This window comes from Bradyrhizobium sp. P3_C3 (genome assembly GCF_056402655.1).
This window is the reverse complement of sequence record NZ_JBFUGY010000050.1, coordinates 1-52,856: the sequence shown is the minus strand read 5'-3', so window position 1 is coordinate 52,856 and position 52,856 is coordinate 1. Positions and strand designations below refer to the sequence as shown.

51 protein-coding genes, 1 tRNA gene and 3 pseudogenes are annotated in these 52,856 nt (G+C 62.5%); 20 read left to right on the top strand and 35 right to left on the bottom strand.

Annotated elements, in window-relative coordinates:
- On the top strand, positions 1-571 hold a 571-nt coding region (locus tag AC1DW2_RS37390; protein ID WP_477008475.1), incomplete at its 5' end, for a hypothetical protein.
- Positions 572-590: 19 nt separating this feature from the next.
- Here the strand turns inward: AC1DW2_RS37390 and AC1DW2_RS37385 are convergent.
- A complete protein-coding gene (locus tag AC1DW2_RS37385; RefSeq protein WP_477008474.1) occupies positions 591-2,105 on the bottom strand; it encodes a GH1 family beta-glucosidase in 1,515 nt (504 codons plus the stop codon).
- Positions 2,106-2,107: 2 nt separating this feature from the next.
- On the bottom strand, positions 2,108-3,109 hold the full coding sequence (locus tag AC1DW2_RS37380) for a glycoside hydrolase family 16 protein (RefSeq protein WP_354114309.1): 1,002 nt from the start codon (positions 3,107-3,109) through the stop codon (positions 2,108-2,110).
- A 321-nt stretch (positions 3,110-3,430) separates the two neighbouring features.
- On the opposite strand from AC1DW2_RS37380, the gene AC1DW2_RS37375 reads away from it, so the two are divergent.
- Positions 3,431-4,723 carry a glycosyltransferase family 87 protein gene (locus AC1DW2_RS37375; protein ID WP_477008473.1) on the top strand — a complete coding sequence of 431 codons (1,293 nt, stop codon included), beginning with the start codon at positions 3,431-3,433 and terminating at the stop codon, positions 4,721-4,723.
- Here the strand turns inward: AC1DW2_RS37375 and AC1DW2_RS37370 are convergent.
- The gene (locus AC1DW2_RS37370; RefSeq protein WP_354114311.1) at positions 4,683-5,564 is read right to left on the bottom strand and encodes a DMT family transporter; all 882 of its coding nucleotides are present in this window, start codon (positions 5,562-5,564) and stop codon (positions 4,683-4,685) included. The genes AC1DW2_RS37375 and AC1DW2_RS37370 overlap by 41 nt on opposite strands.
- Before the next feature lie 146 nt (positions 5,565-5,710).
- Here AC1DW2_RS37370 and AC1DW2_RS37365 point away from each other — a divergent pair, with 146 nt between their 5' ends.
- From AC1DW2_RS37365 to AC1DW2_RS37350, 4 genes are all read left to right on the top strand, one after another.
- Positions 5,711-5,932, top strand: coding sequence for a dodecin (locus AC1DW2_RS37365; RefSeq protein ID WP_085401916.1), 222 nt, complete (start codon positions 5,711-5,713; stop codon positions 5,930-5,932).
- A 179-nt stretch (positions 5,933-6,111) separates the two neighbouring features.
- Complete coding sequence (locus AC1DW2_RS37360; RefSeq protein ID WP_477008472.1) at positions 6,112-8,016, top strand: sensor domain-containing diguanylate cyclase; 1,905 nt, start codon at positions 6,112-6,114, stop codon at positions 8,014-8,016.
- Between the two features lie 229 nt (positions 8,017-8,245).
- A complete protein-coding gene (locus AC1DW2_RS37355) occupies positions 8,246-9,271 on the top strand; it encodes a helix-turn-helix domain-containing protein (RefSeq protein ID WP_247313366.1) in 1,026 nt (341 codons plus the stop codon).
- A gap of 129 nt (positions 9,272-9,400) precedes the next feature.
- Positions 9,401-10,024, top strand: coding sequence for an HAD family hydrolase (locus AC1DW2_RS37350; protein WP_477008471.1), 624 nt, complete (start codon positions 9,401-9,403; stop codon positions 10,022-10,024).
- A gap of 24 nt (positions 10,025-10,048) precedes the next feature.
- Here the strand turns inward: AC1DW2_RS37350 and AC1DW2_RS37345 are convergent, their stop codons facing one another.
- The 6 genes from AC1DW2_RS37345 to AC1DW2_RS37320 form a co-directional block, all read right to left on the bottom strand.
- Positions 10,049-11,017: an ABC transporter ATP-binding protein gene (locus tag AC1DW2_RS37345; protein ID WP_071909320.1), complete on the bottom strand. Its 969-nt coding sequence runs from the start codon at positions 11,015-11,017 to the stop codon at positions 10,049-10,051.
- A complete protein-coding gene (locus AC1DW2_RS37340) occupies positions 11,014-12,009 on the bottom strand; it encodes an ABC transporter ATP-binding protein (RefSeq protein WP_014491616.1) in 996 nt (331 codons plus the stop codon). The genes AC1DW2_RS37345 and AC1DW2_RS37340 overlap by 4 nt, the downstream gene beginning before the upstream one ends.
- Positions 12,009-12,926 carry an ABC transporter permease gene (locus AC1DW2_RS37335; protein ID WP_014491615.1) on the bottom strand — a complete coding sequence of 306 codons (918 nt, stop codon included), beginning with the start codon at positions 12,924-12,926 and terminating at the stop codon, positions 12,009-12,011. Before AC1DW2_RS37335 ends, AC1DW2_RS37340 begins: the two co-directional genes overlap by 1 nt.
- Entirely contained in the window at positions 12,892-13,851 is a 960-nt protein-coding gene (locus tag AC1DW2_RS37330; RefSeq protein WP_477008470.1) for an ABC transporter permease, read from the bottom strand. Before AC1DW2_RS37330 ends, AC1DW2_RS37335 begins: the two co-directional genes overlap by 35 nt.
- 29 nt (positions 13,852-13,880) lie before the next feature.
- Positions 13,881-15,671 (bottom strand): peptide ABC transporter substrate-binding protein, encoded by a 1,791-nt coding sequence (locus AC1DW2_RS37325; RefSeq protein WP_071909319.1) that lies wholly within the window; start codon positions 15,669-15,671, stop codon positions 13,881-13,883.
- 261 nt (positions 15,672-15,932) lie between these two features.
- Positions 15,933-17,351: a M20 family metallopeptidase gene (locus tag AC1DW2_RS37320; RefSeq protein WP_477008469.1), complete on the bottom strand. Its 1,419-nt coding sequence runs from the start codon at positions 17,349-17,351 to the stop codon at positions 15,933-15,935.
- Between the two features lie 284 nt (positions 17,352-17,635).
- On the opposite strand from AC1DW2_RS37320, the gene AC1DW2_RS37315 reads away from it, so the two are divergent.
- The 3 genes from AC1DW2_RS37315 (at position 17,636) to AC1DW2_RS37305 (ending at position 19,996) form a co-directional block, all read left to right on the top strand.
- Positions 17,636-18,607, top strand: a complete 972-nt coding sequence (locus tag AC1DW2_RS37315; RefSeq protein WP_477008468.1) for a S1C family serine protease — start codon at positions 17,636-17,638, stop codon at positions 18,605-18,607.
- 29 nt (positions 18,608-18,636) lie between these two features.
- Positions 18,637-19,707 carry a carboxylesterase family protein gene (locus tag AC1DW2_RS37310; protein WP_477008467.1) on the top strand — a complete coding sequence of 357 codons (1,071 nt, stop codon included), beginning with the start codon at positions 18,637-18,639 and terminating at the stop codon, positions 19,705-19,707.
- A gap of 82 nt (positions 19,708-19,789) precedes the next feature.
- A complete protein-coding gene (locus tag AC1DW2_RS37305) occupies positions 19,790-19,996 on the top strand; it encodes a hypothetical protein (protein ID WP_085401909.1) in 207 nt (68 codons plus the stop codon).
- Between the two features lie 79 nt (positions 19,997-20,075).
- Here the strand turns inward: AC1DW2_RS37305 and AC1DW2_RS37300 are convergent, their stop codons facing one another.
- The 3 genes from AC1DW2_RS37300 to AC1DW2_RS37290 form a co-directional block, all read right to left on the bottom strand.
- Positions 20,076-20,735 (bottom strand): DsbA family protein, encoded by a 660-nt coding sequence (locus AC1DW2_RS37300; protein WP_028147336.1) that lies wholly within the window; start codon positions 20,733-20,735, stop codon positions 20,076-20,078.
- 98 nt (positions 20,736-20,833) lie between these two features.
- Positions 20,834-21,310, bottom strand: a complete 477-nt coding sequence (locus tag AC1DW2_RS37295; protein WP_477008466.1) for a PaaI family thioesterase — start codon at positions 21,308-21,310, stop codon at positions 20,834-20,836.
- 3 nt (positions 21,311-21,313) lie between these two features.
- Positions 21,314-21,739: an acyl-CoA thioesterase gene (locus AC1DW2_RS37290; RefSeq protein ID WP_477008465.1), complete on the bottom strand. Its 426-nt coding sequence runs from the start codon at positions 21,737-21,739 to the stop codon at positions 21,314-21,316.
- A 111-nt stretch (positions 21,740-21,850) separates the two neighbouring features.
- Between AC1DW2_RS37290 and AC1DW2_RS37285 the strand changes: the two genes are divergently transcribed.
- The gene (locus AC1DW2_RS37285; RefSeq protein ID WP_028159202.1) at positions 21,851-22,399 is read left to right on the top strand and encodes a TetR/AcrR family transcriptional regulator; all 549 of its coding nucleotides are present in this window, start codon (positions 21,851-21,853) and stop codon (positions 22,397-22,399) included.
- Between the two features lie 45 nt (positions 22,400-22,444).
- On the opposite strand, the gene AC1DW2_RS37280 is transcribed toward AC1DW2_RS37285, so the two are convergent.
- Positions 22,445-22,936 (bottom strand): hypothetical protein, encoded by a 492-nt coding sequence (locus tag AC1DW2_RS37280; protein WP_063985822.1) that lies wholly within the window; start codon positions 22,934-22,936, stop codon positions 22,445-22,447.
- 198 nt (positions 22,937-23,134) lie between these two features.
- Here AC1DW2_RS37280 and AC1DW2_RS37275 point away from each other — a divergent pair, with 198 nt between their 5' ends.
- Together AC1DW2_RS37275 and AC1DW2_RS37270 are read left to right on the top strand one after the other, a co-directional pair.
- Positions 23,135-23,440, top strand: coding sequence for a PsiF family protein (locus tag AC1DW2_RS37275; protein WP_477008464.1), 306 nt, complete (start codon positions 23,135-23,137; stop codon positions 23,438-23,440).
- A gap of 101 nt (positions 23,441-23,541) precedes the next feature.
- Positions 23,542-24,627: an AbrB family transcriptional regulator gene (locus AC1DW2_RS37270; RefSeq protein WP_063985824.1), complete on the top strand. Its 1,086-nt coding sequence runs from the start codon at positions 23,542-23,544 to the stop codon at positions 24,625-24,627.
- Positions 24,628-24,795: 168 nt separating this feature from the next.
- Here AC1DW2_RS37270 and AC1DW2_RS37265 read toward each other — a convergent pair whose 3' ends face one another.
- Positions 24,796-25,335: a disulfide bond formation protein B gene (locus AC1DW2_RS37265; RefSeq protein ID WP_063985825.1), complete on the bottom strand. Its 540-nt coding sequence runs from the start codon at positions 25,333-25,335 to the stop codon at positions 24,796-24,798.
- A 156-nt stretch (positions 25,336-25,491) separates the two neighbouring features.
- Here AC1DW2_RS37265 and AC1DW2_RS37260 point away from each other — a divergent pair.
- Both AC1DW2_RS37260 and AC1DW2_RS37255 read left to right on the top strand, forming a co-directional pair.
- Positions 25,492-25,576 (top strand) — tRNA-Leu (locus AC1DW2_RS37260).
- 383 nt (positions 25,577-25,959) lie between these two features.
- Positions 25,960-26,313 carry a helix-turn-helix domain-containing protein gene (locus tag AC1DW2_RS37255; protein WP_477008463.1) on the top strand — a complete coding sequence of 118 codons (354 nt, stop codon included), beginning with the start codon at positions 25,960-25,962 and terminating at the stop codon, positions 26,311-26,313.
- 393 nt (positions 26,314-26,706) lie between these two features.
- Here AC1DW2_RS37255 and AC1DW2_RS37250 read toward each other — a convergent pair whose 3' ends face one another.
- From AC1DW2_RS37250 to AC1DW2_RS37230, 5 genes and pseudogenes are all read right to left on the bottom strand, one after another.
- The gene (locus AC1DW2_RS37250) at positions 26,707-27,630 is read right to left on the bottom strand and encodes an intradiol ring-cleavage dioxygenase (protein ID WP_477008462.1); all 924 of its coding nucleotides are present in this window, start codon (positions 27,628-27,630) and stop codon (positions 26,707-26,709) included.
- A gap of 51 nt (positions 27,631-27,681) precedes the next feature.
- Positions 27,682-27,814: pseudogene (locus AC1DW2_RS37245) on the bottom strand (maleylacetate reductase); the annotation flags it as partial.
- A 190-nt stretch (positions 27,815-28,004) separates the two neighbouring features.
- On the bottom strand, positions 28,005-29,585 hold the full coding sequence (locus AC1DW2_RS37240; RefSeq protein WP_477008461.1) for a 4-hydroxyphenylacetate 3-hydroxylase family protein: 1,581 nt from the start codon (positions 29,583-29,585) through the stop codon (positions 28,005-28,007).
- A gap of 12 nt (positions 29,586-29,597) precedes the next feature.
- The gene (locus AC1DW2_RS37235) at positions 29,598-30,002 is read right to left on the bottom strand and encodes a nuclear transport factor 2 family protein (protein ID WP_342738500.1); all 405 of its coding nucleotides are present in this window, start codon (positions 30,000-30,002) and stop codon (positions 29,598-29,600) included.
- Positions 29,999-30,577: a flavin reductase family protein gene (locus AC1DW2_RS37230; RefSeq protein WP_194391248.1), complete on the bottom strand. Its 579-nt coding sequence runs from the start codon at positions 30,575-30,577 to the stop codon at positions 29,999-30,001. The genes AC1DW2_RS37235 and AC1DW2_RS37230 overlap by 4 nt, the downstream gene beginning before the upstream one ends.
- 358 nt (positions 30,578-30,935) lie before the next feature.
- Between AC1DW2_RS37230 and AC1DW2_RS37225 the strand changes: the two genes are divergently transcribed.
- Positions 30,936-31,850: a LysR family transcriptional regulator gene (locus AC1DW2_RS37225; RefSeq protein WP_342738497.1), complete on the top strand. Its 915-nt coding sequence runs from the start codon at positions 30,936-30,938 to the stop codon at positions 31,848-31,850.
- 68 nt (positions 31,851-31,918) lie between these two features.
- A pseudogene (locus tag AC1DW2_RS37220) lies at positions 31,919-32,069 on the top strand (Rrf2 family transcriptional regulator); the annotation flags it as partial.
- On the opposite strand, the gene AC1DW2_RS37215 reads toward AC1DW2_RS37220, so the two are convergent.
- The 14 genes and pseudogenes from AC1DW2_RS37215 to AC1DW2_RS37150 form a co-directional block, all read right to left on the bottom strand.
- Positions 32,052-33,077 (bottom strand): mechanosensitive ion channel family protein, encoded by a 1,026-nt coding sequence (locus AC1DW2_RS37215; protein WP_342738495.1) that lies wholly within the window; start codon positions 33,075-33,077, stop codon positions 32,052-32,054. The pseudogene AC1DW2_RS37220 and the gene AC1DW2_RS37215 overlap by 18 nt on opposite strands.
- On the bottom strand, positions 33,071-33,463 hold the full coding sequence (locus AC1DW2_RS37210; RefSeq protein ID WP_477008460.1) for a response regulator: 393 nt from the start codon (positions 33,461-33,463) through the stop codon (positions 33,071-33,073). The genes AC1DW2_RS37215 and AC1DW2_RS37210 overlap by 7 nt, the downstream gene beginning before the upstream one ends.
- A 2-nt stretch (positions 33,464-33,465) precedes the next feature.
- Positions 33,466-34,881: pseudogene (locus tag AC1DW2_RS37205) on the bottom strand (ATP-binding protein); the annotation flags it as partial.
- 110 nt (positions 34,882-34,991) lie between these two features.
- Entirely contained in the window at positions 34,992-35,741 is a 750-nt protein-coding gene (locus AC1DW2_RS37200) for an SDR family NAD(P)-dependent oxidoreductase (protein ID WP_194391245.1), read from the bottom strand.
- 21 nt (positions 35,742-35,762) lie between these two features.
- Positions 35,763-36,545: a 3-hydroxybutyrate dehydrogenase gene (locus AC1DW2_RS37195; RefSeq protein ID WP_342738489.1), complete on the bottom strand. Its 783-nt coding sequence runs from the start codon at positions 36,543-36,545 to the stop codon at positions 35,763-35,765.
- A 42-nt stretch (positions 36,546-36,587) separates the two neighbouring features.
- Positions 36,588-37,763, bottom strand: a complete 1,176-nt coding sequence (locus tag AC1DW2_RS37190) for a patatin-like phospholipase family protein (RefSeq protein ID WP_342738487.1) — start codon at positions 37,761-37,763, stop codon at positions 36,588-36,590.
- Positions 37,764-37,796: 33 nt separating this feature from the next.
- Positions 37,797-38,597: an acetoacetate decarboxylase gene (locus AC1DW2_RS37185; protein ID WP_477008459.1), complete on the bottom strand. Its 801-nt coding sequence runs from the start codon at positions 38,595-38,597 to the stop codon at positions 37,797-37,799.
- Between the two features lie 84 nt (positions 38,598-38,681).
- On the bottom strand, positions 38,682-39,638 hold the full coding sequence (locus tag AC1DW2_RS37180; RefSeq protein WP_194391241.1) for an MBL fold metallo-hydrolase: 957 nt from the start codon (positions 39,636-39,638) through the stop codon (positions 38,682-38,684).
- A 76-nt stretch (positions 39,639-39,714) separates the two neighbouring features.
- Positions 39,715-40,920, bottom strand: a complete 1,206-nt coding sequence (locus AC1DW2_RS37175; RefSeq protein WP_477008458.1) for an NAD(P)/FAD-dependent oxidoreductase — start codon at positions 40,918-40,920, stop codon at positions 39,715-39,717.
- Between the two features lie 44 nt (positions 40,921-40,964).
- Positions 40,965-41,822: an alpha/beta fold hydrolase gene (locus tag AC1DW2_RS37170; protein WP_342740868.1), complete on the bottom strand. Its 858-nt coding sequence runs from the start codon at positions 41,820-41,822 to the stop codon at positions 40,965-40,967.
- Between the two features lie 226 nt (positions 41,823-42,048).
- The gene (locus AC1DW2_RS37165; RefSeq protein WP_477008457.1) at positions 42,049-42,999 is read right to left on the bottom strand and encodes a helix-turn-helix transcriptional regulator; all 951 of its coding nucleotides are present in this window, start codon (positions 42,997-42,999) and stop codon (positions 42,049-42,051) included.
- A gap of 214 nt (positions 43,000-43,213) precedes the next feature.
- Positions 43,214-45,316 carry a PAS domain-containing sensor histidine kinase gene (locus AC1DW2_RS37160; RefSeq protein WP_342738479.1) on the bottom strand — a complete coding sequence of 701 codons (2,103 nt, stop codon included), beginning with the start codon at positions 45,314-45,316 and terminating at the stop codon, positions 43,214-43,216.
- Positions 45,309-45,746, bottom strand: a complete 438-nt coding sequence (locus tag AC1DW2_RS37155) for a response regulator transcription factor (protein WP_477008456.1) — start codon at positions 45,744-45,746, stop codon at positions 45,309-45,311. The genes AC1DW2_RS37160 and AC1DW2_RS37155 overlap by 8 nt, the downstream gene beginning before the upstream one ends.
- 65 nt (positions 45,747-45,811) lie before the next feature.
- Complete coding sequence (locus AC1DW2_RS37150; RefSeq protein ID WP_342738475.1) at positions 45,812-46,453, bottom strand: response regulator transcription factor; 642 nt, start codon at positions 46,451-46,453, stop codon at positions 45,812-45,814.
- A gap of 514 nt (positions 46,454-46,967) precedes the next feature.
- Here AC1DW2_RS37150 and AC1DW2_RS37145 point away from each other — a divergent pair.
- Positions 46,968-47,897, top strand: a complete 930-nt coding sequence (locus tag AC1DW2_RS37145) for a helix-turn-helix domain-containing protein (RefSeq protein WP_477008455.1) — start codon at positions 46,968-46,970, stop codon at positions 47,895-47,897.
- 276 nt (positions 47,898-48,173) lie between these two features.
- Here AC1DW2_RS37145 and AC1DW2_RS37140 read toward each other — a convergent pair whose 3' ends face one another.
- Positions 48,174-49,163, bottom strand: a complete 990-nt coding sequence (locus AC1DW2_RS37140; RefSeq protein ID WP_477008454.1) for a glutathione S-transferase family protein — start codon at positions 49,161-49,163, stop codon at positions 48,174-48,176.
- Positions 49,164-49,361: 198 nt separating this feature from the next.
- Positions 49,362-50,228, bottom strand: coding sequence for a glutathione S-transferase family protein (locus AC1DW2_RS37135; RefSeq protein WP_477008476.1), 867 nt, complete (start codon positions 50,226-50,228; stop codon positions 49,362-49,364).
- 459 nt (positions 50,229-50,687) lie between these two features.
- On the opposite strand from AC1DW2_RS37135, the gene AC1DW2_RS37130 reads away from it, so the two are divergent.
- The 3 genes from AC1DW2_RS37130 to AC1DW2_RS37120 all read left to right on the top strand — a co-directional run bounded on the left by AC1DW2_RS37130 (position 50,688) and on the right by AC1DW2_RS37120 (position 52,685).
- Positions 50,688-51,341, top strand: coding sequence for an FMN-dependent NADH-azoreductase (locus AC1DW2_RS37130; RefSeq protein ID WP_342738467.1), 654 nt, complete (start codon positions 50,688-50,690; stop codon positions 51,339-51,341).
- Between the two features lie 118 nt (positions 51,342-51,459).
- Positions 51,460-52,323 (top strand): tryptophan 2,3-dioxygenase, encoded by an 864-nt coding sequence (locus AC1DW2_RS37125; RefSeq protein ID WP_477008453.1) that lies wholly within the window; start codon positions 51,460-51,462, stop codon positions 52,321-52,323.
- 194 nt (positions 52,324-52,517) lie between these two features.
- Positions 52,518-52,685, top strand: coding sequence for a hypothetical protein (locus AC1DW2_RS37120; RefSeq protein WP_477008452.1), 168 nt, complete (start codon positions 52,518-52,520; stop codon positions 52,683-52,685).
- Positions 52,686-52,856: the final 171 nt, after the last annotated feature.

Genomic DNA, 52,856 nt, shown 5'->3' with positions numbered 1-52,856 from the left:
CTTTGACATTGGCGATCGCAGTCACCTTTCGGCGCAGCGTATGCTCGATCAGCGGCCGCGAGCCACACAGCAGCGACGTCCCGCAGTCGCGCCTTGGCAGCGCGCCGACATCTGGCCGCTCGTACTGGACGTCCTTGAAGACATTCACGGGAACTGCACCGGCGGCGGCAAGATCCTGCGCGAAACCCGGGAAAAGGGAGTCGAGGGCCTGCAGCCCACCGGCCAGAAGAAGATGCGGATGCCGATCCTGGGGAACGCCGGCGCGGGACATGATCGAAGCCGGCAGGACATCGCGTTCGAGAATGAGGACTTCCTGGAAGGCGGAAGCAAGCGCACCGGCGGCAGACAATCCTCCAATCCCCGCTCCGATGACAACCGCGCGTTGCCCAAAATGACGGCTCATACTTATTCCTTTGGTTCGATTCACCACCTTTCTGTGCGTGGACCGCACTACGGGAATGTTTCCAATCGCGGGATCTTTGTTTCGATTGCAACGGAGCGGCCGCGATGCGCACTTCAAGGAGAAACGAACGGCGCCGTGGCGCGGGTCTATTGTGGGTCAGGAGAGTAGCGGGGGCTAGGCGTCCAGCTCACACCCCGATCGCATTCCGCATCACCACGTCGCGATAGAACGCCGCGCTCAGCTTCGGCACGCGCGCTTGGGTCTCGAAGTCGACCCGGTAGAGGCCGAAGCGCTTGCCGTAGCCGTAGATCCACTCGAAATTGTCCATCAGGCTCCACAGGAAATAGCCGCGAATCGGCACGCCCTCGGCGATCGCACGCTGCATCTGGGTCAGGTAATTGCGCAGGAACATGATGCGGTCGAGATCGTAGACCTGGCCGTCGGCGGAAATCTTGTCCTCGGACGAGGTGCCGTTCTCGCTAATATAGATGGTCTCGATGTTCCAGATTTTTGCGGCGAGACGCGGGGCCCAGTAGATCACCTCAGGGCCGACCCGCAGCCATTCCGAGTTCATGTGCGGGAACGAGGTTGGGAACGGCAGCACGCGGAAGCCCGACGCGCGATCGGAGGCCGTGACGTAGTATTGCGGCGCGTAGATGTTGAGCCCGACGAAATCGTTCGGCGTGCCGATGATCTTCAACTCGTCAGGGGTGAATTTCGGCGCATCCGCGCCGGCATAGGCGAGGAAGCCGTCGGTGTACTTGCCCTCCAGCACCACGCCGAGAAAGCCGGCATTGAGCTCCCGCGTTGCTATCTCGGCGGCGCGGATATTTTCCGGCGTCGCGATCGCGGGCACGCAGGCCGCGATGTTTTCGGCGGCACCGACGCGGGTGCCGGCGCGGCCCGACGCGCGGATCGCCTGCACGGCGAGGCCATGCGCCAGCGCGACGTGGTGCCGGGCCTGGTTGAGCTGCTGCAGCGGCAGCTTGAGGCCGGGCGCATCGATGCCCCAGCCATAACCGAAATTCACGAAGCGCCCGACCTCGTTCACGGTGAAGATGGTTTTGACGCGATCGGTCAGGCGCGCGGCGACATAGGCGGAGTAATCTGCAAAAGCCTGCGACGTGTCGCTCGACTGCCAGCCGCCGACGCGATCCTGGAGCGCCTGCGGCAGGTCCCAATGATAGAGCGTCGCATAGGGCTCGATGCCGTTCGCGAGCAACTCGTCGACGAGCCGGTTGTAGAAATCGAGCCCCTTCGGATTGGGCTGGCCCGATCCATCCGGAAACACCCGCGGCCACGCAATCGAGAAGCGGTAGGCCTTGACCCCGAGCGCCCTAATCAGCGCGACGTCGTCCTTGTAGCGGTGATAGTGCTCGTTGGCGCGGTCGCCGGTCGAGCCGTCCTCGATCTTGCCGGGCGTGTGGCTGAAAATGTCCCAGATCGATTTGCCGCGGCCGTCCTCGTCGATGGCGCCCTCGATCTGGTAGGACGAGGTCGCCGTGCCCCACAAAAAGTCCTTGGGAAAGAGCGCGGGCGCGTGGCGATCGGCCGACGCGGGCGTCTCATTATCTGCAGCCTTGTTATCTGCAGCCTTGTTATCTGCAGCCTTGTTATCTGCAGCCTTGGCACCCGCCGCTGCACCAAGCGCGACGAGCCCCGCGAGCTTCGCAAGATCGCGCCGCGAGACATCAGCTGACATCGCTATCTCCGAGCCTGCTCCATATCGATCTGATAGGCGGAAATCCGGTCGATCTCGAATGCGACGGTGGGTGGCGATTCCGCATCGACCGGACCGACGCCGAGAAAGAATTTCGATCCGATCGCGAGATTGACGATCATGTACATGGGATCGTCGAAGCCGATCGGCACCTTGATGTCGGAGACCGGCTTGCGGTCGATGAAATAGACCAGGCGATCCTCCTCCCACAGCACACCGTAATTATGGAACGTGCTCGAAGCATCGCCGACCGCATAGTCGAAGCCGCAGGACTGGATCTTCTGGGTCGACGGAATCCGCCAATGCGTCGTCATCACGAGATCGCCGGGCCGCTCGCCGCGGCCTTCCAGCACGTCGACCTCCGGCGGCCAGCCGCCGTCGTCCGCCAGCATCCAGAACGCCGGCCAGACCGCATGGCCGACCGGCACCTTGGCGCGGATTTCGAAATAGCCGTGCTTCTGCGCGAATGTGCCCTGCGTGGTCAGGATTCCCGAGATGTACTCGTTGTTGAATAGAACGGACTTCAGTTCCGGCGGCGTGCGGCTGGCGACGATCGAGAGCACGCCGTCCCTCACCTTGAACGGATCAAGCCCAAGCGGCGTCCCCGCACGCCCCGAATAGCGCGGATCGACGTAGATCTGCTGCTCGCCATTGGCGCTGGTCTTGCGCTTGAAGTCGGAGCCGTCACCGCCCCAATAGCGCGCTTCCGGCCACGCCGCACCGCCGGCGTAATGCGGCACCCAGCGACCTGTCGCAAGCGGATGCTCGTCAAAGTCATCGTTGAAAGTCCGGCGCAGCGGCAGGAACGCGAGCAAGGCGGGATTGACCGTCTCAAGCTTGCGGCACTCGATCATGGAGGGATCGGTGGTCACTTGCAGCGTCATCGTGCCGGGCGCAGCATCGAGATCGTCCTGCGCGACGCCCGGCGCGGGCACGGCAGACAGGCCGATCGCGACCAGAGCGCCCTTCGTCCAACTGTCGATCATCACCGCACATCGAACTTGGCAGGATGTACGGAGGTTAGCTCGCCTGTCTTCGAGCGGGCAAGCACGGCCATCTGTGCGGGCGGGCGATTTCGAAAAGGTCATCTCGACGTCGCATCCAGGTTCGCCCGGAAATCGCTTCACCCCGGCGCAAGATCGGCGGTTAACCGGGCCAGTTCCGCGCGCTCCAGCTCCGCTAGGGAGGCGCGGGCGCCAAATCCTTCCGCATTCGTTACCGTCCCTTAAGCCTCCGATGGCAGTTTGGCCGGGATCCGCGGCCCTGCCCGTCCAACCGCCGATCCATCAGGTCCAAGGTCGTCGCTCATGTTCGCCGAGACGCTGGAAGCGGTTCAGTCCTCGCCGTCGAAGCGGACTGCCTATGTCCGCTTCGTGCTGGCGGCGCTGGCGTCGATCGCCGTGTTCAAGGCCTTCTGGTTCGCACGCTTCKGCGGCTGGACGGATCGCGAGCTCGCCGACTTCGATGCCTTCCATATCGTCGCGCAGCACGTCTGGCGCGGCGATCTCGACCAAGTCTATCATTTCGATGCCCTGCTGAAGATGCAGATGGAGGCCGCCGGCGGCGCCACCGGCWTCATGCCCTGGACCTATCCGCCGCAATACGACCTCCTGCTCGCGCCGTTCGCATTCCTGCCGGTCGGCGTCGGCTATTTCCTGTTCACCGCCGCGACGCTTGCACTCTATCTCGTGACGCTCCGGGCGATCGCCGGCCGGAATTTCGCGCAGGTGCTGGTGATCCTGTTTCCGGCGATGGCGATCACCATCGGCTGCGGGCAGAACGGCTTTCTGACGGGGGCGCTGATCGGGCTGGTCTGCCTCAACGTGGAGCGGCGGCAGCTGTTGGCCGGCCTCGCGCTCGGCGCCATGGTGATCAAGCCGCACCTGGCGATTGCCGCCGGCGTCTATCTGCTGGTGACGCGGCGCTGGATTGCGCTCGGAACGGCCGCGGCCGTCGTATTGGCGAGCTCACTGCTCTGCACGCTCCTCTTCGGGGGGCAGATCTGGTTCGCGTGGCTCGGAGCGATCAGGGAATCGGCGGGCTATCTCGAGCAGGGCTTCTACCCGCTCTTCCGCATGATCTCGACCTATGCGGCGCTGTACAAGGCCGGCCTTCCCGCAAGCGCCGCCTTCTGGGGACAGACGGCCGTCGCCGGGCTGGCCTTGTTGGCCGTCCTTCTCGGTGCGGCGCGAGGCGCTTCACCGGCCTTCACGCTCGGTGCCGCCGTGATGGTATCCGTGATGATCAGCCCCTATGCGTATGATTACGATCTGCCGATGGTCGGGATCGGTCTGGCCCTGATGCTGCCCGATCTCGCCAGGATGGCGAGCCCGCGCGAGCGGAGCGTCATATACGGGCTGATCCTGTTCGCCGGAGCCTATGGGCTGTTGCAGTCGGGGCGGCTCGCGGTGCAATTCGGGCAGAAGGCCGATCCCGACCAACATTTCGCGCCCGCCCTGGGCGGCTTCGCCCTGATGGCGCTCCTGGTCCTGCTGCTGCGGCTGCTGTGGCGCGGGACGCAGCCGGCGCCCATCCGTCGCAGGCCGCGGAATAACGCCTCTAGGCCCGCTGCAATGCCAGCGTCACGCCGCCGAGCGTGAGCGCCATCGCCGCCCATTCGCGCAGGCCCAGCGGCTCGCCCAGGATGACCGCGGCGGAGACGACGCCGATCACGGGGACGATCAGCATGCCGGTCGAGGCCGAGGTCGGCGGCAGGCGGCGCAACGTCTCGAACCAGGTGACGTAACAGACGCCCATCGGCACCAGCGTCATATAGACGAAGCAGCCGAGTCCCAGCGGGGTGATCGCGGTGATGTCGGGATGCTCGAACAGGATGCCGAGGATCAGCATCGTGGCGCAGCCTAGCCCAACCTGCCAGGCGACGACCACCAGCGGCGGCATCGGCAGCGGCTTGCGGTTGAGCACATTGCCGAGCGCGAACAGGATGGCGCAGAGCAGCGCGAGCGCAATTCCGAGCAGCTTGTCGGCGCCGAACGCAAAGCCGTTGCCGCCGAGGAGCAGCGCGACGCCGGCGACACCGAGGACGAGACCCAAAATATCCCGCATGGTCGGCCGCGTACCCAGCACCGGCCAGGCGAACAGCATGGCCCAGATCGGCATCGTATAGGCGAGCAGAGCCCCTTCGCTCACGGTCACATATTTCATCGCGACCGTGCCGAGCCCCATCCAGGCAAGGACGTTGGTGAGGGTCGCAAACAACAGCCGCGGAATCGCCTCGCGCGGAACGGCGAAGGATTCCTTCCGACTCAGTGCCAGCGCGCCGAGAATGAGCGAGGCGCAGACGCCGGCCAGCCCGCGCGCGAACAGCGGCGGCCATTGCTGGAGCAGCAGCTTCATCAATGGCCAGTTCAGCGCCCAGCCAAGCGCCGTCACGCCAAGGCAGAGAGAGCCGATCGTCCTGTCGCGCCGCGCCGAATCCATGGACAGCGCTTAGCAGGCGGGTGCGGCGCACTCCACCTCGGCTGGCGCATGCGGGCCATGGCGGACGATGGAACCGGGAACGCCGGTACCCGTTCAAATGGGAGCGGGTGGCGGTGGTGCCGCAACGCAAACGAGGGAGACGTACCATGCCCACAGCCGAGTCGGATCACGTCTACAAGATCCTGGAGCTGGTCGGATCATCCGAGACCTCCATCGAGGATGCGATCAAGAATGCGATCAGCCGCGCCGCCAAGACCGTTCGCGAAATGAAATGGTTCGAGGTGGTGCAGACACGCGGTCACATCGAGAATGGCGCCGTCCGCCACTACCAGGTGACGCTGCGCGTCGGCTTCACGCTGATGGACTGACGCGGCAGAGGCCGCGCGAAACATCATGCCGCGGCAGCGTGGTTAACATCCGGCGATGAGAGTCGATCAAAATATCGACGATCTCCTCCGGCTGACTACGGACGCGCAAAATCATCGCGGAAGGTGCAACAGGCCGTTAAGACCAAAGTGAGAGCTTTGCTCCGATTTGGAGCAAGCCGATGGTCACGGACCGCGAACTCGGCAAGACGCGCCTTCCGCTCTGGGCGGGCGGATTCGTCGTGCTGATCTGCGTGGCGATCCTCGGCTTGAGTGTCTGGCGCGAATGGGAAACGCACAACGCCGATCTCCGGAATGCCGAGACCGACGTCGCCAACCTCGCGCATTCCCTGGTCCAGCACGCGGACGACACGTTCGAGCTTGCCGATACGATCCTGGTCGGACTGGTCCATCGCCTCGAACTCGACGGAACCGGCCCGGACACGATCGCGAAGCTCCAGACTTACCTGCCGACCCGCAAATCATCGGACCGCATCCGCGGCATCTTCGTCTATGACGAAACCGGCCGATGGCTTGCCACGACCGAGCATGTCGACTTCTCCAAGCTCAACAACAGCGATCGCGAATATTTCCGGCAGCACCGAGATTCCCCGGCGAAGGACACGCTGATCGGGCGGCCCATCAAGAGCCGCGCCGGCGGCCAGTGGATCATCACCGCGTCACGCCGGATCAACCACCCCGACGGCAGCTTTGCCGGCGTCGCGCTGCTCACGATCGACGTCGCCTATTTCGCGAAATTCTACGAGCGCTTCGACGTCGGGTCGAACGGCTCGGCATCGCTGCTCAACGGCTCCGGTATCATGCTGGCGCGCAGCCACGACGAGAGCGGCGCCTTCATCGGACGCGACCTCTCCAACGCGCCGCTGTTCAGGGAATGGAAAAGCCGTCCGGCGGCAGCGGTCTACTATTTCAAGTCGCCGCTCGATGGTGTGCAGCGGCTGAGCTACTACCAGCGCAGCAGCCGCTATCCGCTGATGGTGCTGGCGAGCAAGTCGCAGGACGACGTGCTGGCGCCCTGGCGACGCGCGGCAGCCGCACGCACGGCCTTTGTGCTCGGCCTCGTCGCGCTGATCGCGGTGATCGGCTTCTACCTGGTCCGCCAGCTCTGGCAGCGGCAGCGAATGGCGCAGGCCCTGGTCGCGAATGAAGCCCATTTCCGCCTGCTCGCCGAGCAATCCAGCGACATGGTATCCCGGATCGGGCTGGATAACCGGCTGCTCTACGTCTCGCCCTCGTGCGCGCGCATCACCGGCTGGTCTCCCGAGGAACTGCTCGGCACGTCGGCGGTGGCCGGTATCCACGCGGACGACATGGAGCGGGTCGAGCAGGCCATCGCATCGCTGAAGAACGGCGAGGCCGAGGAAGCGCGGTTCGTCTATCGCCAGCGCCATCGCGACAAGGGCGATATCTGGGCCGAGGCGGCCTTGCACGTGACCCGAGCCTCCGACAGCGGCGAGGTCGACGGTGTCGTCGCGGTCGTGCGCGACATGACCGAGCAGAAGGACTTGCAGGACAAACTGGCATCGCTCGCGACCACCGATGGCCTGACCGGCCTTGCCAACCGCCGCGCGTTCGACGAACGCCTCGCGGAGGAATGGACGCGCGCCCGGCGCGACGGCACGCAGATCTCGCTCCTGTTGATCGACGTCGATCAGTTCAAGAAATTCAACGATCATTACGGACATCAGGCGGGCGACGGACGCCTGCGCGCACTCGGCCGGATCCTGTCCGCTCAGGCTAGGCGCCCGGCTGACCTCGCGGCGCGCTACGGCGGCGAGGAATTCGCCGTTCTGTTGCCGAACACCGGCCCGGATGGTTGCGCCGAAGTCGGCGAAGGGATTCGCGAGGCACTGCACGACCTCGCCATGCTGCATACGCAAAATCCGCCCTCCCGGCTGGTTACGGCAAGCATCGGCGCTGCGACAAGCCTTCCATCTCAGACCGCGCYGGACTGCAACACGCTGGTCGCCGGCGCCGACCGCGCGCTCTACTCCGCCAAGGACAGCGGCCGCGACCGTATGGTGATGTCGGGACAGGTCGTGCCCTGGCCCGCGAAGAGCGCGTGACGAATCCTGCCAGACGTAGCGAACGCCGCCCTTTCCTGCGTAGCTGGCAAGCGCGGCTAACGCGGTGTGCACATGCGGCGCATCGGCGCGCGCCAAATCCCGCCCACCATCGCTTGCGCACTGATTTCTGAATGGCTACATCCCGAGGCGATGTTGGGGGGCCGCCGGACTTCGACGATCGAGTCCATGCGGTGGGGCCTCATCGTGGGGCAATGCAGACGAGACGGCCGTGAACGAGACCATGCCGGCGGACATCCCGGGGCGCGGGGTGGACGCGCTGAGACAGTTGCGCGCCATGACGGCCGACATCTGCGATGTCGTTCCGCTCACCACGGAGGACGACTTCCATGTCACCACCGTGACGATGATGACCCGCAATGCGTTGCTGGTCGATACGCGCGCGACCGATCAGGAATACGACCGGACGCCTGCACACGTCGCCCGCGGTGCGATGGATCACTTTCAGATCACCTTGTGTGTCGAAGGCGAGATGCGGTTCAGCTCGGGCCGGCGCGAGGTGACGATGGGGCCCGGCGCCATCTGCCTGATCGACATGGCGCAGCCGAACCGGACCGTGTTGCGCGGCGGCGGCAGTCGTACCCGCCTGATGGCGATCATCCTGCAACGCGCCATGCTGGCACCACGGCTTGCTCATCCGGATTCGGCCACGGCAACCTTGCTGCCGTCAAACCATCCTCATACCCGCCTGCTTGCCAGCCATTACGCGGCGCTTACGCTGCCACCCGAGCCCGAGGCGGGCAGCGCCGAGGCCACGATCGACGCGATCGCCGACATCGTTGCCGCGGCCGCTGGCGGGACCGCCGACATTGCGGCCGGAGTCGAACGCGCCGAGCGGCATCTTTATCTTGCGATGATCAAGCGCCGCATCGCGGACAATCTCGAGACCGACGCGCTCACCGCAGACGAGTTGTGCCGCCACTTCCAGATTTCGCGCGCGACCCTCTATCGGCTGTTCGAGGCGGATGGCGGGCTCTCACACTACGTGAGGGAGCAGCGCCTCAATCTCGCTTTCCGCCAGCTGATATCGCCGTCCGCGGAGGACACGCGGCTGATCGACCTCGCCGTCGGCATGCGCTTCAGCAGCGATTCCACCTTCATTCGCGCATTCCGCCGCAAGTTCGGCTTGACGCCGGGCGAACTGAGGGAGCTGGCCGACAATTGGCTCCGCGAGACCGGTGCGGTCCCGACCATCGACACGGTGCTGCATCAACTGGCCCGCCGCCGCACCTCGTAGCCATGAAGCTGCTACGCTCGACACCAGTATCGCAACGTTCGGCCCTTGCGCCCGGATTTGTCGCCGGCGTTCCAGTGGGATATGACTTCGAGCACGGCCGGATGTTTCGGTCCGGCCGGGAGCGTTCCCGTGCCTGACGAGATCAAGCTTGTCCTCTTCGACATGGACAATGTCCTCTGCGAATACGACAGAGGGAGGCGCGTCGCGTTTCTGGCGGAGCTTGCGGGGACCACCAGTGAGTTCGTCTACAAGGCGATCTGGGAGAGCGGATTCGAGCTTCTCGGCGACTCCGGCACGCTCGATGCCGCCGACTATTTGCGGGGATTTGGCGAGCGCATCGGCTATCCCCTGTCGCTCGATGAGTGGGTGGAGGCACGCCGCCGTTCGATGAAGGCCGATCGCGCGATGCTGGAGATTGCGCGCCGCCTGCATGAGACCATCGACGTTGCCGTCCTGACCAACAATACCACGCTGGTCGCCGACCATATCGACACGCTGCTGCCGGAATTGCGTCCGCTGTTCGGCTCCCGCATCTACACGTCGGCCCGGTTCAAGGCGGCCAAGCCGGACCCGCGCTGCTATCGCCTCTGCCTGTCGGAGCTACAGGCGACGCCGCAGACCGTTCTGTTCGTCGACGACCTCGCGGCAAATGTCACCGGCGCGCGGGAAGCGGGCCTCTTCGCGCATCATCACACGTCGGTGGAGGCTTTCCGGCAGGCCCTTTCGGCGCACGGCCTGCTCAGGGACGGATGAACGGGCGCACCGCCTCGCGCGACGTCAGGCGAGGTGGCACGCCACGAAGTGCCCGCCCGCCCCTTCCTTCAGCTCGGGTGCGCTTTCCGCGCAGCGCGGCTGGGCGATCGGACAGCGAGTGTGGAAGTGGCAGCCGGATGGCGGCTTCATCGGGCTCGGCACGTCGCCCTTGAGGCGAATGCGTTCACGCTTGAGCTTGGGATCGGGCACCGGCACCGCCGACAACAGCGCCCTGGTGTAGGGGTGCTGCGGATTGCGGTAGAGATCGCTCGCTTTCGCCAGCTCGACGATCCGGCCGAGGTACATCACGGCGACGCGGTCGGAGATGTGCTCGACCACCGACAGATCGTGCGCGACGAACAGATAGGTGAGGTTCAGCTCGGCCTGGAGATCCTCCAGCAGATTGATCACCTGCGCCTGGATCGACACGTCGAGCGCGGATACCGGCTCGTCGCAGACGATCAGCTTCGGCTCGACCGCGAGCGCCCGCGCGATCACGATGCGCTGGCGTTGGCCGCCCGAGAATTCGTGCGGGTAGCGGCGCATGTGCTCGGCCTTGAGGCCGACCTTCACGAGCAGGCTGGCGACGCGCTCCTCGCGCTCCTTGGCCGACGACCCAAGCTTATGGATGATCAGGGCCTCACCGAGGATGGCGCCGACCGTCATGCGCGGATTGAGCGAGGCGAACGGATCCTGGAACACCAGCTGCATGTTCCGCCGCATCGCGCGCAAATCATTGCCGCTGAGCTGGCGCACGTCCTGGCCGTCGAACACGACCTCGCCGTCGGTCGGCTCGATCAGGCGCAGTACGCAGCGGCCGGTGGTGGATTTGCCGCAGCCGGATTCGCCGACGAGGCCGAGCGTCTCGCCGCGGTTGACCGAGAACGAGACCCCGTCGACCGCATAGACGCTACCGACCTGGCGCGACAACAGGCCGCCGTGCACGGGGAAATATTTCTTCAGGCCGCTGACGCGGAGCAAGGGCTCGGTCATGCCGTGCCTCCCAACTGCGTATCTCCCAAATGACAGGCCATGCGGTGGCCGGGCGCGATCTCGCGCAGCAGCGGCTCCTTCTCGGTGCAGACGTTCATGGCAAACTTGCAGCGCGGGGCGAAGCGGCAACCGACCGGCGGATTGATCAGGATCGGCACCGAGCCGCCGATCGCTTCGAGCCTTGTCTTGTGCTCGCTGTCGAGATCGATGCGCGGGATCGAGCGAATCAGCCCCTGGGTGTAGGGGTGGCCGGGATTGCCGAAGAGGTCGTCGACGAGCGCTTCCTCCACCACCTTGCCGGCATACATCACGACGACGCGCTGCGCGGTCTCGGCGACGACGCCCATGGCGTGGGTGATCAGCATCACCGCCATGCCGAAGCGCTCCTTCATGTCCTGCAGGAGGTCGAGGATTTGCGCCTGGATGGTGACGTCGAGCGCGGTGGTCGGCTCGTCGGCGATGATCAGCTTCGGCCTGCAGGCGAGCGCCATCGCGATCATCACGCGCTGGCGCATGCCGCCTGAGAACTGGTGCGGATAATTGTGCACGCGGCCTTCGGCGTTGGGGATCTGCACCAGCTTCAGCATCTCGATGGTGCGCTCGAGCGCCTGCTTCTTCGTCACCGCTTCATGGCGGCGCAGGCTCTCGGCGATCTGCTCGCCGATGGTGAGCACCGGATTGAGCGAGGTCATCGGCTCCTGGAAGATGAAGCCGATCTCCTTGGCCCTGATCTCGTCGAGCTGACGGCTCGTCAGCGGCACGAGATCGCGGCCCTCGAAGATGATCTGGCCCGCCGCGATGCGGCCCGGCGGCATGGCGATCAACTTCAGGATCGACATCGCGGTCACGGTCTTGCCGCAGCCGGATTCGCCCACGACACAGAGCGTCTCGCCCTTGTTGATGGAGATGTCGACACCGTCGACGGCCTGCAGGATGCCGTCGTCGGTCGAGAAGTGGGTTTTCAGCCCTTTGATTTCCAGCAGCGGCGCCATCAGATCACCCGTCGCGCATCGAGCGCGTCACGCAAGCCGTCGCCGATGAAGTTGATGGCGACCACCGCGATGAAGATCGCGCCGCCCGGAAACAGCGCCCAGTGCGGGCCGATGTCGAGGAAATCCTTGGCGTCGTACAAGAGCCGGCCCCAGGTCGGCGTATCCGGCGGGAAGCCGAGGCCGAGGAAGGACAGCGTCGATTCCGCGATGATGGCGGCAGCCACGTCGATGGTGCCGGCGATGATCACGGGACCGAGCGCATTGGGCAGGATGTGCCGCACCACCTGGCGCACCGGACTTGCGCCGAGCGCACGGGCGGCCTCGACGAACTCCTTCTCGCGGATCGACAGGAACTGGGCGCGCACCAGCCGCGCGACCGGCATCCAGCGCAAGCCGCCGATCACGAGCACGATCAGGATGAAGATGCCGCCCTCGGGACCAAACATCTGCTTCAGCCCGTCGCGGAAGAGATAGATCAGCAGCAGCAGCAGCGGAAGTTGCGGCAGGGACAGGAAGAGATCGGTGAGCCACATCAGGCCGTGACCGAGCGCGCCGCGCGACATGCCGGCGAGCGCGCCGATCAGGACACCGATGAAGACCGAGACCAGCATCGCGGCAAGGCCGACCGCGAGCGAGATGCGGCCGCCATAGATCATGCGGGCCAGGATGTCCTGCCCGAGATCGTCGGTGCCGAACGGATGGGCAAGCGACGGCCCCTGCATGCCCGCCACGATATCGATGTCGTCGATCTTGACCCGCCAGACGAAGGGGCCGGCCACCACCGCCAGGATCAGAATGAGGAGCAGAAACGCACTGACCACGGCGAGCTTGTGGCGGCTGTAGCGCCGCCACATCTCGCGCCAGGGCGAGTAGACGCGCCGCTCAGCGGAGGGAGATGCGAGGGTCAAGCCAGCCATAAAGGACGTCCGCGATGAGATTGAACAGCACGACAAGGCACGCGAAGACGAAGGTAACGGCCATCACCACCGGCGTGTCGTTGGAAAGGATGGAGGAGATCAGTAGCGAGCCGATGCCGGGGATGCGGAAGATCTGCTCGGTGACGATGGCGCCGCCGAACACGGCCGGCATCTGCAACGCAATCAGGGTGACGACCGGGATCATGGCGTTGCGCATGACGTGCTTGACGATGACCGTGGCCTGTCCGAGGCCCTTCGCGCGCGCCGTGGTGACGTAGTCGAGCCGGATCACGTCGAGCATCGCCGAGCGAACGAAACGCGTCATCGACGCCGCCTGAAACAGACCGAGCACCGCCACCGGCATGATCGCCTGCCGGATCATCTCCAGCACCCAAAGGATGCCGGTGCCCTTGATGTCGGTCGTATAGACGAAAGGCAGCCAGTCCAGCGTAACCGAGAAGATCAGGATGAACAGGATGCCGGTGAAGAAGGTCGGCAGCGAGAAGCCGACGAAGGCGAGCGTGTTGGCGATCTGGTCGAACAGCGAATAGGGCTTTGTCGCCGCATAGACCCCGACCGGGATCGCAATCAGGAGCGCCAGAATCTGCGCCGAACCGATCACGTAGAGCGTCGCCGGCAGACGCTGGAGGATCAGCGTGTCGACATTCATCCGGCTGACGAAGGAGAACCCCCAGTCACCGTGCAGCATGGCGTTGAGCCAGTGCAGGTAACGGAGGTGGATCGGATCGTCGAGGCCGAACTTGGCCCGAAGTGCGGCCTGCACCTCGGGCGGGACGTTCGGGTTCGTCGCCAGTTCCGAGAACGGATCGCCTGGCGCAAGCGCCAGCACGACAAACAGCACAACCGAGATTCCGAGAAGACTCGGAATCGCGATCAGGAGGCGACGCAGGACGTACTGACTCATAGGGAAAGACCCCGTCTAGAGCTGGGGGATCATTCCTCGCGGTACCAATCGTGCAGATTGTCGGTTTCGTTGGCCCAGCCGCTGATGATCGGGCGCAGATTGTTGGCTGCCGCTTCCACCTTTAGGCGATGCTGCGCCGGGATGAACACGGTGTCCTGGAACATGAGGTCGTTGGCCTTGATATAGTGCGCCGCGCGCTTGACCGGATCCATTTCGCCTTCGGCTGCTTCGATCGCTGCGTCATAGTCCTTGTTGACCCAGCGCGGGAAGTTCGTGCCCTGCCACTTGTTCTCCTTCGTGGCGACGTTGGTCGACAGATAGCGGCGCATATGCTGAGACGGATCCGGCTGGCTCAGCGGGATCTGGAACATCTGGAGATCGGCGTAGAAATGCGCGTAGGTGTCGGGGTTGGCGACATCGGAGGAGAAGAACACGGACGCCACCACCGACTTCAGCTCGACGTCGATGCCGGCCTTCTGACAGGCCTGCTTGACGATCGCCTGGGTCTTCTGACGCGGTCCGTTGATCGAGGTCTGGTACAGAAGCTTCAGCTTCTTGCCGTCCTTCTCGCGGATGCCATCCGCGCCGGGCTTCCAGCCGGCGTCGTCGAGCAGCTTCGAGGCCTTCTCGATGCTGAATTCCCAGGTCGTGTTCTTGGAGACGAATTTCTCGGGACCATTGAGGAAGTTGGCGGTGGTGCGGCCGGCGCGGCCGTAGATCGCCTTCTTGATGGACTCGCGGTCGACCAGCATCGACAGCGCCTTGCGTACCGCCGGATCGGAGAACAGCGGATGCTTGGTCTTCATCGAGGAGCGCTCGCCATCGACCTCGGTGTTCGGATCGGTGAAGTTGAGCGCGATGAATTCGGTGTCGCCGCCCACGGCATAAACGGTCTTGCCCTTGCCGCCCTTTTCGAGGCGCAGCAGCACGTCGTCCTCGACCTGGATGTTCCATCCGAAATCATATTCGCCGGTCTGGATCACCGCGCGCGCCGCAGAGACGGCGTCGCCGCCGCCCTTCATCTCGACCGTGTCGAAATAAGGCCGGTTCGGCATGTGGTAATCGGGATTGAGCTGGCCGCGGACGAGATCGCCCGGCTTGAACTCGACGAACTTGTAGGGGCCAGTGCCGACCGGCGAGAGGTTGGTGGGCGCCTCCCGCGATTTGGACCCCTTGTAGTCGGCGAACAAATGTTTGGGGATGATGGTGTTGGGAGCCCCGACAAAGGCGTCGGCCCAGAACGGCGTCGGCTTGTTGAAGAGGATGCGAACCGTGAGGTCATCCACCTTCTCGACCGTGATGTCGCGGAGCGTCGCGATGGTCAGGGCGGAGGTCGCGGGATCCCTGGCGTATTCCCAGTTGAACACGACGTCATCGGCGGTGAACGGCTTGCCGTCATGCCATTTGACGCCTGGTTTGAGCTTCCAGGTCACCGACTTGCCGTCGGCGGCGAGGCCGCCGTTCTGGATCGAGGGAATTTCGGCCGCCAGAACCAGCTTCATGTTGCCGTCGGGATCCCAACAAGCGAGGGGCTCGTAGAACAGGCGCGCGCCGTCCTGGTCCTTGGTGCCGGTGGCGAAATGCGGATTGAGCAGGGTCGGCCCCTGCCACCACAGCAGCTTCAGCGCACCGCCGCCGCCGCGCTTGGTCGGCTTGTAGGTCTGGGCACCTTCCGCCATGGCGACGCCGCCGAGCGCGAGGATCTGGTTGGCGAGGGGTGCGGTGAGGCCGACCGCGGCCATACGCATGATGAAGGCACGGCGGTCCATCCGGCCGTCCTTCACGTCACCAATCATCGAACGCAGTTCTTTATCCAGCATGGTTGTCCCCCGTCTGGTTCCCGTATGGATGCAGGCAGCCGCACCGCGGCCGCCGGGTTTTTGCTGGCGGTAGATGGCACACCGAATAGGCCGCGCGTCAACTGCGACCATGTGTATGCAAACGGTGTTCTGGCTGTCTGTTGGGCAAAACTCTGTTCCGCAGCCCAAGCGTTCGGCAATCCGGCGCTAAATCGCGCCGGAATCCACGTTGCACTGCGGAAAATTTGTTCGCGGCATCAGACGAAGTATCGAGGCGAAATTCTACGCCACGGACATGGTCAGCGGCGGCGCGACGTGGTCCGGCAGCGGACAGACGTAAGGTGTCTTGGCGGTCCGCTTCTGCAAGTCCGCTTTCGCGGCCTTGATCAGCTCCGGATCCGTCAACGCCTTGATGCCGATCCCGGCCATCGCCTTCGCCGCCTGCACCATGGCCTTATGAGCGTGTCCGCTCTTGCCCTGCGCCACCACCTGCCAGGTGTGGAACGGCGTGCCGATTGCAACCGTGGGTGCGTGAACCTGCACGGTCGGCACCACCCAGCTCACGTCGCCGACGTCGGTCGAGCCGACCAGCGGGTTGCGCTTGGCATCGAGCGGCACCAGGAAGTCGGCCAGCGGCCGATCAGTCGGCTCCATGCCGATCGCGTAATAGACCGACGCGATGTCCTTGTCGCTCAACGTGGCGCGGATCTGGCTGGCAAAGCCCTTGTCGGCGTCGTCGAAATGCGGCGGCCCCAGCTCTTCCATCACCTGGTGCAGCGCCTGCTCCAGCGGCGTATTCGGCAGGATGTTGGAGACCGCGGAGATGATCTTCATCTCGACCTTGGTCTCGGTCATCAACGCCGCGCCTTCTGCGATCTTGCTGACGCGTCCGACCAGCTCGTTCATGCCGGGCAGATCGCGGGCGCGGATCGAATAGCGCACGCGCGCATGCGCCTGCACCACGTTGGGAGCGATGCCGCCGGTGTCGAGCAGGGCGTAATGCACGCGGGCGTCGCTCGGCATGTGCTCGCGCATGTAGTTCACACCGACATTCATCAGCTCCACGGCGTCGAGCGCGGAGCGGCCGAGATGCGGCGACGCCGCCGCATGCGAGGTGCGGCCGGTGAAGATGAAATCCGCACGCGTGTTGGCGAGCGACGGCGTTACCGCGACTTCCCAGAAGCTGTGCGGATGCCAGGTGATGGCGATGTCGGCGTCTTCAAACACGCCCGAGCGCACCATGAAGGCCTTGGCTGCGCCGCCCTCTTCCGCCGGGCAGCMGTAATAGCGCACGCGGCCGGGCACCTTGTTCTCGGCGAGCCAGTCCTTCATCGCGGTTGCGGCGAGCAGCGCCGCGGAACCAAGCAGATTGTGGCCGCAACCGTGGCCATGGCCGCCGGTCTCGACCGGACGGTGCTCGGCGACGCCGGCCTCCTGGCTAAGGCCCGGCAACGCGTCATATTCACCCATGAAGGCAATGACCGGACCGCCCTCACCCCACTCGCCCATCACCGCGGTCGGGATGCCCGCGACGTTCTCGGTGATACGGAAACCCTGGTGGCGCAGCTCGGCGAGATGCTCGGCGGCGGACCGCGCCTCTGTGTAGCACACCTCGGGCATGCCCCAGACCCTGTCGCTGAGGTCGATGAAACGCGCCTTGATCGTGTCGACGCCACGCCAGATGTCGCTGCGATTATCCATGCTTCGGTCCGTGATCTCTTGGTCAAACGAAGCGGCAATGGTTAGCAGCTTCATTGCACCCCGCCTAGCACGTCGCGGGACAGCAGCCATGCGGCCGGTGCTGGATCGCGCGGCCGCTTGCCACCTGTGCGGGCGTCCTGTGCCTGTCGAAGATTTCACGCGGCGATCTCCGGAATAGTTGGGAACGAGGCTTTCAAGACGGCCTCCTCCAGCCTAAATTATGAGTGCTTCGCGCGTCGTTCCGCCGGCCAAGGCGGAGCAATGCTCTCAGCCAGGAGAACTCCATGCCCGCCCTGACCGAATGGAGAGTGCCGCCGGCCAATCAGCCGCGCGCGAGCGATTACGGTTTCGATCTCGACCGCTCGCTCGCGTCCGTCGTCGGCCTGCACGCCATCATCCCGCCCGACGCCTTCAGTGCCGAAACGCTGGGCACCGAACGCGCCGGCAACGGCGTCGTGATCGACAACGGGCTGGTGCTGACCATCGGCTACCTCATTACCGAGGCGGAATCAGTGTGGCTGCATCTCGCCGACGGGCGCGTCGTCGAGGGGCATGCGCTCGGTTTCGATTCCGTCACCGGCTTCGGCCTCGTGCAGGCGCTCGGTCAGCTCGACGTCGAACCCTTGCCGCTCGGCAACTCGGCGAAAACAAGGGTCGGCGACCGCGTCGTGGTCGGCGGCGCCGGCGGGCGCACGCGCTCGGTCGCGAGCCAGATCGTGGCCAAGCAGGAATTCGCCGGCTATTGGGAATATCTGCTGGACGAGGCGGTGTTCACCTATCCCGCACATCCGAACTGGGGCGGCACGGCGCTGCTCAACGAGCGCGGGGAGTTGATCGGCATCGGCTCGCTGCAGCTCGAGCGCGAACGCGACGGCAAGGCCGAGCACGTCAACATGATCGTGCCGATCGATCTGTTGAAGCCGGTGCTCGACGATCTGCGCAAATTCGGCCGCGTCAACAAACCGTCGCGGCCCTGGCTCGGGCTCTATTCGACCGAAATCGACAACCGCCTGGTGGTGATCGGGATCTCCACCAACGGCCCGGCCGCGCGCGCGGAGCTGAAGACCGGCGATGTCATCCTTGCAGTGGACGGCCAGGAGGTGACGAGCCAGACCGCCTTCTACAAGAAGATGTGGGCGCTCGGCGCCGCCGGCGTCGACGTGCCGCTGACCGTGCATCATGAAGGTGTCACCTTCGACGTCACGGTGACGTCGACCGACCGCTTCAAGCTGCTGAAAGCGCCGAAGCTGCACTGACACCACCGAACTGACGCAAGGAAGCGGCGATGACCGAGGCCGTCGTTGACGACATCGTGACCGTACTGCCGCCGCTGCTCAACGCGCTGGAAGCACTCGGCTTCTTCACCCGGAATCTGCATCCGCCGGCCTTTGCCTCGGTGATGAATGCGATCGGCACGCCCGACGAGGCGCTGCGAGCGGCGCACGCTGCGATCGGCGCCTGGCCCGAGCAGTTCACCGGGCTGCGCGAGCGGCTCGACCGCGCCTGCAACGAGACGCTCGCCGCCTTTGCCGGCATACGCGAGGTCGAGCGCGGCAATGGCGATCTCGTCGCGGTCTTCCGCGCGCTACGCCATCTGCCTCGTGCACAGGAGGCGCTGTATCCGCTGTCGACCCAGTTTCCGCCGGTGAGCGGCTTCTTCCTCAATGCCGCCAATCGCGAGAATGACGATCTGCTGACGCGGCTGGAAGCCGGGGCGGGCGAACACACCGGCATCTTCCACGACCACAACGAGCCCGGCAGCCGCGGCGGCTTCTCGGTCTATGTGCCAGAATATTATTCGCCGGAGCGCGCCATGCCGCTGGTGATGGCGCTGCATGGCGGCAGCGGCAACGGCCGCGGTTTTCTCTGGAGCTGGCTCCGCGACACCCGCAGCCTCGGCGCGATCCTGGTGGCGCCGACCGCGACCGGCCCGACATGGGCGCTGATGGGCGACGATAGCGACACGCCGAACCTCATGCGCATTCTCGACACGGTGCGCAGCCGCTGGACCGTCGACGGCTCGCGCCTGCTGCTGACCGGCATGAGTGACGGCGGCACGTTCTGCTACGTCACCGGGCTCGACGGCGCCTCGCCCTTCACGCATCTCGCGCCGGTGTCGGCGACGTTCCATCCGCTGATGGCGGAGATGGCGGACGCCGTGCGCCTGCAGGGACTGCCGATCTTCATCACCCACGGCAAGCTCGACTGGATGTTTCCGGTACAGACCGCGCGTCAGACGCAGGCGGCCCTCTCCGCTGCCGGCGCCGACGTCACCTATCGCGAGATCGACGACCTCAGCCACACCTATCCGCGCGAGATCAACGCAGAGCTGCTGGAGTGGCTGAACGGCGGATGAACGGGTCGTCCTTATCTGCGCCGTACTGCCGCGGAACCATCACTCCGGGCCGACGTTATCGCCCGTCACCGGAGGTTCGCAGATGCAGACGTTTTTCGGAATGATTTTGGGCGCGCTGCTGCTCGGTTGCGGCGTGTACGTCTATGACTCCATGCAGACGTCGTCGGTCGCCAATGGCGAGGTCGCGACGTCCAATCGCACCATCGTGAACTGGGACGTCGCCAAGGCCGATTGGGATGCGCTGCGCGATCGCGCGCACAAGGACTGGGTCCGCATCTCGTCGAAGTAACGACGCGATATCACGAACAAGGCGCCGTCGCGGGTCCGCGGCGGCGCCTTTGTGTTGACAGCGATCGATCCGGCTCGCGTCAGTTCATCTTGGCCTTGCGGGCATCGGCGATGACCTGCTCGAACTCGGTCATGCTGAGCACGCCCGGCACGCGGTACTTGCCGACGATGAAGGAGGGGGTACCGCTGAAGCCGAAGGCTTCGGCCTGCTCGTTGTTGCGCTTGAGGACGGCGTCGATGTCCTTGGCGCGGTCGGTGAGATCGCGCTTCAGGCGGTCCATGTCGACGCCGGCGGCCGCGAGCAGCTCGTTGATGCGCGGCTCTGTCAGGCGCGAGCTGACACCCATCATGGCGTCATGCGCCTGATGGTATTTGTCCTGGAATTTTGCCGCGAGCGCGATCCGCGCCGCGGTGACCGAGACCGGCCCGAGGATCGGCCAATCCTTCATCACCAGCCTGACCTTGCCGTCGTCCTGGACCACCTGGCGCAGCTCCGGCTCGAGCTTGCGGCAATAGGGACAGTTGTAGTCGGACCATTCGATGATGCTGATGTTGCCGTCGGGATTACCGGCGACGGGAACATCGGGGTCGCGCAACACCTTGGCTTCGGTCAGCACCTCGTCATCGGCGGCGGCCGCGCGCGCAGACGTGATCCGACCTGCCGCAAGGGCACCCGCCCCGATCAGCGTCAGCGCCGCACGCCGCGTCGCCACGAGGCCCTTGTTCCTGAATCCAGCCATATCTCGTCCCGTTTCGGTCCCATCGCTGCAAATACGGTTCGCGACCGGGAACTGTTGCGCGTCATATAGAGCGTTGCGGGCGCGATGTCATCGCCATGCTAGGCGCGGATCGCCGCCGGCGCTGGCGAAGCCGCCGCGCGGGGCAGCATCGCCATCAGCGTCCCGGTCATGGTGGCGATCAGCGTGGTGTTGCCCTCATGCTCGGCAAAGGCCCTGGCCCCGCAGAAGGTGAGCGTGCGGCCGGGCTTGACCACCTCGGCCTTGAAGACGAAGCGCGTGCCGCGGGCGGGTGCCAGCAGCGTGGTCTTGAACTCGACGGTCAGGATGTCGGCCTCGCGCGGCATCAGGGTGAAGGCGGCGACGCCGCAGGCATTGTCGAGGCCTGCCGTGATGATGCCGGCATGGACAAAACCGTTCTGCTGCGTGAAGGCCGCCGAATGCAGCATGGCCAATTCGACCTCGCCCGGCGCGAGGCGGACGATCACGATGCCGAGCGTGCGCATCGCCGGCTGGCCGTCGAACATGGCAATGGTAGCAGCGCGATAGCCCGGATTTTTCGGCTCGAACGCGGCCATGGCTCAGGCCTCGGCCGGCTCGGCAAGATGCTGCAGAGCGACCGCGCGGATCGCATCCGTGAACGGCGCCGACTTCCGCTGGCTGCGGTCCATGTGCACGCCGGTGGTGTCGCAGAACGCGGCGATCTCGCCGGTCTCGGCATTGGTCATGTCGTGCCGGAAGCGGATCGACTTGTCGCGGACCTCCAGCAAATGGCTGCGGATCTCGACGATGTCGCCGGCGAGCAGCTCCCGCCTGTAGGTGATGTTCTGCTGCACGGCGGCCATGCCGCGGCCGGAAGAGCGCAGATAGCTCGGCGTCAGCCCGAGGCGGGCGAACAGATTCCAGTTGGCCTCGTCGAATTTTCCGACATACCACATGATGTTCATGTGGCCGACATGATCGCACTGCCACGGATAGACCGTGCCGCGATAGGTCGCCTCCTGCATCGCAATTCCTCCTGCCGTTTTTCCGCCCTCTGATCATTGATACGGTAGCGTATCAACGCCTCCGCGCGTTAGCAATACGGTACCGTATCAAGAACCGGTGAGGCTTCCTTCATGAACGACGGCAAGGGCGATGTCTGGGTCGAGGCAGGGTTTACCGAGCTCGCCCGCTCGGGGGTCGAGGGTGTCAGGGTCGAGGTGCTCGCCAAGAACCTCGGCGTCACCAAGGGCGGCTTCTACCGCCGCTTCGCCGACCGTGCCGCGCTGCTCGATGCCATGCTGGAACGCTGGCGCGAGGGACGTGCGGCGTCAATCGCGCAGCAGACAAGCCTCGATGGGCAAGAGCCCCGCGAGCGGCTGAAGGCGGTGATCCAGCTCTATTCCGAGCGGCTCAATCCGGAGGGCATGGCGATCGAGCTCGCGATCCGGCAATGGGCCCGCTCGGACGAAAACGCCGCCGCGGCGGTCGCGAGCGTGGACGCGGCGCGGCTCAAGCACGTCGCCGAGCTTTATCGCGCGACCGGCCTCGAGGCCGAGGCGGCCGAGGCGCAGGCCTTCCTGTTCTATTGCTTCATCTTCGGCCAGAGCTTGCTGTTCGTCGAGCGCGGTCCACGCAAACGCTCGCAGCTCGTGGCGAAGTCGGCCGAGAAGCTGCTCGACTAGCGAAATGGCCGGAGCTTTGCTCCGGCCATCGCATCATGTCGAAGCTCAGGCGGCGCCCTTCAGCTTCTTGTTGCACTCGCTGTAATAGCCGCCGCCCTTCTCGATCCACTTCATGCCGCCATTGCCGTTGGTGGTCTTGTTGGCGTTGTACTGGTCGACGCAGGTGTGGAGGCGGGCCTTGCCGGCGGTCTCCTTGGCGTATTTCGGGTCGACCGCATTCGGATAGATTGCGGGTCCGGCCGGCAGGGTTGGCGCGGCAGCGGGGGCGGCCTCCTTCTTCGCCTGCTTCGGCTCGGCAGGAGCGGCGGGCGCAGCCGGAGCAGCGGCGGCCGGCGCGGCGGCAGGCGTCGCATCCGCTCCGCACTGGGCCTTGCGGAAGTCATTCCACTTCGTTGTGCCAAGCGAGCCGTCCTTCTTGGCGGCCTGGTATTTCGCGCTGCACTCCTGCGAGGTCAGCGCCTGCGCCGGCGCGCTCGCGACCAGCGCGGCAAAGCCCGTCAATGCAACCGCACACAGCAATTTTGATTGAATGGTCATCCTTGGTCCTCCTCCTTGGTCTTCCCCGACGGAAGCGAAACGAGGATTGCTATCCTAGCGTGCCGCCCGGCCGCGACAAGGAAGCGATGGCGCCTGCCGCCAAAATATAGTGATCCCCCGGCTCGGATTATTCATGTCGCGTTCAGCAAGGCGAGCCGACGTTCCCAACCCTCCGCAATCTCGCAAGAGTGCACCACCATGACCTTCACGTCTCGCCTCGCCATCGTCGCCCTGACCTCCCTGCTCGCCACCGGCACCGCCTTCGCGCAGACCGCCGCGCCGGCTGCCAAGACCGACGCCAAGACCACAACTGCCGCCGCCCCCGCCGACAAGAAGGCGTCGAAGGAGCGCTCGGCGGAGTCGCTCGAATGCTCCAAGCAAGCGGACGCCAAGGCGCTGAAGGGCAAGGAGCGCAAAAAATTTCGCCGTGAGTGCATGAAGGAAGCGAAGGCCGGCACCGCCGCCCCCGCCGCCCCCGCCGCCCCCGCCGCCGACAAGAAGTAAATCCGTCACACTACGGCTCGCGAGCATCCGTGAGAGGCGCGCGCATTGCGGCATGACGAAGCTGCAATTGTGTGCCTCTCGCTGATTTGCGATAAGGTGGCGTGAAGCAAATCACCGCCTCCCTGCCGTTCGAATGGCCAAGCCGTGCCAAGATCTTGAGCACGGTGGAGACGCTCGTCATCGGCACCGTCGGCGGCCTCGTGTTTCTGGTCGCCGGACTTCCCGGGGGACTGATCTCGGGCTCGATGATCGCGGTCGGGATCGCCGCGATCGCCGGCCGCCAGCTGGCGCTGCCGCCGATCCTGACCCAGACCGTGCTGGTGCTGCTCGGCATTTCACTGGGCTCGGTCGTCTCGCGCCACCTGCTGCAACAGGTCAGCGCCTATCCCCTCACCATCGGCCTGCTTGCGCTCGCGACCTTCTGCTCGACCTTCGGCTCGAGCTATTACCTCCAGCGCATTCATGGCTGGGACCGCACCTCGGCCTTCCTCGCCGGCAGCCCCGGGGCGCTGTCGCAGATCACGATCCTGGCGGTCGAGCGCGGCGCCGACCTGCCCGGCATCGCGGTGGTGCAGACCATGCGCGTCATCATCCTCACCGCGGCGCTACCGATGGTGCTCGCGTTCGCGGGCGTGGCGCCCTCCGTCGCACCGTCGCTGACGACGACGATCGCCTCACCGCTCGAGCTCGTGGAGCTGGTCGCGGCCTCGCTGGCCGCGGCGCTCCTGCTGCGGCTGATCAGGTTTCCGGCGAGCTGGATGTTCGGCGCGATGATCGCCTCCAGCGTGCTGCATGGCGCAGACTGGGTCGAGGGCGGCCTGCCGAACTGGGTGCGCGGCGTGGCGTTGATCGGCATCGGCGCATTGATCGGCAGCCGTTTCGCGCGGATGCGGATCAAGACGCTCGCCGGCCACATCCATGCGGCGCTGGGCTCGTTTGCCGTGGCCATCGCCGTCTCCGCCATCTTCGTCGGCATCATCGCGCTCACCGCGCAGGTGAAATTATCGGATGTCGTCGTCGCCTTCGCGCCGGGCGCGATGGATGCGATGCTGGCGCTCGCGCTCACGCTGCACATCGACCCGATCTTCGTCGGCGCCCATCATTTGTCGCGCTTCGTGTTCGTGACGATCGCGACCCCGGGCATCGTGCACCTGTTCGGCCGCACGCAGGACGATGTGGATGATTAGCGAAGCGCCGCAGTCGTAGCGGAGCTCCGGTCTCGTAGGATGGGCAAAGGCGCGCTAGCGCCGTGCCCACCATGCTCCCGCACTATCGCTAAAAATGGTGGGCACGCTTCCGCCATCGCTCTTCGAGCTACGGCGGACAAGTCGCTTTGCCCACCCTACGGCGCTTGCCTAGCGCTTCGCCGTCCGCAAAAATCCCCACGCCGCGATCGCGGCCATCAACAGCGAGATCAGCACATTGTAGCCGGCGAGCGAGAGACCGAGGAAACGCCACTGCACCTCGTCGCAGCGCACCACCTTGACGGTATCGAGCTTGGACAGCAGGTCGGCGGCATTGCCGAGATTGATGACGGGACCGGAGCAATCGGTCGGGCCCTTCCAGAACCCCCATTCGACGCCGGAATGGTAGGTGCCGAGGCCGGCATTGGCGAGTGTCGCCAGCGCGAGGATCGCAAGGCCCGCGAGCAGCAGCGGCCGCGGCGCCCCGCTCCGCGCCGCAAGCGCCGTGAGCACACCGACCGGGATCGCGAAATAATAGGCGTAGCGCTGCTCCAGGCACAGCGGACAGGGCAGGATCTCCAGCACGAGCTGGAAGAACCAGGCGCCGGCGATGGTCGCGGCGGCAATCAGCGTGACGAGCACCGAGGCAGTCAGCGCGGGACCGGTCCCAGCCGGCCTGAATGCAGGTATTGCGGCACTCTGGGTCGTCACGGCAGCCTCTTCCGATGGGGTCGCTTTCTTAAGGCTCTAACCCCGGCCCAGGCGGCTGTCGAGAACGGCCGGGATCACTTTGGCGCGGGTTGACCCTGCCCTGTCCATGGCTATAGTCCGCCCGCTTTGCGAGGCCCTTTCCAGGGCCGACCGGGAGCCCCTGTGGCGGAATTGGTAGACGCGCTCGACTCAAAATCGAGTTCCGCAAGGAGTGCTGGTTCGATTCCGGCCAGGGGCACCAAGGAAAAAATCATAATAATAACAATAACTTAAGTAGCTGGTTCGATTCCGGATTTGTCCGGAAAGCTTTCGCGACGCATTGAAAATACAAGCAAAAGCCCACTGCAGCCGTCCGATTTGCTGGCATTTTTGCTGGTATCGCCAAGCCAACCGCGCCGCGACGAATTCGCTATTCCGAACGACGGAATCAAGCAGATGGCCGCAAGAATGATCGCGCGGGTGCCAACCCAGAGCAGATCTGACTATAGTGGAGACTTTCGCCGGCGGAGCGCCGGCGAGGACGGCGAAGACGCTGTTGAGACATGAACCGACCACGCGTCGTACGCGACGCTGGTTGACGAGCACGGGCACGCGGACTCTCTGATCGCACGCGCTCAGAAACGGATGGAGGCGACGCTCGCGAGCGGGTTCAATCTCAGGGAGCTTGCGTCCAACCTCGCCGTCAGCGAGCGAACGCTGAACCGGCGCTTCAAGCAGACCATAGGCTTGGCGCCGCTCGAATACCTTCGGAATCTCCAAATCGAAATCGCGAACCGTCTTTTGGATCGAGACCGATCGCGCTCAAAGAAGTCAGCTGCCGCGTCGGATATTCGATTGATGACTGCGAGCACGAACCAGAGTTGCGGTGCGTGGGCGCTCCCATCCGCAACAGCACCGGTCGCCGTCGCGGCGATCAGTGTGAGTGAGTCGACTCGCGCGTCACGCCGAAACGGGTGCCCGGGCTCGCATGGGCCGTGATGACCCATGCCGAACTTCTATCGATCCGACTCGGGTATCAGCCTGACTTGCAATGCTGGATCATCGCCGCTGTTGCGGGGCGCACCCCCATCAAAAAGCGTCGGCAGACCACGGCAAGCACAGCCCACGATGAACGGTCTGTTTGATGGGTTTGCGGAGGCATGCAGGTCGCCACCCGGCTTAGCTTCCGCGCCTTCCCGACACCGGTGGAAAGAACACATCTTGCCATGTAGCCGGCGGTGCCTTCAGCAGCCCCTCCGTCGTCGACCATCCTTGCCGCGGCGTGGACACCTTATGTAATGATCGCAATCGAGCTGTTCGGACCGTCGCGCTGCATCGAGCGGCCAACGCTCTGCGGCTGCTCGACGGTCGACATAGCTGCGACGAAAGCGCTCAGGTCTGTGCGACGGGAATTCGCGAGATCTTCGTTGACTCCACAGAGTGCGAGCTTTCCCCAGCCCTCTTCAGACCGAAATTGTAGTTCAGGTAGTAATACTTTCTGTTGGTGGCCCGACCGTCCGCTTCTTCGCCGGGATTACGAAGCACGAATTCCCGGACCAGATCGTCCTTCACGCCGAAGACGACATCGGAATCGAGGTACTGGTCGCCTGCGACGAAGATGTGTGTCACCAACTGCTCGAAGCCCGGGGCGGAAATCATGAAATGTACGTGTGCCGGCCGCCAAGGATGCCGGCCCTGTGCCTTCAGCATTTCGCCGACCGGGCCGTCGTGCGGTATCGGATAGGCTGCGGGCTTGATCGACCAAAAACTAAATCGACCGCTGGCGTCGGTGCGAAAGCGGGCCCTCATCGCCAGCCCTCCGATCTCGCTGAGTTGCTGCACGTCGTAATTGCCATCCTCGTCGGAATGCCAAACGTCGACCCACGCGCCAGAAAGGGGGAGACCGTCGACGGTCGAGACCGAGCCCGTGACGAAAAGCGGATCGCCTTCAATGCCGTTGGAGATGTCCTTCCCCAATTCTATCTCCGGAGCGTCCTGCACGAAGAACGGACCGAGCACCGTGCTTTCGGTGGCGCCGTGCACTGAAGAATGATTGATCGCGTCGATGAGCATCGAGACGCCCAGCGTGTCCGAGAGCAGAATGAACTCCTGGCGTTTGTCGTCGCACATGTGACCGGTCCGCGTAAGAAAGTCGATGCCGTATTCCCATTCCTTTTGGGTGGGACGCACCTCGCGTACGAAAGCATGGAGGTGTCGCACCAGGGCTTCGCTGATCTGTCGAACGCGGGCATCGGTCGCGCTCTGCAGCCGCTCGAGCACCGCATCGGTGATCGTATTTTCGTTGAAATTGCGCATTGTCACTCCGTGGGTCGCGTTCGTTTTGTTCGGCGGAAGAGAGCATGTCTCCTAAGACATGGCGGGCGGCTCGCCTGCCCAGGCACGCGCGAATAGATCTCGGATTGCGTCGCGCTCAGGAGGACGGGGATTCCAATTGGCGTCGAATCGCAAGGCCCGCCGCACGATCGATACCGTCAACAGGCGGTCGATCCGCGGGTTGCTCGGCCTTGGGCATCGCGGAGGACGCCACGGCGCCTTGTAGTTCATAGAGATCGAGTAGAGTCAAAGTCCGAAGTGTCCGGATCTGATCGATGGCAGGAAATCACTGCCGGCTCTTGATGGAAGAGAGCCCTCGACGCTCGGGCTTTCGCCCGAGCGCTTCAGGATGTTGTCTACTCGGCAGCCGTCGACATATAACCGTCGCGCTGGTCCTGCGCCTTGGCGTATTCGGGTTGGAAGCGGACATTGGCGTAGTGCGAATTCTTCTGCGCCTCTGCGGCCCGCTTGCCGAGTTCCGCCGTATCGCCGAAGCCGACAACCTGGCGAGCCAACTCGGTCAACGGACCGTCCACCTGGTACTCCGTACGCTGCATCGTGAGCAGATTGATGAGGTAGAGCGGCGTTCCGTTGAACTTCTCGAACATCTCGTGCCTGTTGCCCCATTCGGTCAGGAACCGTTCGCTGATCTGACGGAAGATCTTGATGCGGTCGTACGCGCTGATCTCAGCACCGCGCAAAGCCTCGGAAAGCTTCGGACCGATGTAGGGGTCCTCCAGCTCTTTTCTCGACGGTTGGATCACGACGCCGCGGCCGCAGAAATCGATGAGCATGTTGACCATCTTGTTCTGGTTTTCAAGATAGTAGGCACGGCCGAAGTCGATGTAGATATTGTTCGGCTTGAAAAGACCGCCCGGCGTCGCGAAGCCGGTTTCTTCGGCGGCGATCATGAATGCACGGCAGGTCTCGCGGAAGCGGATGAGTTCGGCGAGCTGGGCCTGGACGAGCGGATTGGTGCTGGTACCCAGAGATTGCGTTAGGAGCAGCGCGAGACCAACCATCAGTTCGGCATGGACGCAATGCCGGATCTGGGTCTCGAGATGCACCCAGTCGAACTGCCGCTGCGGATACCACTTGGCATGGTCCGGATTGCCGACGTGTTGGACGCGGTCCCAGGGAATCAGGACGTCGTCGAAGTACACCATCGCATCCAATTCGTCTCCGATCGTGGCCAACGGACGATCATACGGATCCGCATCCGGCTGAGCGTTTGATTTACGGGCGACGACCGAGATGCCCTTCGTGGCGATCGGTACCAGCGCGTAAACGGTCTGCTCCGGCGTCTGACCGGGGCGCCAGAGGTTTCCGATGAGGAGGTGGTTGACGAACGGAACGGAGGTGCCGATCGCTTTCCAGCCTCGCACCAGAATGCCGTCATCGCGCTCTTCGATGATCTTGAGCATCGGCGTCTCGGCCATCGCATTGTCGCGGCCGCGGTCGAACTGCACGTCGAGGAACATCGGCGAGATGGCCAGATCCTGCGAAGTCACTTCTTCCCACTGCCGTTGGATGTTGCCCGAGAGATCGCGCTTCTTTCCGGAGAAGCGGGAGTTTTCCGACCAGGGCTTCTGATCGTCCACCTGGGTGAACATGACGACGTTCATGCCGGCAGGCGGCCGGGTGAAGATACCGCCCTTGAAATGGCGGCAGAGGAAGTCGCAGTATTGCCGGCGCTTGACGACGTCCTCTTTGTTACGCGGCAGGAACCAATGCATCGACTGGCGCTCGCCGTCCTTGTCGATGAAGGTCGCAATTTCCTGGTTCTTCGGATCGAGGTGGAGATCGTAATATCCGGCGATGGCATGGGCATAGCCCTTGGTCGCAGGGTGAGTCGTGACGTCCTCGATCAGTTCGCCTCCGACATAGACTTTCCGGCCGTCGCGGAGCGACTCCAGGTATTCCTTCCCACTTCTCATTTCTATTCTCCGTTAGACGTGGTTGAGTTGACGTTGAAAAGTATCTGCATCCCAGTAGTCCTCGCTCCGGTGGATGAGGCCGTCGCGGATTACCAACAAATGCACGCCGCGAAGCGAAATCGCCTGTTCGCGCGGCGCGATCGGTCCCATTTGGCTCTTGAGCGTCGCCTTCAGGAGGTAGCTCATCATGGCGACGCCGTTCGCACCGACGGCACGCCGGTCCGGCGTCCAGGAAGCATCAGGAAACCAGCCGAAGAAGCGCCCCAGGCCTGAAGCTATTTCCTTCCGACCTTGTTTGACCTTGCGTTGCGCAATCTCTTCGTGACTGGCGTCGAGCGCGTAAAGAGCCGCGACCGCTGCGGCATCGCGAGCGTTGTGGGCTTCGTAGAATCGTTCGACGACCTTCTCGATACTCATGCCGACGCCCCTGCGGATGCGAGGTCCAACGCGACCGTCTTCAAGTAACGGCCCTGCCCGTACAGTAGCGGACGAAGCGACGTAGGCGCCAAGATCGTGCGGATCGCACCGATCACGACGACATGGGTCCCTATCCGTCGGATTTCGGAGGCGTCGCAATCGAACGTTGCGATCGCCTCACGCAGCACGGGCGTAAAAGATGGGACGGGAAGCTCGTCCGCGGGCACGACATCGCCTTCGAGGTACTTCGAAGCGCCGGGCTGTGCGCAACGTTGAGAGAGCCCGGCTTGAGCTTCGCTGAGCAGATTGAGCGAGAACTTTCGGTCTCTCTCAATGTCCGCGGCCGTGGCCGTCTTCGCGTTGATGCAGACCAGAAGAGTCGGTGGCTCCATGCAGACGGGCGTGTACGCGCTCACCGTCATTCCCCATGGCCGTTCTTCCCGAAGCGTGCCTACAACGGCGACGCCTCCCACCACCCGACGCATCACCGTGCGGAAGGCCTCGGGTCGCGGACCGGAAGCGAGATCCCAAAGCGCAGCGTGCGTACTGACGCCCATCTCCAAACGATGTCTCATCGTATAGCCTCCCATCGCAGCCTCGCGCTATTCCCTACCCCGCTCGGAGGAAAGTGCGCGATATGTTGGCAATGTCGCGAGGCTATTCGGGAGAACTACAAAGGGTCCAATCGATATTTGTGATTTCAAATATCTACGCGAATGCTGCGTTCTGCACGCGCTAGAACCATGGCGGCCTGCCAACGCGGCGCCGCGCCCCGACTATCGATGCAGTGGATGTCTAACATCGATCGTATGGATATTGTGACCGATCACCCCGGCCGCGGGCTCCCGAAACCATCAAATCAGGTTGATTTTGTTCGATCGAAACGTGCACACTCTTGTATTATGCCACTTGCCGGTCAGCGGGAGCAGGGCTTTGAACCTTCGCAGCGTCGACCTCAATCTCCTAGTCGTGCTCGATGCACTGCTGACGGAACGAAACGTCAGTCGCGCCGGCGAGCGCATTGGCCTTACGCAATCTGCGATGAGCGCGGCTCTGTCGCGTCTCCGCGAGCTGTTCGACGATCCGCTTCTGGTTCGCTTCGGTCGAGGGCTGGAGCTGACGCGAAACGCCGAAGAGCTCATCGTTCCGGTGCGGGAGACGCTGGAGCGCATCGAGCAGACGCTTTCGAAGAAGGCGCATTTCGATCCGGCCGAAAATGCGCGTAGCTTTTCGATAAGTGCTTCGGACTACGCCGTCCTGGTATTGTTAACGCCGCTGGTACGTGCGCTCGCCACCGAAGCGCCCAATGTGACCGTTCATCTCCTGCCGCGCGCCCGCGACCCGGGGCGCATGTTGCAGACTGGCCAGGCCGACCTCGTGATCGAACCCAGCGAACTGTTTGGCGACGCCGGATTCCCGTCGATGCCTCTACTCAGCGACCGCTGGTTATGTGCTGCCGACGTCCAACATCCGCACATCGCGAAGGATTGCTTGACCCACGAGCAATTCCTGGAACTGCCGCATCTCGTCTATGGCATCGGAATAGACCGGCAGCTAAACTTGGCCGACCAACGCCTTTCCGAGATGGGTATCCAGCGGCGCATTCAAGTCACGGTCGAGAGCTTCCTGCTGGTGCCGTTTCTCATCGAAGGTACCCCGCTCATCAGTCTCGTACTGGAGCGCGAGGTCCGGGCGCTGCATTCTTGCCCGAAGCTCAAACTATTCGAGCCCCCCATTGCTTTGCCCGACATTCACGAAGCCATGTATTGGCATCCTCGACATACCAACGACCCCGCACACGCATGGCTGCGCAATCGACTACGCGATGTAGCCGCCGACCTCGTTTAGGGTGATCGACATCGGCAACGGGAGGACGGCAACCTCAAGCTCCATGTCCACGCGTTGGCTACTAGGGCGCTGTCGCACGGATCGTGGGGGAGGCCGACGAAGCTTGGCGCGAGAAACCGCGCAGCGTCACGCTGTCCGATCTCGTGCAAATTCTTTCAAAGGAGGCATGCGGCGCTCTGGAAGGATACGTTCGCGTGGGTCTTATCCGGCTCGGGATGAACGCGCCTCGATTGCCGTGGCAGAATGTTCGCCACTGATCGGGGCCGGACCGAAGACAAGGCTTTCGGCCGGCGCGGCCAACGAAAGACCGTTTGCCTTGCATTGGGTGTAAAGGAGGTCGATGACTTCGTTGCGGGCCGCCGTCCAGCCGGCGGGACTGTCCACACGGAATAGCAACTCGACTTCAATCGCGGCTGCGTCGATCGAACTCAGGGCGACAATCGGCGACGGGTCCTGGACGATCCGCGTGCTGGCTTCCAGTACGGACCGCATGACTTGCTCGACGAAATTTGGCGTCGTGGTGGCAATGCGTACGGTCAACGTGATCTGGTGCGTCTCGTCGGGGCGGCTGAGATTGGTGACGCCCTGTCTTGCCAAGATGCTGTTCGGCAGAACGACGACATTGTACCCCCCGGTAAGCAGATTGGTGGAGCGCCAGTTAGTCTCAACGACGCGACCTTCCGTACCGTCCTTCAGCTGGATCCAGTCGCCTATGGCATAGGTCCTCCCGAGCGTCAGCGCGATTCCTGAGAAGACATCACCAAGGGTATTTTGCAGCGCGAGGCCAAAAATGATCGCGACAACACCTGACGTCGCGACCAGAGTGCCGACCGGCACACCAAACACAAAGCCAACGATCGACAGCGCCACACCGAGATAGATGACACCGACGGCCATGTCCTGGATCAGATGCGCTTCCCGTGGCCGGCGATTGAGCAACATATAGATGTGGACCAGGCCAATAATGGCCCATGCGAGATGGGTCCACCACAGGATCCTGGCCGATATGGAGAGCAACGCGTCGAAACCCCGCAAGTGAGCGACATCGACGCGTTGCGGAGAGATGCCGCCCAGATAGAGCACGAGGCTCATGCCGACAAAGAACAGAATCTGGGCGATCAATCGGCTTGTCGGACGGTCGCTCCCCTGAACATGCCAAACGATGATACCGGCAATTCCGAGGATGTTGGTCAGAACAAGCGGCATCATGTGATCTTCGTTTAACATGCGTGCTGTTCCAGTCTCGCCTCGATCGCCTGGCGGACCTCGCCGAAGTCGATCGGCTTGGTCAACAGGGCCTGCGCGCCCCGCTCAAGTGCCGTCTTGCGCGTTTCGGCGTCGCCGTACGCCGTGATCATGATCACCGGAACGTCGGGCCGCCGAGCGCGAAGCTCCGGCAGCATCTCCAAGCCATTCATCCCGGGCATGTTGACGTCGGAGAGGATGAGGATCAACGTTTGCTCGCCCGTATCGGAAATGCGGTTCAGGGCCTGCGCTGCCGAGCCGGCAAAGTCCATCACAAAGCGCTGGGCGCGAAGCTCGCGTCGAAATTGCTGGCGGAACAGGACCTCCAAATCGGGTTCGTCATCCACCACAAGAACTGATACAGTCATAGTCAGCCCGCAATACTGTGAGAAAGACCGATGTTGCGCGGCAGCAGGATAGTAAACTCGGTGAATTCGCCGGGCTCGGTCTCGACATTGATCCTGCCGCCATGTTGCTTCACGATGATGTCGTGGCTCATGGAAAGTCCGAGGCCTGTTCCCTCGCCTGGCGGCTTCGTCGTGAAGAACGGATTGAACATTTTCTCCTTCACGTCCGGTGGAATACCAACGCCATTGTCGCGGATGCGGATTTCAACGTAATCGCCGCGATCGAGCGTGACGGCGCAGAGCGCGGGCTCAAATCCGGGATCATCATCGTCACAACGCTTGGCGACGGCATAGAAACCATTGGAGATAACGTTTAGCAGCACCCGCGTGATCTCCTGCGGGAACACGTCGGCCATACCGGTGTCCGGATCGAACTCCCGCCTGAGGGTGACGTCGAACTGTGGTCTCTCAGTGCGCGCGCCATGATAGGCGAGATTGAGGCTCTCCTCGACCAGCGCATTGACGTCGGCAGGCCGATGCTCGCCGCCGCCACGACGCGAATGCAGGAGCATGTTCTTGACGATGGAGTCGGCGCGCTCACCATGCTGCACGATCTTCTGAAGATTGTCTGTTAGCAGCCCGCTCAGTTCATCGATTTCGCCGCGGATGTCGTCCGGGAGCCTGACCGGAGCCAGAACCTCGTTCAACTCGCCGGTCAGTTCGACCGAGAGCGCAGCGAAATTGTTGACGAAGTTGAGCGGGTTCTTGATCTCGTGCGCAATGCCAGCTGTGAGTTGACCGAGCGAAATGAGCTTTTCGGTCTGCACCAGGCGGTCCTGGGCCGCGCGTAGATCGTCGAGGGATCCGGCGAGCTCCTTCGTGCGGGCCTCTACTTCTTCGAACAGCCGCGCGTTCTCGATCGCGATCACGGCCTGATCGGCGAACGTCTTGAGAAGGTTGATCTGGCTAGCGGTGAACGTTCCTGGTTCGGCGCGCGAAACGCCGATTGTGCCGATCGCCGCGCCTTTCCGGAGCATGGGCACGACCACGATGCTTCGATACCCCCTCGCGCGTGCCATGCTCTTGATCGCCGGATGGACATCCGGTTCGGTCTCGATATCGGAGCGAAATGCGATCGCCGAGGTGAGTGCGACCCGGCTATGGATCCCGGAGGACGTGAGCGGCGCGGGAAATGAGGTTCGGATCTCCTCATCGCCGGCCACGCTTCCCGCCGTGCAGGCCGCCAGATGAAGCATGTCGCCGACGACACGCGTCACGAGCGCCGTTTGGCCGACAAGCAACCGCCTCGCGCTTTCGGAGATGACGTCGAATACCGGCTGCACGTCAGTTGGTGAACTGGCGATGACATTGAGGATTCCTGCCGTAACGGTCTGCCGCTCCAACGCGATAGCGAGTTCGCCCTGCAGGCGGGCATTCTCGGCTACTCCGCTCTGCAGTCGTTGTTCGAGCCCATCGCCCCTGTTCCTAAGGTCGGCATCCATTGTGCTGATCATCACTTCCCGACTTAGCGCCCACGGCCCGATGGGGACTAGGCCAACCCCAAGCCGCCATCGATGGCAACCACCTGGCCGGTCATCCATTCCGAGGTTGATCCGGCAAGCCTGACAATCCATTCTGCGACATCGTCCGGAACGCCGCGTCGTCCGAGCGGGATGCGCGCACGCTCCTGTTCCTTGACTGCGGCGGCCTGTTCCTGGGTCAGCCCCATCATGCCGGTGAGGGCGCCGGATTCTGTTGGCCCAGCGGCGACGGCGTTCACCCGTATGCCGAATGGCGCAAGCTCCAGCGCCCAACAACGGGTCAGGTGCTCCAGCGCCGCCTTGCTCGCTGCATAATGAGACAGTCCGGCCGCGGGCCGGTGGCCAAAGGTACTCGACACGTTGATGATAGTGCCGCGCCTCGCCTTCAGGTGCGGAAGGGCAGCCGAGGCAAGCAGGCTAGGACCGAGCACATTAACCGAGAAGATATCCATGATGCGATCGGCCGTGGTATCGGCCAATGGAAGGATTGCGCCGGCGCCGGCGTTGTTGACCAAGGCGTCTATTCTGCCCCAGAGATCCATCGCCTTGGCAATTGTGCGCCTGGCATCATCGGTCGAGGCCGCATCCGCAACGATACCCGCGATATTCGGATGCTCGGCGATCGTTTCGTCCAGAGGACCCGCCCGGCGGCCGGTCACGAGCACCTTGTCGCCCTGGTTGGCAAGGCGGGTCGCCGCCGCTCGCCCGATTCCTGAAGTGCCACCGGTCAGGACAATGACCTTTTCTTCGCTATGCATGTTGACTGCGCTCCTTTGCGGTTACTGGGCGGTCCAGCCGCCATCAACCGAGACGGCGGTTCCGGTGATCTGGTCGGCGGCGGACGAACATAGGAAAGCGACAGTGCCGCCAAGCTGCGCCGGAGAAACAAATTCGAGGGACGGCTGCTTCTCCGCCAGGAGTGTCCTGGCGGCTTCCGTCCGGCTGACCCCTCTTTGCGCAGCGATGTCGTCGATCTGCTTGTCGACCAGGGGCGTTCGCACCCAGCCCGGACATACTGCATTGCACGTGACCCCGCTCCCGGCAGTCTCCAGGCCGACCACTTTGGTCAAGCCGACCAGGCCGTGCTTGGCCGCGACGTAAGCTGCCTTATGCGTCGAAGCGACGAGGCCGTGCGCGGAGGCAATGTTGACGATCCGCCCCCAACACTGCTTCTTCATCTGCGGGACCGCCGCCGCAATGCCGTGGAACGCGGCCGACAGGTTGATCGCCAGGATCGCGTTCCACCTGCCGGCTGGGAATTCTTCGACCGGAGCAGTGAACTGGATGCCGGCATTGTTGACGAGGATGTCGAGCCGGCCGAATTTCTCGACCGTCGCTGCGATCAATCCGCGCACGGCCTCCTCCTTCGACATATCGGCGCCATCGTAAACGGCGCGCACACCATGCTCGCGTTCGATGCCGCCGCGGATCGCCTCGATCTCGCTGGCATCGCCAAAGCCGTTCAAAACGATATCAGCCCGGAGCTTGGCCAGCTCCCTAGCGATACCGAGCCCAATACCGCTGGTCGATCCGGTGACGACGGCTACCCTGCCCTTCAACATGGGAGTTCCTTTCGATGCTTTGGGATGAGATTTGCCGCGAGATCAGTCACGGCGGTGGACGTCGTGCGTAACAATGCCGAGCTCAGGAGCTGGCGGGTCGAGCCGCCGCGGATCGGCTAACGTACGGCGGATATCCTCCAGACCGCTCTGCCAATGCGCCCGCATCGCGTTCAACCCGAATTCGTAATCCTTTGAATGGCGCTCGTAGATCTTGGACTGGTAGATCAGATGGATGATGTTGCAGGAGCGATGGCGAGCCATGTCCGCGATGGCGCGGATTTCCGGATCCTGCTTTGCGCCATCCGGCAACATTTCGAGGATTCGCTGCAACGCCTGACGCATCTTCTGCATCCGAAGCGCCTGGTCCGTGATGGCGCGTGTGCGGCTGGAATACTGAATGTCCTTCTGGCGGCTGGACACCTCCATTAGGTCATTCGGCACACGGCCCCGCGCCGACCAAAGGTCAACCTGGAAGGTCAGCGTGTCGCGCGGCTCGCTCGACAGCACTCGGGATAGAGGCGTGTTCGAAACGACGCCGCCGTCCCAATAGTGCTCACCGTCGACCTCGACCGCTGGGAAGCCCGGCGGCAGGGCACCGGATGCCATGAAATGCTGCGGTCCGAGCCGGCGTTCAGCCGTGTCGAAATAGGTCAGGTTGCCCGTACGGACGTTGACCGCGCCAACGCTGACGCGCACCTCCCCCGCGTTCAGCCGATCAAAATCGACAAGCCGCTCCAACGTCTGCTGCAATGGTGAGGTATCGTAGAAACTCGTCGCCGCGTTGCCCGAGAAGGGCGCCAGGAACGGTGGCGGGAAGCGTGGCTTGAAAAAGCCGGGTTGTCCCTGGAAGAGGGCCCTGAGCGCCGCCAGGGCATTGTACGCTGAGCGGAGATCGAAGGCGAACGGCATCGCATTGGCAAGCCCTTCGCCGACCGGCCATTCCACCGCCGCCGCGCAGATGCTCTCCCAGAACTTGCGTAGCCGTTCGATCCGCTCGGCCTCGGGCGAGCCGGCAATAATGGCGGCGTTCAGCGCGCCGATCGAAATGCCAGCCAACCAGTTCGGCCGTATGCCGGCTTCGTGCAGGCCTTCGTAAACGCCGGCTTGATATGCACCAAGCGCGCCGCCACCCTGCAGCACCAGGGCCACGACATCATATGGCAATGGCTTGGCCGCTTGCGGCGCCGGATCGATTTTCCCGCGCATGACGTTCAACATTTTCTGAAGCTCCGGATGTAGGGCTGATCTCGGTCAGCCGGCATTTGCTTCGATCGAGACGTCGGAGACCGAGCCGCGGCGCGTAGTTACCTGGTCGGCGGCAAGATAGTCGTGGACCACGCCGCCGAGCCCGAGCGTCAGGTCCACGACCAGGTGCTTGGCCGACAGCACCTGCAGCACCGGCAACTCGGCCACGGGTGCCAGGGCATGCGAGTACAGATCCAGGGCAGCGGGCCCGGTCCAAGCGCCCTTCACGGTGATGTCCTCGAGGTGGAATCGGACCAGCTCGCAGATGCGCGGTGAACCATCGACATGCGGAATGATCTTGAGCAGGAAATTGGGAGCTGCGAGCTTGCGGGCTTCCGCTGCGGTATCGAGCGTGCGGTGCTTGTAGCCCATGGTGCCGGTCGCAATGCGGACCGAGCCGTAGTTCAATGTGCCAACCAGCGTGTCGATTTCGACCTCCAGCTTCGGTTGTGCCAGTTTCTTGGGAAACCCCCACAGTTCGCGCCCGCCCGCAATCGGCGGATGGTCGTTCAGAAACATCTGATGGGTGAAGCCACCCAGCTGGCCCTTGTAGGTTACGGGAATGACCTGGCCGCTCTCGGTGTAGTCGCCGAAACCGGTGGAATCCGGCATACGGATAAACTCGTAGTTCACCACCGGTTCGGCGACTTCCAGCGGTTCCGGCACCACACGGCGCAGCGCGTCGGGATCGGTGCGATACTGGATGATGAAATACTCGCGGTTGACGAAGCGATAAGGACCGGGAGGAAAGGCCGGGCTGCTCAGCGGCATCGCGAACGACGATGCACGCACGGTCTCGTGTTTCACGATGGTAAGCTCCAAGTTTGTCGGGGGCGGGCGCATCGCGCTTATCGGCACCCGCCCCTGGTTCGGATTTGACTCAACGCACGGTCAGTAGTCCCAGAACGCCGGCACCCATCGGAAGGCGTCGCCGGCGACCGCGACATGACCGACCGACGGGAACGGCATGTGCGTGGCCACCAGCAGTTCGCGGTTCGCCGCCAGCTCGCGCAAAAGTTCGATCCGGACGCGGGCGGCTTCCTCGGGATCGTGCTCGAAGCCGTTGTGCCAATCCGGGTGCTCGAACCCGACGGTGAAGACGAGGTCGCCGGCGAAGGTCAGTCGGTCGCCGCCGGAGGCGACGCGGACCACGCTGTGTCCGGGGGTGTGGCCACCGGTGCGGCGGACGACGACGCCCGGCGCAACCTCGTGCTCATCCTCGAACGTCCGAAGCTGGTTGTGGTACTCGTTCGCGAACCGCTTGGCGGTGGCCCGAAGCGCCTCCGGGAATCCCGGCGGCATCGAGACGCGGGAGAAATCGGGCGCCTCCCAGAATTTGACCTCGGCGGCCGCCACGTGGATCCGCAGGTCCGGACGCAGCCGATCCTTCACGCCCTCGACCAGCAAACCGCCGACATGGTCCATGTGCATGTGGGTCAGCACCACGTCGGTCACGGATGCCAGATCGATGCTGGCGGCTTCCAGTCGCTTGACCAACTGCCCGGCCCGCGGCAGGTGCAGATCCGGATCCAGCCCAAGACCCGCGTCGATCAGGATGGTCTGCGCTCCGCTGCGCACCACGACCACGTTCAGCGCCCAGTCGAACGCGTCCGGCGGCAGGAACATGTCGTCCAGCCAGGCGGCGCGGGCGGTCGGGTCGGCATTGTGCGCCAGCATCTTGGACGGCAGCGGCAGCACGCCGTCGCTGATCACCATAACATCGATGTCGCCGATCTTCAGTGCGTAGCGCGATGGTACCAATTCGTCGGCTTTCGATCTAACGGAGCGTGCGGCAGTGTCTAAGCTCATGGTTGTCTCCTGTTGAGTATTGCGGATCATCCGATCCATCTTCGAGATTCGAGCGATCGATCCTGAGCGGCTCGTGCTTCCCGTGCAGAAAGCGCGGTCAGTGCTCGTGAGGCGTTCAGAGATCAGTGACACGCTCCGGATCAGCGGACGCAAGAGCGGCGGCACGCTCGGCTCGCGGCGGATAGATCCAGACGGTATTGATATCCCTCTTGGTCTTCTTGGCTTCGTCGCCAACCATTTCGACCTTGCGCTCCCAGCCTCGCGTGAATAGCGCGCCGGCTTTTCCAAGATCGAGGCAGGTGACGTAGGCCTTCTGGTGGTACCGTTTGGTGGGGACGCCGAGCAGCTCGGCGGCCGCATTGTTGCCAGCGAAGGCGCCCATCCGCGTGGCATGCTGGCAGGACATCAGCGCGTAGTTGCCAATCTGGTCACATGCCGCTCTCGCGGCATCGCCGGTGGCAAAAACGCCAGGCACCGACAGCACGCGCAAGTCGGGATCGACGAACAGGCGTCCAAAGTTGTCGCGCTCAGCGGGAATCTGCGCGGTTAGCGGAGCGGCGCGCATGCCGGCCGCCCAGATCACGGTGCCGCTTTCAATATGCTCTCCGCTGGAAAGCGTGACGCCGGACTTGTCGAGCGAGGTGACGCCAACGCCGAGCCGAGTCTCCACCCCCAGCTTATGCAGCGCAGACTCGATGATAGGACGAGGACCTTCGCCCATGTCGGGAGCGATCGAACTGTTTCGTTCGACGACGACGACACGCGGCTTGGCATCCTTGCCGAGGATCTCACGAAGCCGTGCGGGCATTTCTGTCGCGACTTCGATGCCAGTGAACCCGCCGCCGGCCACGACCACCGTGTCGCGCATCTGTGATACCGGCCACCCCGCCAAGTGATGCAAATGCCGATCGAGGGCGATCGCGTCGTCGAGCTGGTCGACACTGAAGCCGTGTTCGGCGAGCCCGGGGATACTGGGACGAAACAGCCGGCTGCCAGTGGCGACAATCAATCGGTCGTAGGTGAGTCTCTGCTTCGCTCCCTTGGCCGCAACGATGTCTACCACTTGGGACTTGGTATCGATGGACTCGGCGCTGCCTTTCACATAGGCAACGTCAACGGCCTTCAGCACGTCCAGGAGCGAAGCTGTCAGGGTCTCCGGTTTCGGCTCATAGAGCCGCGGTCGAATCACCAGCTTCGGCTCCGGTGAAACCAACGCAATTTCAAGCGCCTCGGGCGAAACGCCCTGGATGTCGCGCAGCCGGGCCGCAGAGAGAGCGGCATACATGCCGGCGAATCCGGCGCCAATGATGACGAGTCGCATTTGTTTACTCCTTGGGATTGACTCTCTTCGATGAGGGCGCCGAGCTACGCGCCCATGAATTTGAGCAAGTCTGCGTTGATTATGTCGGGATGCGTCGTACACAGACCGTGCGGTAGCAGATCGTAGATTTTCAGAGTGCTTCGTTTCAGAAGCTTCGCCGACAAGGCTGCCGAATCGCCAACGGGCACGATCTGATCGTCGCCGCCATGCAGGACGAGCGTGGGGATGTCGATGCTCTTCAAATCTTCGGTGAAGTCGGTTTCCGAGAAGGCCTTGATGCCATCGTATTGCGCCTTGGCGTTACCCATCATTGCTTGGCGCCACCAATTCCAGATCACCGCCGGGGACGCCTGTGCACCTGGGCGATTGTAGCCATAGAACGGGCCACTGGCGAATTCGAGATAGAACTGTGCCCTGTTCGCTGCGAGCTGCTTGCGCAATCCGTCAAGCACCTCAATGGGCACGCCCGCCGGATTGGCTTCGGTCTTCAACATCAGGGGAGGCACGGCCCCGATCAGGACCAGTTTGGCCACCCGGTTCCTGCCGTGACGCGCGACATAACGTGCGGCTTCGCCTCCGCCCGTGGAATGACCAACATGAATGGCATTGCGAAGGTCGAGATGCTCGACCACAGTCGCAACGTCGGCTGCATAGTGGTCCATGTCATGGCCATCGCTCACTTGGCTCGAGCGGCCATGACCTCGCCGGTCATGGGCAATGACTCGATAGCCCTTGCTGACGAAGAACAGCATCTGCGCGTCCCAGTCGTCGGAACTGAGCGGCCAACCGTGATGAAAGACGATCGGCTGGGCGGACTTCGCCCCCCAATCCTTGTAGAATATCTGTACGCCGTCCTTGGTAGTGACAGAGGTCGTGGGATCGTTTCCTTGTGCAGGCAACATCGAATGGTCCCTCTCCTTGCCAATCGCCGAAGACGAGCGAACAGTCAGCGATGTCGCGCCAATGAGCGCGCTCGCCAGCAAGTTTCGACGTGACGTGGCTAGGCCGCTGTAGAGTTTTTCCGAAGTCATCCATTCGTCTCCGTGTCGTCAGATCGCTTACGGCTATCTAGGGGATCTCGGGGACCGCTGCCCAAGAGCGATTGCGCCGATTGCAGCGCGATTGCGACTAACGCGTGCTGCGCCGCCAATTGGTCGGTGTCTCGCCGGTCAAACGTTTGAATGCCGCGGCGAACGCGGTCTGAGAGCCGTAGCCAAGGGCTTCCGCCACCGCGACGACCGATGCATCGGTATCGCGCAGCATCTCCATGGCCTGCTCAAGTCGTCGCTGGCGCAGCCAGGCATGAGGCGAAAGGCCTGTGCTCTCCTTGAAGGCACGGCAAAAGTGGAAGCGCGAAAGACCGGCCTCGGAAGCGAGTGCTCCGAGGGAAACGTCCGCATCGCTATCGGAGCGCAACCGCTCGATGGCGCGGCGCAGGACATTCGGCGACAGACCACCCAGAGTTGGCCGAACCGTGATCGACGAGCCAGCATGTGCCGCCAAGAGGCGCGTCGCGAGAAGGTCCATCAATTGCTGCCTGAACAACGCGTCCAGCGTCGCGTGTCCTTCCAGAACATCCACTGCACTCATCAGCAACCGGGATGTAACAGGATCCGAGTGCACTGTCCGCTCCCGAAGATCGACGGGCGCGGCCGCGTCGGCTTCGTCGGCAACGCGCGAGAGTGTTGCGTGCGGAAGATAGAGCTGAAGGACATGCATCGGCCGGTGAATATCCCACCGAGAGGTTGAGCCAGCCGGAATGAGCGTCACGACGCCGGGACGCGCCGTTCCGATCGCAACTGATCGTCCGGTGCGCCGCTCAAGCCGTTGTACGCCGGTCGGGTAGGTCATGATGACGTGATCGACCATCGGCTTGACGACGTCGTGGACGGGCTCGTGCTTCCAGTATGCGATCGTGCCGCTGGACGGTTCCAACGCAACGCGAAAGGGCTTGGTCCTGAGCACGCGTGCCATCTCTTMATTGGCGGGGCGCCGCTCACCGGCCAGCGGATCACTCCTATCCGACTGCGTCGCGCCGGGCGCATTGTCCAGGGGGGCGCGCAAGATGGGCTTGCTCATGAACTTCCACTCGCATTGGGGAAGAACGTTCATTCCGCGCGTCTGCGGATGCATCGCTTCCCGTGTGCTGCGATCATGGCGGCGAGCGCTGTACGAGGGCATCGTGCAGCGGGTCTGGTCGCGCTGGTTCAGCGGATAGATCGACCTATACCTCGGTATAGTTCGGGAGAGATATTCCCCATCACGGGCGCATTCCTTGCAAACGCAGGCGCACTTAGCGAATGAGAGCGACAACGCTGGAATCGGGACCGGCAGTCCCCGGCACCGGAAGCGTGAAGCGAAAATGTGCGCCGCCATTGGGGCGATTCGCGCCCCAAATGTTGCCGCCGTGGGCACTGATGATCGAATGGCAGATCGCGAGGCCGATGCCAATTCCGGCATCCTTGGTGCTGAAGAAGCTGTCGAAGATGCGCGTGAGGTTTACGTCAGCGATGCCAGGCCCGTTGTCGAAGATGGAAAGGCCGACCGAGCCGTCTTCGTCGATCGAAGTTTGGACGTCAATCCGGCGAATCGGCTGACCGGACTGCACAATGGCCTGGACGCTGTTGACGAGCAGGTTGATGATCACCTGTTGCAACTGAATGCGGTCGCCCAGCACCTGGGGAAGCCCGGATGCGAAGGTCGTCGACAAGGCAATTGATCTTGAATCAATGTCGTGGCGAATGAATAGCAGCGCTTCTCTTGCGACCTCATTTATATCCATGAGGCGCTTCTCCGGCTCATGCTTCGCCGCCATACCCCGGATGCGATTAATGATCTCGCTCGCGCGTCGCGCGTTCGTCACGATTCGGGACGTGAGCTGGGTGACCTTTTCGAGGTTTTGATCAGCGCGCGCCAGCCACCTCAAGCTTGTCTCGCCATTGGTCACGATGGCTGCAAGCGGCTGGTTGATTTCATGCGCGATCGAAGTTGCCAACTCTCCGAGAGTTGCGATGCGGCCCGCATGCGCGAAATCAGCTTGAAGTTTCCGAAGTTGGCGCTCTGCGTTCAAGCGCTCACTGATGTCCTGGATTGCGATTAAGGTGTTGTCGAGTTGCTCGGGGGGCACGGGATATGTGACCGTGAACAGGACATCGATGAGCGAACCGTCGCATGCACGGATCCTGGTTTCTTCTATGAGATTGCGTCGACCTTCAAAGTGAGCCACCATGACCCGCTCGGCGAGCCCCGGGGCGGCAGCAAACAGGTATCGAACTGGCTTGATCAGGTCGGCGAGGGTATGAGCCCGAAACAGTGAGACAGCATCGCGATTGACGTCCGTCACTCGAACGACGTCCTTGGCGTGCTCGACTAGGTCAGGATTTCGGCTCAAATAGGAGGCAATATCGCGGATGCCCTTTGCCTTCAATTCGTCGAAGACCTCGCCCGCGCGTCGTGAATCGACCTGCCAGAGAGCCGTCGGTAGGTACTGAATGAGCTTGCGATACCGATCCTCGCTCGCCTGCAGCTCCCAGGACGTGCGGTCATCATCGATCGCGCCGTTGATCGTCACGAGCAGCGTGCCTGGCGGTTTCGGCTCGGCAGAATGCCAGGCCCGGATGATAGGGTTGCGTATAGCGCCGCTCAGGACCATTCTGCGGGTCTCAAGGCGCGAGCGGTCCATGGCAACGTTTTCGATTAGTCCGGCCAGGATTGAGCGGCTTTCAGCCGGCCAGAACGTACCGATCGACTGACCGATCATCTGCTCGTGCCCTGCATGTGCCCCGAACATGCGAACCGCGCGATCATTGGCGGCCAGAATTCGAGTTGCGGTAAGCAGTCCGTTGACCCAGTCCGGATGCTGATCAAGGTCGATAGCGGCCCCGCGGCGCCTGTGCTCCGCGATTGCATCAAGCAGGGGCCGGGCCGGCGAGGCATCAAGCTCCCAAGCAGCGGCCAGAGATCCCTGCAACTCGGCATCCATGCGCAGGTATGCTGCTTCGGTGAGCGGTCCCGCATTTCGGCCAAACTCAACGATGTCAAGGACGGCGCCGGCTGCGTCTCGACGCACCACTTGCCGAACGGCGGCCGCAACCTCGACTCCGGTCAGGCTACGCCGAAAGACGATCCCCTCCCATCGACCTTCGCGGAGCAGTATGTCGATGTGATCGATACCGGAGTGGCCGCGCGAACCGATCTCTGCCATGTGTCGACCGACCATCGCCATGGAAGGCCAGCCGTACAGGACTTCCGATGCGACATTCCAGTACTGGATGACACCGTGCGGGTTGCTGACGATGATGCTTTCGGACACAAGGTCAGCCAGTTCCGTGCCGGGAGCAGAGGCAGCGAGATTCGGCTGGCCGCCTTGCGATACCTGTCGGGCGAGATTAGTCATCTGATGGTGGATCCCATCGCTGGTTGTGTCGCGAGCGGCCTGCGCAGTTCATTGCGTTCTGCAGGAGATGAAAGAGCAACTCATCATTGACCGGCTTGGTCAGGCAGGCATAGGCACCGCCCCTCAGTGCGCGAGCCTCTGTCGCCGGACTTGTGTCCGCAGTGAGAAAAATGACCGGCATCGACGAGCCCAGCTCTCGTAATCGCTCCTGTAGTTCAAGCCCGCTCCGCCCGGGCATGCTCACATCGGTGATCAAGCAATCGAAGCGGCCCGGTTCAAATTCGGCCATGAAAGCCTCCGCCCGATCAAACGAGCGACACGCAACGTCCAGGACCAGGAGGAGATCGCAAAGAGCCTCTCGTACAGCTTGGTCGTCATCTACGATGGCAACTAGGGGTGTTTTGGACAAACAGATGTCTTTCGCTGGCATGGCCCGACGACCATCTGCCCATTGTTGATCGGGTTGTACCTATTCCTTGGTGTAGGCTGGGTTACCTACTTCCCTCGAAGTTCCGCAGGAAGTGCTTCCCAAATCCGGATCAAGTCTCCGACTGACGTTGCTTTCAGCTTTCTTGTCCCGTTGCCGCGATGCAGCTTCACAGTGATCTCGCTTATGCCAAGATCAAAGGCGATCTGCTTGTTGAGGCGGCCCCTTGCTACCTCACCCAGGACTTCGCGTTCTCGCGGAGTCAAGGTTGCAAAGCGGGCAGCGTGTTGCGTGATGCGCCTGGCCGCGGCTCTTTGCGAGACATCCTTTTCGATCGCCGCCGCGACGGCGTCGAGGAGCGTCTGGTCTCTGACTGGCTTCGTCAGGAAGTCGACGGCTCCCGCCTTCATTGCCTGGACGCTCATGGCGATATCGCCATGACCCGTGAGGAAAATGATCGGTCTGGTGTTGCCGTTCAGGGCCAGACGCTGCTGCAGATCCAGCCCGCTTGCTCCGGGCATGCGAACATCGAGAATCAGGCAGCCGGGCCGCTCCGGAAGATCGGCACACAACAATTCCTGCGTCGAGCCAAAGCAGCACGCGTCGATGCCGACCGACAGCAAAAGCTCCCGAAGCGCGGACCGGATCTCCTCGTCGTCGTCCACGATCAAAACAAGTGGGCGGTCTGCAGTGTTGGAATTAAGAGTCATAGGTAAGCGCGTTACGTGCGAAGAAGGCTGCGAGCCCGTGGATACGGTTGCCCCAAGCATTTGGGTGGCCTCCCGATCGCTTCTGCCCCGCGGTCTTTCGCTGCCTCTTCGCAGATGCCCGTAAGGTCCATGTCATGACACGGCCATCACGGTCACTTGGCTTTTACGGCGTGTTTCTAGGACTCGCAGGGTGCCCGCGTCTTGCCCAAAGCCGTCATGTTTTGGCTCATTCCGTGCCAAACGAGGACCATGCGACCACGAGTCACGGAATCACCAGTGCTTGCGAACAGTTACCACCTGCGCTCGGGATTCCGCCGCAGTTGGTAGCAGCAGTTGATTGGGTCGACCGCATTGAGATTGCTTCCGAAGCCGTTGCGACTTTCGCGACGATGTGCCCTCACGAAAAGTTGCATCCCGGGGCGGCCGTAGACAGCCCCTTGCCGATTTCCGATAATGCAGCGCAAAATTCGCATGCCAATCAGAGCCTGCAATCTAACCTTCCGGATCAATTCAAATGGCACAGGCCGGCGTCTATGGATCGAGGCTCGGACAACCCTTGCAGGTGAAGAATGCACCTTCGCTGATTGCACATACGCTGCGCAGCGCCGAACTGGCGGTGACTGAAACCCGAAACGACGACCCGGTGCCCGGCCTTTCCGGTTCCCTGCCCTCCGCGGACGCTTACCTCGTCAGCCTTAAATTTCGTGACTATCCGGACTGCGAGTGCTGGGAGCGAGGCCGAAGTGTCATCAAGACGAATATCCACGGCGGCGCAACCTATCTCTACGATCTGAAACGCGATCCGCGCTACGTCATCGACAAGCCGTTCCACTCCCTCTTTTTCTATCTTCCACGCTCGGCTCTTGACGACATCGCGAGGCAGGCCGGTGCACCGCGCATTGGCGAACTCGCCTATGAACCGGGTATAGGCCACGACGACGCGGTCGTCCGTAACCTCGGAGCGTCGCTCTTGGACGCTCTCCGTCGAGCGGACGAGACCAACCAGCTTTTCGTCGACCACATGTTGCACGCACTTACTGCGCACGTCGCTCAGGCCTATGGTGGGCTCCGACCTAACGCCAAGCCGATCCGCGGTGGCCTTGCTCCGTGGCAGTTAGACCGTGCTTGCGATAGGCTCGAGTCCGACCTCGCGGGAAAACTTTCACTACGGCAGATCGCGGCCGAGTTCGGTCTTTCAGTCGATCATTTTTCGCGAGCGTTTCGAATCTCCACGGGTCTGCCGCCGCATCGATGGCTGCTTCGCCAGCGAGTGAAGACAGCCCAGCAGCTGATGACCGTTCGCGATGTGCCTCTATCCGAGGTGGCGAAATCGGCCGGGTTTGCCAATCAGAGCCACTTTACCAAGGTCTTTTCGACCATAGTCGGCGTCAGCCCGGGAGCCTGGCGGCGAGACATGCGGGGCTCATCGGACAGCGAGACCTGATCCTGATTACTTTATTGCGGCTCATCCCACGCGTCGTCAAACCGACACTCGTGATGGCGATCGCCCCAGCAGCACGTGACGTATTTTCCTGACCACCGCAAGCGACATGCGCGCGTTCTACGCACTACAGTGGTGAAGCGACCTTTCCTAAAACAGGCACGTTTTGTCTGATCCTGCTGTGCGCACAGCAGTGCTAACGCTCGTTGGAGGTTACCAAACGCCCGTCGGCGCTCGTTGCGCCCGGGCGGGCGGGTACCCGTTCACACGCGGAAATTGCTATTTATCTGCCGAGAGCCGTTCGCGCCCATGCGCCGCGCCAAAATCGTGCAGAGGGCCCGCAGGGACGATACCCGTGGGATTGATGGAGCGATGGCTCTGATAGTAGTGACGCTTGATATGCTCGAAATTCACGGTCGATGCGATCCCTGGCCATTGGTAGACGTCACGGACGTACGCGGAGAGGTTGGGATAGTCGGCAACAGATCGAATGTTGCACTTGAAATGGCCGAAATAGACGACGTCAAACCTGATCAGCGTCGTGAAGAGCCGGATGTCCGCCTCGGTCAAACGATCGCCGAAAAGGAAGCGGCTATCTGCCAGACGCTCTTCGAGCCAATCCAGTGTCTCGAACAGCGGACCGACAGCATCATCGTAGGCAGCTTGTGTGGTAGCAAATCCGGCCTTGTAGACACCATTATTGAGCGTGTCATAGACACGGGCATTCACGGCATCGATCTCGTCTCGAATCTCGCTAGGATAGAAGTCGCCCAATCTCGCACCAAGGTGATCGAACGTGAAATTCATCATGCGAACGATTTCGGACGATTCGTTGCTGACGATAGTGCCTTGTTGCTTGTCCCACAGCACTGGCACAGTTGCCCGACCAGTATAGTGGCTGTTGGCCAGCGTGTAGATCTGATGCAGATATTCCGCGCCGTTGACATGGTCGGGTATCACTCCCGGCCCCTTCGCGAAACTCCAGCCGCGCTCGGCCATCAGCCAATGCACAATGGATACGGAGATCTTGTCTTCAAGACCCTTGAGCACTCGCATGATCAGTGTTCGATGGGCCCAGGGACAAGCGAGACTGACGTAAAGGTGATATCGACCAGCCTCAGCTCTGAACCCGCCAACACCGCTCGGACCAGGACTTCCATCGGCGGTAATCCAGTTGCGGAAAGCTGCGTCCTTGCGGACGAAAAAGCCGCCGGTCGCGCCGGTGTCATACCAGGTGTCACGCCATTCACCTTCGACCAACAGTCCCATACCGTCCTCCTGGCGTGATCATCTCGCGGGTTCATCTCTGGTAAGAACGAGAGACAAGAGTCTTATGGCTGGCACCGGTGAGTTTGTCGAGAATGCCGATCGGCGGTGCTTGGATCGCGCCTATATCACGTATTCCAATCACTAAAAGCGGCTCCGATCGGGAGCCGCATTCTGGCGCCAAAGGCAAAGGCCAAAGCTCTAGTGCTTCTTGAAGCGTTCGATGCGCTCGCCGGGCGGATGACCAGGCCAATTGATTACGCCATTTTGCATCGACGGCGAGGCAAAGAGCCGTTCAGCGTATTCGGACACCCTCGGGCAGTCCTTCCACATCCAATCGTAACCAAGAAAGAGAAGACGGAAGAGACTTACACCCCAGAAGATATCAGCCAGGGTAAATCCATCGGGCATCAACCACTCGTTTTTGCTTTCCAATCTTCGATCCAGTTGCACGATAGTGCTGTGCGTTGCTTCGATAATCCTCCACATATTGGTCGGCTGCGATATGAATTCACGCCCCGCTTCTTCCTTTATGATCTTGTGCCTGTAAGCTTCGCGAAGAATGGAGTCTACCGGTAAGCCCTCCAAACGCTTTCGTACTAGTTCGATCTTCTTGTTGTGAGCCCCCTGCATTCCCGCGCGAATTTCTTCGGGGCGATCGTCGCCGTCGGGATTTGCGCCGTAGAACAAACCGGCATGTGGTATTGTGTCGACAATTGCTATTTCAGTCCAAACCCTGTTTTGCCATTGCAGCGGCACCAACGCCCCTCCACTCAAGATGTCGAGATAGGCCGCAATCAGACGTGAGTCCGCGACAACTTCTCCCTTCTCATGATCGACCAGCGTGGGTACCGCCAGGGGGTCAAAGCCCTCGTTCTCAACACTTGAGCTCCCGGAATAGCCGCTAACGAATGGTCGGCTCCGCGCGATGGCAGACGCCATGCGGAGCTTCACATATTCCGCCGAATAATTTTCGCTGAACGGCGGCATAATGATCAGCTCGCTGCTGGCGAATGGAGCCCCGATCTGGAATAGCGCCACGCGAATCTTCTGAGAGCAGATCGACATAGTGAAATGAAAAAGCTCGAGTCGTGGAATTAGCGACTGGTCGCCTCTCCGCTTCGGATGCACACCGCCACTCGACACTATGCACCTCCGCTCAGGATCTCCGATTGCGGAATTCCGCGCTTGCTCCGCCAACGCGTCGACAGACGTTCTTAGATTGATAGTCATAGCGCTTCCTGAATGTTGGGGGTCTGGCACGCACGCTTCTGCCGTGGCCAGACTAGTCGCGGACCGCTCGACTAGAAGCCGACATTTTTCGAACCAAGCGTTCAAGCTATCGGACGATGCTTCCGCCGCCGAGGGAAGGCAGGATCTCGCGACCATCGTTCCAATTCACGGAACGATGCGTCCGATAACGCCCGGCTTCCCGCCCTGCCCGCGCTGTATTTACGTCCAAGACGGCCATCGGCTGCCGCATTGACGTGGTTGGCGGCTGACTCCTCAAAACTCTGGAGCTAAGAAATGACTTGTCTCTTGGTAATTGAAGCGAGCCCCCGCTTTGAACATTCGACTTCCCGCATCTTGACTGCTCAGTTTGTCGAGAAGTGGTCGCGCCTACATCCGAATGCTTCCGTCATTAGGCGCGACCTTGCGCGATCCAACCTACAATTCGTTGACCTTCCGTGGATCGGAGCCGCATTTACCCCGCCTGACCAACATTCGCCGGAATCCGCTGCGGCCTTGAAGACATCAAACACCTTGATCGAGGAACTCAAGGCTGCCGACCACATCGTCATCGGCACGCCAATGTACAATTTTTCCATACCGGCACTCCTCAAAGCTTACATCGATCAGATCGTGCGCGTCGGCGTTACGGTCTCAACCACATATGAAGGCATGTTGAAGGGCAAAAAGGCGACCGTGATCCTCACGACGGGCGGCGACTTCTCTCCTGGAGCTCCATTCGCCTCAGCCAACGTGGCGAGCTCGTATCTCAAGCAGATTCTCGGGTTTGTCGGCATTACCGACGTCAACATCGTTCTCGCCGTCAAGACTCTCACTATCGACCAAGGCGAGACAACCCTTGCGGATTTTGCCAAACGGTTCGATGCCGAAATCTCTGCGGCCGCAGCATGGCCGAGAACGGACCGTTTGGAGTCTCTGACCGTCGCTTGATCGCACTCTTTGAGTGACAGATTTGATCGCTCAGGATGCTGGCCGTTCCAGCATCCTGCAAACCAAAACACATTCCGGACCAGTAACGAAACTCAGGCAGAATGGGAGCACCAACGCGATGAACGTCCAGATCACCGACAAAGACAGATTTGAACAGACACCGTATAGTATGTGGCTGCAGACAGAGATTCTGCACACGCTGCAAAGGACGGTGAGCGATCATCCAGGGGAGTACTCGTTCATCGTCAACTGTCAGGTCATGGAGCTTTATTGGGCTCTCATTGTCCGAGAACTTCAGGCCGCACAGAGCAGTCTGAGACAGAATGACCTTGCGAAGGCTCAGCAAGCCTTGCGCCGAGTGGTCGATGCACATGAACCACTCAATGCCACGTGGCGTTCTCTATCGTGGCTGACCCCGTCTGACCTGCTTCCGATGCTGGGCGCGGCTGGAGCGACGTTAGGGCGCGACACTGCTCTCCAAGGTTGGACCTACCGCCACATGGTCTATCTGTTCGGAATCAAACAAGGGGAACATTTGGAGCACTTCAAGCCGCAGCCGCGCAGATGGCAGCAACTGAATGAGGCCCTTAACGCTCCGAGCGTCTACGACGACGTGCTGGCATTCCTGCATCGTGAAAAGCTTCCCATTCCTCGAGCTCAGTTTGAGCGTGATTTCGCTCAGCCGTACAAACCTAGCCCCGAGGTCGAGCGGGCTTGGCAAATTGGGTACGATAAGCGACCCGAGATCGAGAACTTGGGTGAGACACTTGCCGATATTGCCGAGGAGTTCACGACCTGGAAATATCGCCACCTAATGCTGACCCGACGTACCCTGGGATCTCGTAAGGCCTACTTCGGCGTCTCCGGAATTGAGTGGCTGACGCCGACTCTCGAAGAGATTCCATTCCCGGAACTCTTTTCGGCCAGGACGTTCATCGGCGACCCCCCAGCGGGCTGCCCCGTGGGCAAAGCCAAGGAGTGAGCTTTCGCGACCGCCAGAGTTTAGGGGGAAGCAGCCGCGACGGCCGCTTCCCTCCAATCCACGCGGATCGGCGTGCCTGCAATGGCTCCTCGGTTCTTGCACAGAATCGATAGCAGGCACGGAGCGAACGAACGCTCATTTGGGCATAGCAAATCAAGATCGCCGGTTGTTTGGTGGGATGGCAGCAGTTTCATTTGGCCGTTGCAGCCGGCGCGGGCATCGCAACCATTCGCCGGATTGAACGAATGACGGGTGCTATCAACGCCCAGTTCGAAACGGTCGAAAAGATCCGCCGGGCGCTCGAAGGGGCCGGCGTTGAGGTTATCGGAGAGCCTAAGCTGTCATTCGGCCTGCAATATTGACCCCCTAAGCCGGGGGATCGGCGTCCAAAATTGACCCCCTATAGGTTGGTCTGTTGCGCTGCCTGCTTTGGAATGAAGCAGGTGGTCGAGGATGCTGATCGTGGAGACGATTGCGCGGATTCGGCGCGAGCACTTCATCAAGGGCAAGACGATCAAGGAGATTGCCCGTGA

Excerpts from the sequence above, each read along its gene's own strand:
- AC1DW2_RS37385 (WP_477008474.1), bottom strand. The coding sequence starts at position 2,105 with ATGTCAGCTGATGTCTCGCGGCGCGATCTTGCGAAGCTCGCGGGGCTC.
- AC1DW2_RS37380 (WP_354114309.1), bottom strand. The coding sequence starts at position 3,109 with ATGATCGACAGTTGGACGAAGGGCGCTCTGGTCGCGATCGGCCTGTCT.
- AC1DW2_RS37370 (WP_354114311.1), bottom strand. The coding sequence starts at position 5,564 with ATGGATTCGGCGCGGCGCGACAGGACGATCGGCTCTCTCTGCCTTGGC.
- AC1DW2_RS37365 (WP_085401916.1), top strand. The coding sequence starts at position 5,711 with ATGCCCACAGCCGAGTCGGATCACGTCTACAAGATCCTGGAGCTGGTC.
- AC1DW2_RS37345 (WP_071909320.1), bottom strand. The coding sequence starts at position 11,017 with ATGACCGAGCCCTTGCTCCGCGTCAGCGGCCTGAAGAAATATTTCCCC.
- AC1DW2_RS37340 (WP_014491616.1), bottom strand. The coding sequence starts at position 12,009 with ATGGCGCCGCTGCTGGAAATCAAAGGGCTGAAAACCCACTTCTCGACC.
- AC1DW2_RS37335 (WP_014491615.1), bottom strand. The coding sequence starts at position 12,926 with ATGGCTGGCTTGACCCTCGCATCTCCCTCCGCTGAGCGGCGCGTCTAC.
- AC1DW2_RS37330 (WP_477008470.1), bottom strand. The coding sequence starts at position 13,851 with ATGAGTCAGTACGTCCTGCGTCGCCTCCTGATCGCGATTCCGAGTCTT.
- AC1DW2_RS37325 (WP_071909319.1), bottom strand. The coding sequence starts at position 15,671 with ATGCTGGATAAAGAACTGCGTTCGATGATTGGTGACGTGAAGGACGGC.
- AC1DW2_RS37315 (WP_477008468.1), top strand. The coding sequence starts at position 17,636 with ATGCCCGCCCTGACCGAATGGAGAGTGCCGCCGGCCAATCAGCCGCGC.
- AC1DW2_RS37310 (WP_477008467.1), top strand. The coding sequence starts at position 18,637 with ATGACCGAGGCCGTCGTTGACGACATCGTGACCGTACTGCCGCCGCTG.
- AC1DW2_RS37305 (WP_085401909.1), top strand. The coding sequence starts at position 19,790 with ATGCAGACGTTTTTCGGAATGATTTTGGGCGCGCTGCTGCTCGGTTGC.
- AC1DW2_RS37300 (WP_028147336.1), bottom strand. The coding sequence starts at position 20,735 with ATGGCTGGATTCAGGAACAAGGGCCTCGTGGCGACGCGGCGTGCGGCG.
- AC1DW2_RS37295 (WP_477008466.1), bottom strand. The coding sequence starts at position 21,310 with ATGGCCGCGTTCGAGCCGAAAAATCCGGGCTATCGCGCTGCTACCATT.
- AC1DW2_RS37290 (WP_477008465.1), bottom strand. The coding sequence starts at position 21,739 with ATGCAGGAGGCGACCTATCGCGGCACGGTCTATCCGTGGCAGTGCGAT.
- AC1DW2_RS37285 (WP_028159202.1), top strand. The coding sequence starts at position 21,851 with ATGAACGACGGCAAGGGCGATGTCTGGGTCGAGGCAGGGTTTACCGAG.
- AC1DW2_RS37280 (WP_063985822.1), bottom strand. The coding sequence starts at position 22,936 with ATGACCATTCAATCAAAATTGCTGTGTGCGGTTGCATTGACGGGCTTT.
- AC1DW2_RS37275 (WP_477008464.1), top strand. The coding sequence starts at position 23,135 with ATGACCTTCACGTCTCGCCTCGCCATCGTCGCCCTGACCTCCCTGCTC.
- AC1DW2_RS37255 (WP_477008463.1), top strand. The coding sequence starts at position 25,960 with ATGGAGGCGACGCTCGCGAGCGGGTTCAATCTCAGGGAGCTTGCGTCC.
- AC1DW2_RS37250 (WP_477008462.1), bottom strand. The coding sequence starts at position 27,630 with ATGCGCAATTTCAACGAAAATACGATCACCGATGCGGTGCTCGAGCGG.
- AC1DW2_RS37240 (WP_477008461.1), bottom strand. The coding sequence starts at position 29,585 with ATGAGAAGTGGGAAGGAATACCTGGAGTCGCTCCGCGACGGCCGGAAA.
- AC1DW2_RS37235 (WP_342738500.1), bottom strand. The coding sequence starts at position 30,002 with ATGAGTATCGAGAAGGTCGTCGAACGATTCTACGAAGCCCACAACGCT.
- AC1DW2_RS37230 (WP_194391248.1), bottom strand. The coding sequence starts at position 30,577 with ATGAGACATCGTTTGGAGATGGGCGTCAGTACGCACGCTGCGCTTTGG.
- AC1DW2_RS37215 (WP_342738495.1), bottom strand. The coding sequence starts at position 33,077 with ATGTTAAACGAAGATCACATGATGCCGCTTGTTCTGACCAACATCCTC.
- AC1DW2_RS37210 (WP_477008460.1), bottom strand. The coding sequence starts at position 33,463 with ATGACTGTATCAGTTCTTGTGGTGGATGACGAACCCGATTTGGAGGTC.
- AC1DW2_RS37200 (WP_194391245.1), bottom strand. The coding sequence starts at position 35,741 with ATGCATAGCGAAGAAAAGGTCATTGTCCTGACCGGTGGCACTTCAGGA.
- AC1DW2_RS37195 (WP_342738489.1), bottom strand. The coding sequence starts at position 36,545 with ATGTTGAAGGGCAGGGTAGCCGTCGTCACCGGATCGACCAGCGGTATT.
- AC1DW2_RS37190 (WP_342738487.1), bottom strand. The coding sequence starts at position 37,763 with ATGTTGAACGTCATGCGCGGGAAAATCGATCCGGCGCCGCAAGCGGCC.
- AC1DW2_RS37180 (WP_194391241.1), bottom strand. The coding sequence starts at position 39,638 with ATGGATCGGATGATCCGCAATACTCAACAGGAGACAACCATGAGCTTA.
- AC1DW2_RS37175 (WP_477008458.1), bottom strand. The coding sequence starts at position 40,920 with ATGCGACTCGTCATCATTGGCGCCGGATTCGCCGGCATGTATGCCGCT.
- AC1DW2_RS37170 (WP_342740868.1), bottom strand. The coding sequence starts at position 41,822 with ATGTTGCCTGCACAAGGAAACGATCCCACGACCTCTGTCACTACCAAG.
- AC1DW2_RS37160 (WP_342738479.1), bottom strand. The coding sequence starts at position 45,316 with ATGACTAATCTCGCCCGACAGGTATCGCAAGGCGGCCAGCCGAATCTC.
- AC1DW2_RS37155 (WP_477008456.1), bottom strand. The coding sequence starts at position 45,746 with ATGCCAGCGAAAGACATCTGTTTGTCCAAAACACCCCTAGTTGCCATC.
- AC1DW2_RS37150 (WP_342738475.1), bottom strand. The coding sequence starts at position 46,453 with ATGACTCTTAATTCCAACACTGCAGACCGCCCACTTGTTTTGATCGTG.
- AC1DW2_RS37145 (WP_477008455.1), top strand. The coding sequence starts at position 46,968 with ATGGCACAGGCCGGCGTCTATGGATCGAGGCTCGGACAACCCTTGCAG.
- AC1DW2_RS37140 (WP_477008454.1), bottom strand. The coding sequence starts at position 49,163 with ATGGGACTGTTGGTCGAAGGTGAATGGCGTGACACCTGGTATGACACC.
- AC1DW2_RS37135 (WP_477008476.1), bottom strand. The coding sequence starts at position 50,228 with ATGTCGATCTGCTCTCAGAAGATTCGCGTGGCGCTATTCCAGATCGGG.
- AC1DW2_RS37130 (WP_342738467.1), top strand. The coding sequence starts at position 50,688 with ATGACTTGTCTCTTGGTAATTGAAGCGAGCCCCCGCTTTGAACATTCG.
- AC1DW2_RS37125 (WP_477008453.1), top strand. The coding sequence starts at position 51,460 with ATGAACGTCCAGATCACCGACAAAGACAGATTTGAACAGACACCGTAT.